58 protein-coding genes, 1 tRNA gene, 3 pseudogenes and 1 other annotated feature (2 of these 63 only partly in view) are annotated in these 56,431 nt (G+C 43.8%); of the genes and pseudogenes, 54 read left to right on the top strand and 8 right to left on the bottom strand.

The genetic code is table 11. The features are described 5' to 3' along the window. The 5 genes from HMPREF9421_RS07975 to rfbB all read left to right on the top strand — a co-directional run. On the top strand, nt 1–215 hold the final stretch of the coding sequence (locus tag HMPREF9421_RS07975) for an NAD(P)/FAD-dependent oxidoreductase (RefSeq protein ID WP_006596506.1). It extends 874 nt beyond the left edge of the window; 215 of the gene's 1,089 nt are visible here — the last part of the coding sequence; its start codon lies off the left edge, out of view; it ends in the stop codon at nt 213–215. Between the two features lie 252 nt (nt 216–467). Beyond that, entirely contained in the window at nt 468–1,292 is an 825-nt protein-coding gene (locus tag HMPREF9421_RS07970; protein WP_006597236.1) for a ZIP family metal transporter, read from the top strand. A 92-nt stretch (nt 1,293–1,384) separates the two neighbouring features. Beyond that, a complete protein-coding gene (gene rfbA, locus HMPREF9421_RS07965) occupies nt 1,385–2,254 on the top strand; it encodes a glucose-1-phosphate thymidylyltransferase RfbA (RefSeq protein ID WP_006596504.1) in 870 nt (289 codons plus the stop codon). Then, complete coding sequence (locus HMPREF9421_RS07960; protein WP_006596503.1) at nt 2,254–2,847, top strand: dTDP-4-dehydrorhamnose 3,5-epimerase family protein; 594 nt, start codon at nt 2,254–2,256, stop codon at nt 2,845–2,847. The genes rfbA and HMPREF9421_RS07960 overlap by 1 nt, the downstream gene beginning before the upstream one ends. A 269-nt stretch (nt 2,848–3,116) precedes the next feature. Next, nucleotides 3,117–4,163: a dTDP-glucose 4,6-dehydratase gene (gene rfbB, locus HMPREF9421_RS07955; RefSeq protein ID WP_006596502.1), complete on the top strand. Its 1,047-nt coding sequence runs from the start codon at nt 3,117–3,119 to the stop codon at nt 4,161–4,163. A 353-nt stretch (nt 4,164–4,516) separates the two neighbouring features. Here the strand turns inward: rfbB and HMPREF9421_RS07945 are convergent, their stop codons facing one another. Together HMPREF9421_RS07945 and HMPREF9421_RS07940 are read right to left on the bottom strand one after the other, a co-directional pair. After that, nucleotides 4,517–4,915 carry a DUF6556 family protein gene (locus HMPREF9421_RS07945; RefSeq protein WP_006597255.1) on the bottom strand — a complete coding sequence of 133 codons (399 nt, stop codon included), beginning with the start codon at nt 4,913–4,915 and terminating at the stop codon, nt 4,517–4,519. A gap of 102 nt (nt 4,916–5,017) precedes the next feature. Next, nucleotides 5,018–5,581 carry a hypothetical protein gene (locus HMPREF9421_RS07940; protein WP_006596499.1) on the bottom strand — a complete coding sequence of 188 codons (564 nt, stop codon included), beginning with the start codon at nt 5,579–5,581 and terminating at the stop codon, nt 5,018–5,020. Between the two features lie 238 nt (nt 5,582–5,819). On the opposite strand from HMPREF9421_RS07940, the gene HMPREF9421_RS07935 reads away from it, so the two are divergent. Together HMPREF9421_RS07935 and thiI are read left to right on the top strand one after the other, a co-directional pair. After that, entirely contained in the window at nt 5,820–6,962 is a 1,143-nt protein-coding gene (locus HMPREF9421_RS07935; protein WP_006596498.1) for a cysteine desulfurase family protein, read from the top strand. A gap of 21 nt (nt 6,963–6,983) precedes the next feature. After that, nucleotides 6,984–8,204, top strand: coding sequence for a tRNA uracil 4-sulfurtransferase ThiI (gene thiI, locus HMPREF9421_RS07930; RefSeq protein ID WP_006596497.1), 1,221 nt, complete (start codon nt 6,984–6,986; stop codon nt 8,202–8,204). Nucleotides 8,205–8,332: 128 nt separating this feature from the next. Here thiI and ppdK read toward each other — a convergent pair whose 3' ends face one another. Further along, nucleotides 8,333–10,954 (bottom strand): pyruvate, phosphate dikinase, encoded by a 2,622-nt coding sequence (ppdK, locus tag HMPREF9421_RS07925; protein ID WP_006596496.1) that lies wholly within the window; start codon nt 10,952–10,954, stop codon nt 8,333–8,335. A gap of 240 nt (nt 10,955–11,194) precedes the next feature. Between ppdK and HMPREF9421_RS07920 the strand changes: the two genes are divergently transcribed. The 10 genes and pseudogenes from HMPREF9421_RS07920 to HMPREF9421_RS10420 form a co-directional block, all read left to right on the top strand. Continuing rightward, the gene (locus HMPREF9421_RS07920) at nt 11,195–11,833 is read left to right on the top strand and encodes a CBS domain-containing protein (RefSeq protein WP_006596495.1); all 639 of its coding nucleotides are present in this window, start codon (nt 11,195–11,197) and stop codon (nt 11,831–11,833) included. Nucleotides 11,834–11,835: 2 nt separating this feature from the next. Next, nucleotides 11,836–12,648, top strand: a complete 813-nt coding sequence (locus HMPREF9421_RS07915) for a pyruvate, water dikinase regulatory protein (protein ID WP_006596494.1) — start codon at nt 11,836–11,838, stop codon at nt 12,646–12,648. Nucleotides 12,649–12,701: 53 nt separating this feature from the next. After that, nucleotides 12,702–14,612, top strand: coding sequence for a fructose-bisphosphatase class III (locus HMPREF9421_RS07910; protein WP_006596493.1), 1,911 nt, complete (start codon nt 12,702–12,704; stop codon nt 14,610–14,612). A gap of 200 nt (nt 14,613–14,812) precedes the next feature. Further along, nucleotides 14,813–14,899, top strand: a sequence feature (ribosomal protein L21 leader region). A gap of 33 nt (nt 14,900–14,932) precedes the next feature. Beyond that, the gene (gene rplU, locus HMPREF9421_RS07905; RefSeq protein ID WP_003007734.1) at nt 14,933–15,247 is read left to right on the top strand and encodes a 50S ribosomal protein L21; all 315 of its coding nucleotides are present in this window, start codon (nt 14,933–14,935) and stop codon (nt 15,245–15,247) included. Between the two features lie 15 nt (nt 15,248–15,262). Next, nucleotides 15,263–15,607 carry a ribosomal-processing cysteine protease Prp gene (locus HMPREF9421_RS07900; RefSeq protein ID WP_006596492.1) on the top strand — a complete coding sequence of 115 codons (345 nt, stop codon included), beginning with the start codon at nt 15,263–15,265 and terminating at the stop codon, nt 15,605–15,607. 17 nt (nt 15,608–15,624) lie between these two features. Continuing rightward, nucleotides 15,625–15,918 (top strand): 50S ribosomal protein L27, encoded by a 294-nt coding sequence (gene rpmA, locus HMPREF9421_RS07895; protein ID WP_003002805.1) that lies wholly within the window; start codon nt 15,625–15,627, stop codon nt 15,916–15,918. Between the two features lie 124 nt (nt 15,919–16,042). After that, nucleotides 16,043–16,945 (top strand): LysR family transcriptional regulator, encoded by a 903-nt coding sequence (locus tag HMPREF9421_RS07890; RefSeq protein WP_006596491.1) that lies wholly within the window; start codon nt 16,043–16,045, stop codon nt 16,943–16,945. Between the two features lie 3 nt (nt 16,946–16,948). Further along, on the top strand, nt 16,949–17,410 hold the full coding sequence (lspA, locus tag HMPREF9421_RS07885) for a signal peptidase II (protein WP_006596490.1): 462 nt from the start codon (nt 16,949–16,951) through the stop codon (nt 17,408–17,410). Next, entirely contained in the window at nt 17,400–18,290 is an 891-nt protein-coding gene (locus tag HMPREF9421_RS07880; RefSeq protein WP_006596489.1) for an RluA family pseudouridine synthase, read from the top strand. The genes lspA and HMPREF9421_RS07880 overlap by 11 nt, the downstream gene beginning before the upstream one ends. 229 nt (nt 18,291–18,519) lie before the next feature. Then, nucleotides 18,520–18,687 (top strand): annotated as a pseudogene (locus tag HMPREF9421_RS10420) (pyrroline-5-carboxylate reductase dimerization domain-containing protein); the annotation flags it as partial. A gap of 33 nt (nt 18,688–18,720) precedes the next feature. Here HMPREF9421_RS10420 and HMPREF9421_RS07875 read toward each other — a convergent pair. Next, nucleotides 18,721–20,244: an ATP-binding cassette domain-containing protein gene (locus tag HMPREF9421_RS07875; RefSeq protein WP_006596488.1), complete on the bottom strand. Its 1,524-nt coding sequence runs from the start codon at nt 20,242–20,244 to the stop codon at nt 18,721–18,723. A 318-nt stretch (nt 20,245–20,562) separates the two neighbouring features. Between HMPREF9421_RS07875 and hemW the strand changes: the two genes are divergently transcribed. The 22 genes and pseudogenes from hemW (at nt 20,563) to ldcB (ending at nt 40,221) form a co-directional block, all read left to right on the top strand. Further along, on the top strand, nt 20,563–21,693 hold the full coding sequence (gene hemW, locus HMPREF9421_RS07870) for a radical SAM family heme chaperone HemW (RefSeq protein ID WP_006596487.1): 1,131 nt from the start codon (nt 20,563–20,565) through the stop codon (nt 21,691–21,693). Nucleotides 21,694–21,696: 3 nt separating this feature from the next. Beyond that, complete coding sequence (locus HMPREF9421_RS07865) at nt 21,697–22,455, top strand: acyl-ACP thioesterase domain-containing protein (RefSeq protein ID WP_006596486.1); 759 nt, start codon at nt 21,697–21,699, stop codon at nt 22,453–22,455. Nucleotides 22,456–22,474: 19 nt separating this feature from the next. Then, nucleotides 22,475–23,140: a hypothetical protein gene (locus tag HMPREF9421_RS07860; RefSeq protein ID WP_006596485.1), complete on the top strand. Its 666-nt coding sequence runs from the start codon at nt 22,475–22,477 to the stop codon at nt 23,138–23,140. Then, a complete protein-coding gene (locus HMPREF9421_RS07855) occupies nt 23,130–23,900 on the top strand; it encodes a TIGR01457 family HAD-type hydrolase (protein WP_006596484.1) in 771 nt (256 codons plus the stop codon). Before HMPREF9421_RS07860 ends, HMPREF9421_RS07855 begins: the two co-directional genes overlap by 11 nt. Continuing rightward, nucleotides 23,893–24,522, top strand: coding sequence for a TIGR01906 family membrane protein (locus tag HMPREF9421_RS07850; protein WP_006596483.1), 630 nt, complete (start codon nt 23,893–23,895; stop codon nt 24,520–24,522). The genes HMPREF9421_RS07855 and HMPREF9421_RS07850 overlap by 8 nt, the downstream gene beginning before the upstream one ends. A gap of 12 nt (nt 24,523–24,534) precedes the next feature. Further along, nucleotides 24,535–25,494, top strand: a complete 960-nt coding sequence (locus HMPREF9421_RS07845) for a CPBP family intramembrane glutamic endopeptidase (RefSeq protein ID WP_006596482.1) — start codon at nt 24,535–24,537, stop codon at nt 25,492–25,494. Nucleotides 25,495–25,809: 315 nt separating this feature from the next. Next, on the top strand, nt 25,810–27,186 hold the full coding sequence (locus HMPREF9421_RS07840; protein ID WP_006596481.1) for a hypothetical protein: 1,377 nt from the start codon (nt 25,810–25,812) through the stop codon (nt 27,184–27,186). A 68-nt stretch (nt 27,187–27,254) separates the two neighbouring features. Continuing rightward, the gene (locus HMPREF9421_RS07835; RefSeq protein WP_006596480.1) at nt 27,255–28,241 is read left to right on the top strand and encodes a hypothetical protein; all 987 of its coding nucleotides are present in this window, start codon (nt 27,255–27,257) and stop codon (nt 28,239–28,241) included. Nucleotides 28,242–28,268: 27 nt separating this feature from the next. Continuing rightward, nucleotides 28,269–28,841, top strand: a pseudogene (locus HMPREF9421_RS07830) (HD domain-containing protein). A gap of 49 nt (nt 28,842–28,890) precedes the next feature. After that, nucleotides 28,891–29,733, top strand: a complete 843-nt coding sequence (locus HMPREF9421_RS07825; RefSeq protein WP_006596478.1) for a CPBP family intramembrane glutamic endopeptidase — start codon at nt 28,891–28,893, stop codon at nt 29,731–29,733. Nucleotides 29,734–29,855: 122 nt separating this feature from the next. Continuing rightward, the gene (uvrC, locus tag HMPREF9421_RS07820; RefSeq protein ID WP_040803075.1) at nt 29,856–31,688 is read left to right on the top strand and encodes an excinuclease ABC subunit UvrC; all 1,833 of its coding nucleotides are present in this window, start codon (nt 29,856–29,858) and stop codon (nt 31,686–31,688) included. A 95-nt stretch (nt 31,689–31,783) separates the two neighbouring features. Next, the gene (locus HMPREF9421_RS07815; protein ID WP_006597259.1) at nt 31,784–32,620 is read left to right on the top strand and encodes a metallophosphoesterase family protein; all 837 of its coding nucleotides are present in this window, start codon (nt 31,784–31,786) and stop codon (nt 32,618–32,620) included. A gap of 79 nt (nt 32,621–32,699) precedes the next feature. Beyond that, nucleotides 32,700–33,305 (top strand): nitroreductase family protein, encoded by a 606-nt coding sequence (locus tag HMPREF9421_RS07810; protein ID WP_006596475.1) that lies wholly within the window; start codon nt 32,700–32,702, stop codon nt 33,303–33,305. 136 nt (nt 33,306–33,441) lie between these two features. Continuing rightward, the gene (gene pepV / locus HMPREF9421_RS07805) at nt 33,442–34,848 is read left to right on the top strand and encodes a dipeptidase PepV (RefSeq protein ID WP_006596474.1); all 1,407 of its coding nucleotides are present in this window, start codon (nt 33,442–33,444) and stop codon (nt 34,846–34,848) included. A 52-nt stretch (nt 34,849–34,900) separates the two neighbouring features. Beyond that, nucleotides 34,901–35,494: a uracil-DNA glycosylase family protein gene (locus HMPREF9421_RS07800; protein WP_006597256.1), complete on the top strand. Its 594-nt coding sequence runs from the start codon at nt 34,901–34,903 to the stop codon at nt 35,492–35,494. A 32-nt stretch (nt 35,495–35,526) separates the two neighbouring features. After that, nucleotides 35,527–36,018: a prolyl-tRNA synthetase associated domain-containing protein gene (locus tag HMPREF9421_RS07795; protein ID WP_006596472.1), complete on the top strand. Its 492-nt coding sequence runs from the start codon at nt 35,527–35,529 to the stop codon at nt 36,016–36,018. A gap of 21 nt (nt 36,019–36,039) precedes the next feature. Then, on the top strand, nt 36,040–36,321 hold the full coding sequence (locus tag HMPREF9421_RS07790) for a rhodanese-like domain-containing protein (protein ID WP_006596471.1): 282 nt from the start codon (nt 36,040–36,042) through the stop codon (nt 36,319–36,321). 98 nt (nt 36,322–36,419) lie between these two features. After that, a complete protein-coding gene (locus tag HMPREF9421_RS07785) occupies nt 36,420–37,565 on the top strand; it encodes a DUF6574 domain-containing protein (protein WP_006596470.1) in 1,146 nt (381 codons plus the stop codon). An 81-nt stretch (nt 37,566–37,646) separates the two neighbouring features. Beyond that, the gene (locus HMPREF9421_RS07780; protein ID WP_006596469.1) at nt 37,647–38,276 is read left to right on the top strand and encodes a hypothetical protein; all 630 of its coding nucleotides are present in this window, start codon (nt 37,647–37,649) and stop codon (nt 38,274–38,276) included. A 12-nt stretch (nt 38,277–38,288) separates the two neighbouring features. Beyond that, a pseudogene (locus HMPREF9421_RS11165) lies at nt 38,289–38,501 on the top strand (TcaA second domain-containing protein); the annotation flags it as partial. 144 nt (nt 38,502–38,645) lie between these two features. Next, on the top strand, nt 38,646–39,437 hold the full coding sequence (locus HMPREF9421_RS07775; protein WP_420864459.1) for a TcaA NTF2-like domain-containing protein: 792 nt from the start codon (nt 38,646–38,648) through the stop codon (nt 39,435–39,437). Nucleotides 39,438–39,447: 10 nt separating this feature from the next. Next, nucleotides 39,448–40,221 (top strand): LD-carboxypeptidase LdcB/DacB, encoded by a 774-nt coding sequence (ldcB, locus tag HMPREF9421_RS07770; RefSeq protein WP_006597250.1) that lies wholly within the window; start codon nt 39,448–39,450, stop codon nt 40,219–40,221. 100 nt (nt 40,222–40,321) lie between these two features. Here the strand turns inward: ldcB and HMPREF9421_RS07765 are convergent, their stop codons facing one another. The 3 genes from HMPREF9421_RS07765 to HMPREF9421_RS07755 all read right to left on the bottom strand — a co-directional run bounded on the left by HMPREF9421_RS07765 (nt 40,322) and on the right by HMPREF9421_RS07755 (nt 42,919). Then, nucleotides 40,322–40,564 (bottom strand): type B 50S ribosomal protein L31, encoded by a 243-nt coding sequence (locus tag HMPREF9421_RS07765; protein ID WP_003016441.1) that lies wholly within the window; start codon nt 40,562–40,564, stop codon nt 40,322–40,324. Nucleotides 40,565–40,786: 222 nt separating this feature from the next. Then, nucleotides 40,787–41,797 (bottom strand): hypothetical protein, encoded by a 1,011-nt coding sequence (locus HMPREF9421_RS07760; protein WP_006596466.1) that lies wholly within the window; start codon nt 41,795–41,797, stop codon nt 40,787–40,789. 183 nt (nt 41,798–41,980) lie between these two features. After that, nucleotides 41,981–42,919: a DHH family phosphoesterase gene (locus HMPREF9421_RS07755; protein WP_006596465.1), complete on the bottom strand. Its 939-nt coding sequence runs from the start codon at nt 42,917–42,919 to the stop codon at nt 41,981–41,983. Nucleotides 42,920–43,096: 177 nt separating this feature from the next. Here HMPREF9421_RS07755 and HMPREF9421_RS07750 point away from each other — a divergent pair, with 177 nt between their 5' ends. The 8 genes from HMPREF9421_RS07750 to HMPREF9421_RS07715 all read left to right on the top strand — a co-directional run bounded on the left by HMPREF9421_RS07750 (nt 43,097) and on the right by HMPREF9421_RS07715 (nt 48,562). Further along, complete coding sequence (locus HMPREF9421_RS07750; RefSeq protein ID WP_006596464.1) at nt 43,097–43,540, top strand: flavodoxin; 444 nt, start codon at nt 43,097–43,099, stop codon at nt 43,538–43,540. A gap of 133 nt (nt 43,541–43,673) precedes the next feature. Then, the gene (locus tag HMPREF9421_RS07745) at nt 43,674–43,946 is read left to right on the top strand and encodes a chorismate mutase (protein WP_006596463.1); all 273 of its coding nucleotides are present in this window, start codon (nt 43,674–43,676) and stop codon (nt 43,944–43,946) included. Nucleotides 43,947–43,956: 10 nt separating this feature from the next. Further along, nucleotides 43,957–45,168 (top strand): chloride channel protein, encoded by a 1,212-nt coding sequence (locus HMPREF9421_RS07740; protein ID WP_006596462.1) that lies wholly within the window; start codon nt 43,957–43,959, stop codon nt 45,166–45,168. Between the two features lie 117 nt (nt 45,169–45,285). Next, nucleotides 45,286–45,633 carry a 50S ribosomal protein L19 gene (gene rplS / locus HMPREF9421_RS07735; RefSeq protein ID WP_003003254.1) on the top strand — a complete coding sequence of 116 codons (348 nt, stop codon included), beginning with the start codon at nt 45,286–45,288 and terminating at the stop codon, nt 45,631–45,633. Between the two features lie 43 nt (nt 45,634–45,676). Continuing rightward, nucleotides 45,677–45,748 (top strand) — tRNA-Arg (locus tag HMPREF9421_RS07730). Between the two features lie 174 nt (nt 45,749–45,922). After that, nucleotides 45,923–46,597: a hypothetical protein gene (locus tag HMPREF9421_RS07725; RefSeq protein WP_006596461.1), complete on the top strand. Its 675-nt coding sequence runs from the start codon at nt 45,923–45,925 to the stop codon at nt 46,595–46,597. 395 nt (nt 46,598–46,992) lie between these two features. Then, a complete protein-coding gene (locus HMPREF9421_RS07720; protein ID WP_006596459.1) occupies nt 46,993–47,616 on the top strand; it encodes a hypothetical protein in 624 nt (207 codons plus the stop codon). Between the two features lie 133 nt (nt 47,617–47,749). After that, nucleotides 47,750–48,562, top strand: coding sequence for a PrsW family glutamic-type intramembrane protease (locus tag HMPREF9421_RS07715; protein WP_006596458.1), 813 nt, complete (start codon nt 47,750–47,752; stop codon nt 48,560–48,562). Between the two features lie 44 nt (nt 48,563–48,606). On the opposite strand, the gene mnmE is transcribed toward HMPREF9421_RS07715, so the two are convergent. Further along, nucleotides 48,607–49,980 carry a tRNA uridine-5-carboxymethylaminomethyl(34) synthesis GTPase MnmE gene (mnmE, locus tag HMPREF9421_RS07710; RefSeq protein ID WP_006596457.1) on the bottom strand — a complete coding sequence of 458 codons (1,374 nt, stop codon included), beginning with the start codon at nt 49,978–49,980 and terminating at the stop codon, nt 48,607–48,609. Nucleotides 49,981–50,142: 162 nt separating this feature from the next. On the opposite strand from mnmE, the gene rpiA reads away from it, so the two are divergent. From rpiA to HMPREF9421_RS07675, 7 genes are all read left to right on the top strand, one after another. Further along, nucleotides 50,143–50,820 (top strand): ribose-5-phosphate isomerase RpiA, encoded by a 678-nt coding sequence (rpiA, locus tag HMPREF9421_RS07705; protein WP_040803071.1) that lies wholly within the window; start codon nt 50,143–50,145, stop codon nt 50,818–50,820. 126 nt (nt 50,821–50,946) lie between these two features. After that, the gene (locus tag HMPREF9421_RS07700; protein ID WP_006596455.1) at nt 50,947–52,158 is read left to right on the top strand and encodes a phosphopentomutase; all 1,212 of its coding nucleotides are present in this window, start codon (nt 50,947–50,949) and stop codon (nt 52,156–52,158) included. 1 nt (nt 52,159) lies between these two features. Continuing rightward, nucleotides 52,160–52,702, top strand: a complete 543-nt coding sequence (locus tag HMPREF9421_RS07695; RefSeq protein WP_006596454.1) for a DUF1697 domain-containing protein — start codon at nt 52,160–52,162, stop codon at nt 52,700–52,702. Between the two features lie 12 nt (nt 52,703–52,714). Continuing rightward, nucleotides 52,715–53,524: a purine-nucleoside phosphorylase gene (locus HMPREF9421_RS07690; protein WP_006596453.1), complete on the top strand. Its 810-nt coding sequence runs from the start codon at nt 52,715–52,717 to the stop codon at nt 53,522–53,524. A gap of 17 nt (nt 53,525–53,541) precedes the next feature. Beyond that, complete coding sequence (locus tag HMPREF9421_RS07685; RefSeq protein WP_006596452.1) at nt 53,542–54,804, top strand: chloride channel protein; 1,263 nt, start codon at nt 53,542–53,544, stop codon at nt 54,802–54,804. Nucleotides 54,805–55,211: 407 nt separating this feature from the next. Further along, a complete protein-coding gene (deoD, locus tag HMPREF9421_RS07680) occupies nt 55,212–55,922 on the top strand; it encodes a purine-nucleoside phosphorylase (protein WP_040803271.1) in 711 nt (236 codons plus the stop codon). Continuing rightward, nucleotides 55,922–56,431: the 5' portion of a hypothetical protein gene (locus HMPREF9421_RS07675; protein WP_006596450.1), read on the top strand. The gene runs 249 nt beyond the window's last position; the window shows 510 of its 759 coding nt (coding positions 1–510); its start codon is at nt 55,922–55,924; the stop codon falls past the right edge of the window. Before deoD ends, HMPREF9421_RS07675 begins: the two co-directional genes overlap by 1 nt.

The raw sequence follows: 56,431 nt of genomic DNA, 5'->3' as shown, positions 1-56,431 counted from the left end.
GTGAGCGCGTAGGTACCCGGGCTTACACCAGCGACTTCTCGCCCTTTTGGGGAGCTCTTCCCGATCAAGCTGGTATTTATGTCGCTAGTGGACTTGGTTCGTCTGGCCTCACAACTGGTCCCCTTATTGGGTGGCACCTGGCCCAACTAGTGGCAGGAGGAAAGGTGCGCCTAGATCCAGCAGATTATCCAGTTGAACAATATGTGAAGAAGTAGGCTGGGACAAAAGTCCTAGCCTCTCAATTTTCTTTGGATTGTCGAGCAAGACGCAGTGGTTGAGTGGGCTCTACTACGCTGAATTCATCAGCTTTTACAGCCCTACTCAACTGTGCGGAGGTGGGACGACGAAATCGAATTCTAACGAATTACCGATTTCTGTCCCACTCTCTTTTTTTCGAAAGATCTTCCTTCATTCGGATAGAAATAGTAGAATAGAACAAGCGAATCAACAAGAAAATGGGAGTTGTTATGAATTGGGTTCAATCACAATCCGTGGTCTTACAGGCCTTTCTCGCAGGATTGTTTACATGGGGCTGTACCATCGTAGGGTCAGCCATTGTATTTTTCTTCAAGCATATTAGTCGAAAACTCTTGGACATCATGATGGGCTTCGCGGCTGGTGTTATGATTGTGGCTTCTTTTTGGTCCCTCTTGCAACCGTCTATTGAGTATGCGGAAAACTCCTATGGAAGTTTGGCTTGGTTGCCAGTGGCGATTGGTTTTCTAACTGGAGGATTCTTCCTCTGCTTGATCGACGTCATCGTCCCTCACCTTCATATGACGAAGGAGATTGAAGAGGCAGAGAGTATCCATACGCCGAGAGAGAAGAAGTTGTCTAAAACGACCCTCCTCTTTCTCGCTATTACCATCCACAATTTCCCAGAAGGCTTGGCGGTCGGAGTGGCCTTTGGAGCTCTGGCTAGTAATCCAAGTCCAGAAGCTTTTATCGGGGCGGTTGGTTTGGCCATTGGGATTGGCTTGCAAAATATCCCAGAGGGAGCTGCCCTCTCGATCCCAATCCGGACGGATGGAAAATCCCGTCTCAATGCCTTTTATTGGGGATCCATGTCAGCCATGGTTGAGCCAGTAGGAGCCCTGCTAGGAGCAGTTGCCGTCTTATCTATGACAGCCATCCTACCATATGCCCTCTCTTTTGCAGCAGGCGCTATGATCTTTGTAGTGGTCGAAGAGTTGATCCCAGACTCACAGACGAATGGCAACACAGATGTTGCGACCCTCGGTCTCATGGTTGGCTTTGTCATTATGATGATCCTAGACGTAGCTTTGGGATAAAGTGTCATCACCTTGCAACACAAATGCAAGGTGACTTTTTTATATAAACATGATAAAATAAGGGTAATGACTACGTAGAAAGGCCTAACATTATGAAAGGTATTATTTTAGCTGGTGGTTCGGGGACTCGTTTGTATCCTTTGACCCGTGCCGCTTCCAAACAGTTGATGCCCATTTATGACAAACCAATGATCTACTATCCACTGTCAACCCTTATGTTGGCAGGGATCAAAGATATCCTGATCATCTCAACTCCGCAGGATCTTCCTCGTTTTGAAGAGCTTCTTGGAGATGGTTCTGAACTAGGAATTTCCCTCTCTTATGCAGAGCAACCAAGTCCAGATGGCTTGGCGCAAGCTTTCATCATTGGAGAAGAATTTATTGGTGATGATCATGTTGCCCTCGTACTTGGAGATAATATCTTCCACGGAAATGGCTTAACCAAGATGTTGCAACGGGCGGAAGCCAAAGAAAAAGGCGCGACTGTCTTTGGTTACCAAGTCAAAGATCCAGAACGTTTTGGTGTGGTAGAGTTTGACGCGGACATGAATGCCGTCTCAATCGAAGAAAAACCAGAACATCCAAAATCGAATTTTGCGGTGACTGGGCTTTACTTCTATGACAATGATGTGGTAGAGATTGCCAAAAATATCAAACCAAGTCCTCGTGGAGAGCTCGAAATCACCGATGTCAACAAGGCATATTTGGAGCGTGGAGATCTCTCTGTTGAGCTTATGGGCCGTGGCTTTGCTTGGTTGGATACAGGAACTCATGAAAGTCTCTTGCAGGCTTCTCAATATATCGAGACGGTTCAACGTTTGCAAAATGTCCAAGTAGCCAACCTTGAGGAAATTGCCTATCGTATGGGCTATATTACTAAAGAGCAAGTCTATGAATTGGCTCAACCTCTGAAGAAAAACGAATACGGACAATATTTGCTCCGTTTGATTGGAGAAGCTTAATGACAGAACAATTTTTCGGAAAAGAATTAGCAGCCCGTAAGATTGAAGCGATCCCAGGTTTGCTGGAATTTGATATTCCAGTTCATGGAGATAACCGTGGTTGGTTCAAAGAAAACTTTCAAAAAGAGAAGATGCTTCCCCTTGGATTTCCTGAGAGCTTCTTTGCGGAAGGCAAGTTGCAAAACAATGTGTCTTTCTCTCGCAAGCATGTCTTGCGTGGTTTGCATGCAGAACCTTGGGATAAGTACATCTCTGTAGCAGATGAAGGCAAGGTTCTCGGAACTTGGGTGGACCTTCGTGAAGGTGAGACCTTTGGGAACACTTACCAAACTGTGATTGATGCTTCTAAAGGAATCTTCGTCCCACGTGGCGTTGCCAATGGTTTCCAAGTCTTGTCTGACAAAGTAGCCTACAGCTATTTGGTCAATGATTACTGGGCATTGGAACTCAAGCCAAAATATGCATTTGTTAATTATGCAGACCCAAGTCTAGACATCCAGTGGGAAAATTTGGAAGAAGCAGAAGTCTCAGAAGCTGACAAGAATCACCCATTGCTCAAAGACGTCAAACCCCTAAAAGCAGAAGATTTGTAAAAATGAAGCTCTTAAAACAATCAAGACAATTATTATATAGTTTTTAGGTTTGCTATAAACGAGCGAAGCGAGCTATATGCTTAGCTTTCCGCCGTGAAAAAAGCACCTGAACCATTGTGTTTCAGGTGCTCGGAAGTTTTGAGACACTAGGCTCAAAACTTAGTCATGGAACTTCTTCGAAGTTCGCTGACGTCCGTACTCACCTAAGGAAAGCTAAAAAAAGATTGATTTAAGGAACGATAAAGAAAAAACAATTTTTTGGAGAAAAAATGACTGAATACAAAAACATCATCGTAACCGGTGGCGCTGGTTTCATCGGTTCAAACTTCGTACACTATGTCTACAACAACCATCCAGACGTGCATGTGACTGTCCTTGACAAACTCACTTACGCAGGTAACCGTGCCAACATCGAAGAAATCCTTGGGGACCGTGTTGAATTGGTTGTGGGTGACATTGCTGACGCAGCATTGGTTGACCAACTGGCTGCTAAGGCTGATGCGATCGTTCACTATGCGGCTGAAAGCCACAATGACAATTCATTGAATGACCCATCACCATTTATCCACACAAACTTCATTGGTACCTACACACTCTTGGAAGCTGCTCGTAAATACGATATTCGTTTCCACCACGTGTCAACAGACGAAGTGTATGGAGACCTTCCATTGCGAGAAGATCTTCCTGGACATGGGGAAGGTCCTGGTGAAAAATTCACTGCAGAAACCAAATACAACCCATCATCCCCTTATTCATCAACCAAGGCTGCTTCAGACTTGATCGTGAAGGCTTGGGTTCGTTCCTTCGGTGTTAAGGCAACCATTTCAAACTGTTCAAACAACTATGGACCATACCAACACATCGAAAAGTTCATCCCACGTCAAATTACCAATATCTTGTCTGGTATCAAACCAAAACTTTATGGTGAAGGCAAGAACGTCCGTGACTGGATCCACACCAACGACCACTCAACTGGTGTTTGGGCTATCCTTACTAAAGGCCGTATCGGTGAAACTTACTTGATCGGTGCCGATGGTGAAAAGAACAACAAAGAAGTGCTTGAGTTGATCCTTGAAAAAATGGGACAACCAAAAGATGCCTACGACCGTGTAACAGACCGTGCGGGTCACGATTTGCGTTACGCCATCGATTCAACAAAATTGCGTGAAGAATTAGGTTGGGAACCACAATTCACCAACTTCGAAGCAGGTTTGGAAGAAACCATTAAGTGGTATACAGATAACCAAGACTGGTGGAAAGCCGAAAAAGAAGCTGTTGAAGCTAACTACGCGAAAACACAAGAAGTTCTCAAGTAAAAACAAGCCTCTATCGATCAGGATTTCTGGTCGACAGAGGCTTTTCTATATTTTTAAAATAGACTATACTGTTTTTTAGAATGCATACAAACTTTTTTTGCATAAAATAACTAGTTAATTTTTTTAAAAAAAGTGATGTCTAATGGTTCGATTCATTTATGTAGTTATAAAACTTTCCGCTGTGAGAAAAGTGCTTGAAACAATAGTATTTCAAGCACTCGGGAGTTTTGGAACCTTAGGTCCAAAACTAAGTCATGGAACTTCTTCGAAGTTCGCTGACGTCTGTACTCACCTAAGGAAAGTTTTTTTAAAAGTACTCTTTTCTATAATAAAAAGACCAAATGGTCTTTTTATTAATTAGCAGATGATTCGGTATCTGTAGCAGATGGTGTTGTGTCTGCAGGAGCTTCACTGACACTGGTTTCTACCTGTGATGAATCTGTTTGTTCAGAGCTTGCTTCCGATGCTTGGTTGCTGCTAGCACTGGTATCTGTTCCCGTAGCACTTGAATCAGTAGCAGATCCATCCTTTTCATGGACAACAACAACGCTAGTGGAGCCATCTTTTTTCTCCTCTGTCTTAGTCGTTGGTTTCATGATACTGTAAATGGTAAATGAAGTAACGATAATCCCGAGGAGACTAGCAATCGTTGCGACAATCATCTGGAATAAAGAAAGGCTCTGTTTCACTTTTTCGCTTCTAGATGGTCTGTTGCTGTCTTGGTGTTTTTCTTTTCGTGAGTATTGTGACATAATCTGTTTCCTCTTCATTTCAATTTTTGTTCTTTTATGTGAACACTTTAGTCATTATACGTTATTTTTATGAAAATGTCTAAAAAGAAATGAAAGAGGTTATTAAAATTTCAAATTGCTTTCAAATTGGACACTTTGAGTCTCGCTTGCCTCAGAGGACGTTTCAAAGTTTGCCTGTCCTTTTTCAGAGACTGAAATTGGTTGGTTTGTTTGACTAGGCTGGCTGATGATTTCATGGTTACTAAAACTAGAGGAGTCATTAGGAGAGATAAACTGGCCATTCGCCTGAATCTCTATCTTGTTTGGATCCGGGATAGAGTAGTCAATCTTACCCTTGAATTCCTTGGTTTTTGAAATCACTTTTACATCTTTGACGCGGATGATACGACGGAACCAGCCATTATATTCGACCAAGCATTTGAATTCGATGTGGCTATCGGATTCACCAGGGATTGGTTGGATAAGGCTCATTTCGCGGAGGCTGCCTTCATCTTCCCTAAAGTAAGGTGGCTTCTCCAAGGGCTGCTGTAGGTCACACTGTCCTTTACCGTGACAGGCTAGTTGGGCAGAAGGGAGGGCAAATGGAAGTGGTGGTAGGACAGCGAGCAGTCCTCCAAGAGCAAGGCTTCCAGCTAGGGCAATGCAAAGATAAATCGGTCGTTTCATGCTTGTCTCCTTGTATCTTCAATCCGTTCCAGTTCTGGAATTGAGTAGGTCATAAAAAACAACAGGGAATCTTGTAAGCGTTTTACAAAAATCTCCATCTTCATCATAAGCTATTTTGAGAAATTTACAAGTTTTCTGTCTGAAACTAGGAACAAAATGAAGCCTGCCAAATCCTTGTCCCTCCAACCTATAAATGTTACAATAAGATGATTGAAAATTGACTAGGAGAGAGTGGAAGATGATTTACTTTGATAATTCAGCAACAACCAAACCTTATCCCGAGGCCTTGGCTACCTACACGGAAGTCGCAAGCAAAATTTGGGGCAATCCATCTAGCTTGCACAACCTGGGAAGTCAAGCGACCCGGATCTTGGAGGCATCCCGCAAGCAGATTGCTTCCCTCCTAGGAAAGAAAGCAGAAGAAATCTATTTCACTTCAGGTGGGACTGAAGGGGACAACTGGGCTATCAAAGGAGTTGCTCTTGAAAAAGCTCCTTATGGAAAGCATATTATTGTCTCAGCTATTGAGCATCCGGCTGTGAAGGAATCAGCCCTTTGGCTACAAGGTCAGGGGTTTGAGGTGGATATTGCTCCAGTCGATGCGCATGGCTTTGTCCAAGTAGAAGAGCTGGAAAAACTCTTGCGTCCGGATACAACACTCGTTTCGATCATGGCTGTCAATAATGAAGTGGGTTCTATCCAGCCGATTCAAGCTATTGCAGACCTATTGGCGGATCGTCCGACCATCACTTTCCATGTCGATGGGGTTCAGGCGCTGGCTAAGGTTTCAACCGCTCTATATCTGCCAGAACGGGTGGATCTAGCGACCTTCTCCAGTCACAAGTTCCATGGACTTCGTGGGGTTGGTTTCCTCTATCTCAAAGAAGGCAAAAAGATCAGTCCCCTCTTAACAGGTGGCGGACAAGAAAAGGACCTTCGTTCGACGACTGAGAACTTAGCTGGAATTGCTGCGACTGCCAAGGCCTTGCGCTTGGCGATGGAGCGTCAAGAGGACTTTGAGCACAAGTGCCATCAGTTAAAAGAAGTCATTCGTGAGGAATTAGCCCACTACCCAGATGTGACTGTCTTCTCTGGAGATGAGGGCTTTGCGCCTCATATCTTAACTTTCGGTATTAAGGGAGTGCGAGGAGAAGTCATCGTCCATGCATTTGAAGAGTATGAGATTTATATTTCGACAACCTCTGCCTGCTCTTCCAAGGCTGGTAAACCTGCTGGAACCTTGATTGCCATGGGAGTAGACAAGGCTCTGGCGCAAACAGCTGTCCGTCTCAGTCTAGATCTCGAAAATGATATGAGTCAAGTCGAGCAATTTTTGACCAAGTTCAAACTAATCTATGAAAAGACGAGAAAGGTGCGTTAAGGAAAAGAAAAGGAAGTAACTATGCCATTAACTTATTCAGAAATTATGATCCGCTACGGGGAGCTTTCTACTAAAGGAAAGAACCGGATGCGCTTCATCAATAAATTGCGCAATAATATCTCAGATGTTTTGTCCATTTACCCAGCTGTCAAAGTGACAGCCGATCGGGACCGGGCTCATGCTTATCTAAATGGAACGGATTACGAACCAGTGGCTGAATCTCTTAAACAGGTCTTTGGGATTCAAAACTTTTCACCAGTCTACAAGATTGAAAAATCTGTCCCAGCCTTGATTTCAGCCGTTCAAGAAATCATGCAGGAAATCTACCAGGAAGGGATGACCTTCAAGATTTCCAGCAGACGGAGTGACCACTCTTTTGAACTCGATAGCCGCGAACTCAATCAAACCTTGGGTGGAGCTGTCTTTGAAGCGATCCCAAGTATCCAAGCCCAAATGAAAAAACCGGATATCAACCTCCAAGTAGAGATCCGGGAAGAAGCAGCCTATATCTCATACGAAACCATTAAGGGAGCAGGTGGTTTACCGGTTGGAACTTCTGGAAAAGGCATGCTCATGCTATCTGGAGGGATTGACTCTCCAGTAGCTGGTTACCTAGCTTTGAAGCGGGGGGTGGATATCGAAGCGGTTCACTTTGCTAGCCCACCTTATACTAGCCCAGGAGCTCTTAAAAAAGCCCACGATTTAACTCGTAAGTTAACCAAGTTTGGCGGCAATATCCAATTTATCGAAGTGCCTTTTACAGAGATCCAAGAGGAGATCAAGGCTAAGGCGCCGGAAGCTTATCTCATGACCTTGACCCGCCGCTTTATGATGCGGATCACTGATCGCATCCGTCAAATCCGTGGTGGCTTGGTCATCATTAATGGGGAAAGCCTCGGTCAGGTAGCTAGCCAAACGCTAGAGAGTATGCAGGCCATCAATGCAGTGACCAATACACCTGTCATCCGTCCAGTAGTGACCATGGATAAGTTGGAGATTATCGATATCGCCCAAGCCATCGATACCTTTGAAATCTCCATCCAACCTTTCGAAGATTGCTGTACCATCTTTGCGCCGGATCGTCCAAAGACCAACCCAAAACTCAAAAATGCGGAGCAGTATGAGCAACGTATGGATGTGGAAGCTTTGGTCGAGCGTGCCGTGGCAGGTATTATTGTGACGGAGATCACCCCTCAAGCTGAAGCGGATGAAGTCGATGAACTGATTGAGGATTTGTTATAAAAGATGACGGTAATCGGTTCTCACTAAGAGTCCTGACTACTGGCATGAGTTTGATAAAGAATAATAGCACCCTTGAAGCTAGATGCTCTGCTCTAGCTGCAAGGGTGCTTTTCTAATACATGGTGGACTTAATTTCGTCCTTCTTGGAGTGCTGCTTGAGCGACAGCTAGTCTAGCAGCAGGAACCCGGTAAGGAGAGCAGGAAACGTAGGTTACTTGAATGTCTTGGAAGAAGGAAATTGAAGAAGGATCTCCGCCAACTTCTCCACAGATCCCGATAGCGAGGTTTGGTTTTACCTGACGAGCCTTGCTGATAGCAATTCTCATTAATTCACCGACGCCATCCTTATCAATTTTTTGGAAAGGGTCGAAAGAAAGAATATCCTTATCCTTGTACTGGCCAATGAATTTTCCAATATCATCCCGAGAGAAGCCATAGGTCATCTGAGTTAAGTCATTTGTGCCAAAGCTGAAGAAATCAGCCTCTTGAGCCAGTTTATCTGCGGTTAGGCAGGCGCGGGGCAGTTCAATCATGGTACCAATTTCATAAGGGAATGGTTTTTGACCATGCTGCTCGAAAAGATGTTCAATATGCTGAATGAGATACTCTTTGATACATTCTAATTCTTTTTGATCAGCAATTAAAGGAACCATTATTTCTGGCTTGATCTTTTGTCCTTCTTGATGCAATTTGATGGCACTTCTAAATATAGCTTCTGTCTGCATCTTGTAGATTTCAGGTTTGGTTATACCGAGACGGCAACCCCGGTGTCCCAACATCGGATTACTTTCCTGTAGACTTTCAATGCGCTCGGCAAGTTTTTCAGGAGATTTTTTTAGTTTGCTTGCTAATAATGCAATTTCTTGGGAATCCTTCGGTAGGAATTCATGCATGGGTGGATCGAGCAGGCGGACAATCATTGGTTTATCTTGGACGGTTTGGAACATTTGGTAGAAATCTTCTTCTTGGAATTCTAGAAGCTTATTGAGGGCTTCTTTTGTTTCCTCTTCGGTATCCGCTAAGATGAGGCGACGCATTTCGAGAATCCGTTCTTGTCCAAAGAACATGTGTTCCGTACGGGCCAGTCCGACTCCTTTGGCCCCAAAATTCATAGCGGTTGTCAAATCTTTGACGGTTTCTGCATTGGCGCGGACTTGAAGGATGGCGACTTCATCTGCCCAAGCAAGCAAGCGCTGGAGGTCTTGGTTATTTTCTACTAGGACAGTTGGAAGTTCGCCGCGATAAATGCGGCCAGAATAGCCGTCGACGGAAATCAGATCTCCCTCCCTTAGGACTAAACTGCCACAGGAAAGGCTTTTATTTTCTTCACTGATGGTCAATTCTCCGCAACCAGCGACACAGCAAGTTCCCATGCCACGCGCTACAACAGCAGCGTGAGAAGTCATTCCCCCTTGGCTGGTGACAATGGCTTGGCTGACAATCATCCCTTCAATATCTTCAGGAGAAGTTTCTTGTCGAACAAGGATGACTTTTTTCCCTTCTTGATAGATTTCTTTAGCTCGGTCGGCAGTAAAGACGATTTGGCCAGTAGCTGCACCTGGGCTGGCTGGTAGGCCTTGAGCTAAGAATGGTGCTTTCTCTAAGGCCACTTCCTCAAAGACAGGATGGATTAGTTGACTGATGGAAGCAGGAGCAACCCTGAGGAGAGCTTCTTCCTTACTAATCAGACCTTGGTCTACCATATCTAGAGCAATCTTTAAAGAAGCTTTGGCTGTTCGTTTTCCATTTCTGGTTTGGAGGATGTAGAGCTTGCCTTTCTCAATGGTAAATTCAATATCCTGCATATCCTTATAATGGTTTTCAAGGATCTTGGCATAGTCTCTGAAAGCTTGATAGGTTTCGGGTTGGATCTCTTTTAAGGTTGCAATCGGCTCGGGCGTACGGATGCCAGCGACGACATCTTCCCCTTGAGCATTTAGCAAAAATTCACCAAAAAGTTCCTCCTCCCCAGTTGCAGGGTTTCTAGTGAAGCAAACCCCTGTCCCACTGGCTTGGTCACTATTTCCAAAGACCATGGCCTGGACATTGACAGCTGTACCTAAATCATGAGGGATCTGATGAAGCTCCCGGTAAATTCTAGCCCGCTTGTTATTCCAGGATTTAAAGACTGCTTGGATGGCAGCATAAAGTTGCTCATTCGGGTTCTCAGGAAATTGCTTCTTGTGCGTAGAGTAGAGAGCTTTATAGTGTTGGATCAATTCTTGTTGCTGGGCCAGGTCAAAATCATGTACCTTTTTATTCTGTTTTTGTTCAAATGCTGCTAGTTGGTCATCAAAAAGTCCCTTATCAATACCATAGACCACATCAGCAAACATCTGGAGTAGACGGCGATAGCAGTTGTAGGCGAAATCAAGATTGGTTTCTTTGGCCAGTAATTGAGTCCGTTGATCATTGAGACCAAGATTGAGGATGGTGTCCATCATTCCTGGCATGGAAAACTTGGCCCCGCTACGCACAGAGACTAAGAGCAAGTGAGGATCCTCTCCACTAAAATATTTATCCGTCTTTATCTCCAATAGAGCAAGCGCTTTCAAAACCTCCTCTTTTAAAGTGGAATCAAAGAAATCAGGGTTATCGAGATATTTGATACAACTTTGAGTCGTGATGGTGAAGCCAGGAGGGACAGGTAAGCCCAAATTGCTCATCTCTGCCAGATTGGCCCCTTTTCCACCTAGGAGATCTTTGTCATTTGCGCTTCCTTCTTCGAAGGAATAAATCCATTTTGTCATATAAGCCTCCAAAAAAACTAAATATGTGTCACAATTAAGACAAAATCATTGTAATATACATCACATATATTTGTCAAATAAAACATGCATCTTTTTTTGTTGACTATTTAGATCATTCTGCTATAATATTCAGTAAAAATGATGATTATTTAAAAGTGGAGGTTGGATATACTACCAATATTTCATTGGGTATGTCTTATATAACCATCGTAGAGATAGAAATAGAAAGGCTAGGAAATTTTGAAATTAAGTGAACGTCAAAAGAAAATAGTTGAAATTGTAAAATTGCATCAGCCCTTAAGCGGAGAGAAGATTTCTGAGTTATTGGATATTTCAAGAGCGACCCTTCGCCCGGATTTGTCCTTTCTGACCTTGGTTGGCATTTTGAAAGCTACACCAAAAATTGGTTATACCTACTCTGGATTAGATCTCGAAACGCTTTTCTTTTTTGATACTTTTCAAAAAGAAGTGGTAGAGATTATGACCTCTCCAGTTTTAGTCACCCATGATTCCTATATTCAGGATGCTATTATCACCCTATTTATGTATGATGCTGATGTCCTCTATGTTATCGATGAAGGCAAGCTCTTACTGGGAATTATGTCCCGTAAAGATTTATTGAGGGCATCTCTTAATTCGAGTATCCAGACGACCCCTGTAGCAGTTTGTATGACTCGAATGCCACATATCATTACCTGTACTAAAGATATGAACATCTTAGAAGCGGCTGCCCTACTGCAAGATCATGCCATCGATTCCTTACCGGTAGTCGATGAGGAGAATGACCGAAAAATTGTGGGAACGGTGACCAAATCAGCCTTGCTCGATTACATTATCCTACAAGCAAGAAATGCTGAACTGAAGAGTGAAGAGGAATAAATATGAAAAAAGAGATCATTGTATATAGTATTTCAGATTCTTTGGGTGGGACTTCCCAAAAATTATTGTCAGCAGTTACCGCACAATATCCAGATATCATTTTTAATAATAGTTATCGTTTTCCTTTTATCAATCAAGAAGAGGAACTCTTGGATATCTTATATGATGCCTTGAAGGATAATGCACTTGTCATCAGCACTTTGGTCAATAGTCAGTTAGCATCAGTAGCTAGAGAATTTAGCCAAAAAAATGGTTTGGCTTATTTGGATCTCATGCATCCATTTTTTGAAATTATCGAAGAAAAGACTGGTACCAGACCAATAGAAGTTCCAGGAACCTTGCACCGCTTGGACAGTGATTATTTTAAGAAAATATCAGCCATTGAATTTGCTGTGAAATATGATGACGGTAAGGCACCCCAGGGGTTTTTAGAAGCCGATTTGGTCCTGCTTGGTGTTTCCCGTACCTCAAAAACTCCCCTGAGTATTTACCTGGCCAATAAGGGCTACAAGGTTGCAAATCTACCTTTGATCCCAGAAGTTCCTTTACCTCAGGTCCTAGATAAGGTTGATTCTCATCGCTTGATTGGGCTGATCTGTGAACCTGAAAAATTAATGAAAGTTCGAAGCCATCGCTTAGATTCTTTAGGATTAACGCAAGAAACAAGTTATACGGATTTAGAAAAAATCTATCAAGAATTGGATTATTCCAAGAAGGTCTTTAAACAATTTGGTGCTCAAGTCATCAATATGACGGATAAATCGATTGAAGAGACAGCTTTCCTAATTGAGGAGCAAGTAAAGAAGATGAACTGATTTTTGAATCAGCGTAGATGGGGTTGTAAATAGAGAATTCTTGGAGGGTTGATATGGAGCAATATAAGCGTATTTTACTAGAGAAATTTGATTCTCGTCAAAAAGTCATTACTGAATTGACTAATCTTGAGGCTATTTTAAACCTACCAAAAGGGACAGAGCTCTACATTAGTGATATTCATGGAGAATTTGCAGCTTTTGATTATATTTTGAGGAGTTGTGCTGGAATTTTAAATGAGAAAATCAATGACTGTTTTGTAGCTTCCTTGACACAAGAGGAAAAGAATACGCTGTCAGCTCTAGTATCTTATCCAGAACGGGTTTTGGAACAAGTGAATAAGGAGAAAGAGTGGTATAAATCAACGATTTCTCAGCTCTTAACTCTATTGAGTTTTGTGGCAGCTAAATATAGTCGTTCCAAACTTAGAAAGGCCTTGCCCCAGGAATATGCCTATATCATAGAAGAACTGATCTATAGTGATCTTACGCTAGCTGATAAACATTCTTATTTCCATACTATCTTAAGTTATGTTATTGAACTAAGAGAAGCGGATCCTTTTATCTTGGGAATTGCCAGCAGTATCCGTCGCTTATTGATTGATCACCTGCATGTGGTAGGAGATATTTTTGATAGGGGGGCTGCTAGTGCTCAGGTAATGGATGAGCTCCTTCAGTTTCATTCTTTAGATATTCAATGGGGCAATCACGATATCATTTGGATGGGAGCTTTCTTTGGATCCAAGGCCTGTTTATTGAATGTATTGCGCATTGCAGCACGTTATGGTTACTTGTGGGATATTGAAAAAGCTTATGGCTTAAACATTCGATCCTTAACCTTATTTGCGGATAAAACCTATAAAGCCAATCCTAAGTTTAGACCCATCCTGGGGACAAGAGCGGAGGAATTTACAGCCGAAGAAATATTACAGCTGGAAAAGGTCCATCAAGCGCTAGCCATTCTCCAATTTAAGATAGAAACTCAATTGATGAAGAGACGCCCAGAATTTCAGATGGACAATCAAATCCTGCTGGATAACATTGATTATTGGAAGAATACAATTACTATTGACGGGAAGAGCTATTCCTTGCAAAATACCTGCTTCCAAACCATAGATCGGGCAAATCCTTCTGAATTAAGTGTAGAGGAAGATCAAATAGTGGATAGCATGCTGGCTTCCTTCCAAGGATCTCCCAAAATGGCTAAACATATGGAACTGTTAATGAAAAAAGGTTCCATGTATAAGGTTTACAACCACCACCTTCTTTTTCATGGCTGTATTCCCTTGAAACCTTCTGGGGACTTTCAACCTCTAGTTCTTCATCAAGCCCAGTATGCTGGGAAAGAATTACTAGACTTTTTCGAATATCATATTCGACTTGCAGCAAAAAACAAAGAAGTTGGGGATGACCTTTCAACGGATTTAGTGTGGTATTGCTGGAGAGGGCCATTTTCTCCCCTCTTTGGGAAGAATAAGATGACGACCTTTGAACGGTATTTTATTGAGGAGCCAGAAACGCATAAAGAAGTAGAAAATGAGTATTTTAGCTACCGCAATTCAAAAAAGATTTGCCAATTTATTTTAGAGGAGTTTGGTCTTGAAACCAATCTATCTCGTATTGTGAATGGACATACACCGGTTAAAACAGGAAAAGGGGAATCTCCCATTCGAGGGGAAGGACTGCTCTTTGTCATTGATGGGGGGCTTTGCGAAGCTTATCAAAAGAAGACAGGTACAGCAGGCTATTCACTCCTTAATAATTCCTATGGTTTTCAACTGGTGACCCATCAGCCCTTCCAAGATATTCAAAAGGTTGTAGATTCTCCATTTGAGCAAACTTCCTTGAAGAAGGTGATTGAAGACCTGGAGAATCGGACCCTCATCCAATCAACCACCATTGGTCAGAACTTACTAGAACAACAGCAGTTACTGATCCAATTGCTCCATGAATTTTATGATGGTTGACATCATTCACCAAAGGAACAAACAAAAGAACAGAAAAGAATCCTAAATAGCTTTTTTATAAAGATAGCCAAGAGCCTTAAGTAGCCATTTAATTTTTTTAAACACTTAAAAGAATTTTTAAAAGAAAATCCGTTTTCAAGGGACAAAAATACTTGTCTTTGTCTGATAGAAGTGATATACTTAGAGAGTTGACTATGCACATGCCTGTGCAACCGCTCGATCATCGTCGCTCATCCTTTGAGCTTAAGTGGTTCGTCCCACGATGCTAGGCGAGTCTTCACAAAATACGGGGAAACCCAAAAATACATAGGAGGTGCATAATGAGCACATACGCAATCATTAAAACTGGCGGAAAACAAGTTAAAGTTGAAGTTGGTCAAGCAGTCTACGTTGAAAAATTGAACGTTGAAGCTGGTCAAGAAGTTACATTTAACGAAGTTGTTCTTGTTGGTGGTGAAAACACTGTTGTCGGAACTCCACTTGTTTCAGGAGCTACTGTTGTTGGAACTGTTGAAAAACAAGGAAAACAAAAGAAAGTTGTTACTTACAAGTACAAACCTAAAAAAGGTAGCCACCGTAAACAAGGTCACCGTCAACCTTACACTAAAGTTGTCATCAACGCAATCAACGCTTAATTTTTAGGAGAACACATGATACAAGCAGTCTTTGAACGAGCCGAAGATGGCGAGCTGAGGAGTGCAGAAATTACTGGTCACGCCGAAAGTGGCGAATACGGCTTAGATGTCGTGTGTGCATCGGTTTCTACGCTTGCCATTAACTTTGTCAACTCAGTTGAGAAATTTGCAGGCTATGAACCGGAACTAGAATTAAACGAAGAAGAGGGTGGCTTCATGCGGGTGACAATCCCGACAGACATTCCACCTCATCAAAGAGAAATGACCCAACTATTCTTTGAATCATTTTTCTTAGGGATGGCAAACTTATCGGAGAACTCATCGGAGTTCGTCCAAACAAGAGTTATCACAGAAAACTAACATGGAGGAAAACAATTATGTTGAAATTGAATCTTGCTAACTTGCAACTTTTCGCCCACAAAAAAGGTGGAGGTTCTACATCAAACGGACGTGATTCACAAGCAAAACGTCTTGGAGCTAAAGCAGCTGATGGACAAACTGTAACAGGTGGATCTATCCTTTACCGTCAACGCGGTACTCACATCTACCCAGGTGTGAACGTTGGACGTGGTGGAGACGATACTTTGTTCGCTAAAGTTGAAGGCGTAGTACGCTTCGAACGCAAAGGTCGCGATAAGAAACAAGTTTCTGTTTACCCAATCGCAAAATAATTTGTATTCAAAAACTCTCTGATTGGTCAGAGAGTTTTTTTGTGCTCTTTCGATTGATGCCCCCATCTTTTTTCATCCTCTAGATTATGGTATAATGGAGTGATATTGTTAGAAGGAAGAAGACATGAATATTCAACAATTACGCTATGTTGTCGCGATTGCTAATAGTGGTACTTTTCGTGAAGCAGCTGAAAAAATGTACGTTAGTCAACCGAGTCTGTCCATCTCTGTGAGAGACTTGGAGAAGGAACTTGGTTTTAAAATTTTCCGTCGGACTAGTTCAGGGACTTTCTTGACCCGCCGCGGGATGGAATTTTATGAAAAGGCCCAAGAATTGGTCAAGGGCTTTGATGTTTTTCAAAACCAGTATGCTAATCCTGAGGAAGAAAAGAAGGAATTCTCGATCTCGAGCCAGCACTATGATTTCCTTCCTCCATTGATTACCCAATTCTCTGTCCTTTATCCGGAGAATAAAGACTTCCGGATATTTGAGTCGACGACAGTTCAAATCTTGGATGAAGTGGCTCAAGGGCATAGTGAATTAGGGATTATCTACCTCAATAAGCAAAATACCAAGGGAATCATGCAACGAGTGGATAAACTGGGCTTGGAAGTCGTTGATCTCATTCCTTTCCAGACCCATATTTATTTGCGCAAGGGTCATCCATTAGCCAAGAAAGAATTCTTAGTGATGGAGGACTTGGCACACCTACCGACCGTTCGCTTTACCCAGGAAAAGGATGAGTATCTCTACTATTCGGAGAACTTCGTCGATACTAGTAGCAGTTCCCAACTCTTCAATGTGACAGACCGAGCGACCTTGAATGGGATCTTAGAGCGGACCGATGCCTATGCGACTGGGTCTGGCTTCTTGGATAGCCAGTCGGTGAACGGTATTACCGTTATCCCCTTGATCGATGATCTGAATAATAAAATGGTCTATGTCAAGCGGGAAGAGGTGGATCTCTCACCTGTAGCTGAGAAGTTTGTCCAAGTCATGGAAGCCTACTTTGATGAGAAGAGGTAGGCAATGAAGAGAAAAGTAAGTATTTTTATCAGTATCCTCCTCTTAATCCTTATGGATCAAGCGGTGAAGGGGTATGTTGTTAAGGAGATCCCGCTAGGGGGTATGCGTCGCTTCATTCCCAAAGTAGTCAGTCTGACCTACCTAAAGAATTCTGGCGCAGCCTTCTCCATGTTAGAAAACCAACAGTGGTTCTTTACCATTATTACCCTGACTGCGATGGGAGCAGCCTTTGTCTACCTTTATCGTCACATCAAGGGTTCACTCTGGCTCTTGTTGGGGTTGACCCTGATTATCTCAGGGGGAATTGGCAACTTTATTGACCGGGTTCGTCAGGGCTTTGTCGTCGATATGTTTCACTTGGATTTTATGAATTTTGCCATTTTTAATGTAGCAGATATTTATTTAACCGTCGGTGTGGGCTTGTTATTGATCTATATTTTAAGAGAGGAGAGCCATGGAAGTTAGAGTAGAAGTCGCTGGAGCGCGACTGGATAAGGCTGTCTCAGAGTTGACTGAACTCTCACGTGGCTTGGCCAATGAGCAGATCAAGGAAGGAAAAATCCTCGTCAACGGTCAAGTCAAAAAGGCCAAATATACCGTAAAAGAAGGGGATGTCATCAGCTATGAAGTCCCTCAAATGGAAGAAGTGACCTACGAGGCAGAAGATATCCCCTTAGAGATTGTCTATCAAGATGCGGATGTCGTAGTGGTCAATAAACCCCAGGGCATGGTGGTCCATCCTAGTGCCGGCCATACCAGTGGGACGCTGGTCAATGCCCTTATGTATCACATCAAGGACTTGTCAGGGATCAATGGGGAGCTTCGTCCGGGGATCGTCCATCGAATCGACAAGGACACCTCTGGCCTTCTCATGGTGGCTAAGAATGATGCAGCCCATGTAGCCTTGGCAGATGAGCTCAAGGCTAAGAAGTCCTTGCGTAAGTATTGGGCCATTGTTCATGGCAATCTACCCAACGATCGGGGTGTCATCGAGGCGCCGATTGGGCGGAGTGACAAGGACCGCAAGAAGCAGGCTGTGACAGCCAAAGGGAAACCAGCCCTGACCCGTTTCCATGTCTTGGAACGTTTCGGGGATTATAGTTTGGTCGAGCTGCAATTGGAGACTGGGCGAACCCACCAGATCCGGGTTCACATGGCCTATATTGGCCATCCGGTCGCTGGTGATGAAGTCTATGGACCTCGCAGGACCTTGAAAGGCCATGGGCAATTCCTCCATGCTAAAACACTGGGCTTTACCCATCCTCGGACGGGAGAGGTCATGGAGTTTTCAGTGGAGGTTCCGGAGGTTTTCCAAAAAACCTTGGAGCAGCTTCGTCAAGGATAAGCATTCAATCATAAAAACGAGTTTACCTCTTGTGGTTCAAACTCGTTTTTTTGTGGGCAAATGGAGATTCCCCCTGGTCCGCTCTTAGTATTTTTTAAGGCTTTCATGGTATAATGTTACAATCGAATACTCTGGAGAATGAATGGATGAAGAATAAGCGAATTGTGTTTAAAGTGGGGACCTCTTCCCTAACTAATCAAGATGGAAGCTTGTCTCGGAGCAAGGTCAAGGCCATCACCCAGCCCGATTAAGGGATGCGGTTTGTAGTCCAGGTGGCTCTACCATCGCAGGAGTCAACTGCTTAGAACAAGTCGGCTTACGAGGCGACATTATTGCAGGTGTGGAAGCAGCCTACAAACGGACCCAAGAAATGGGACAAGAGGCAGGGAAGAATTAGAAAAAAGATTGGTTTTAGCCAATCTTTTTTACGTTAGAGAGCCTCTATTTCTACCAAACCATTTTCAGTCAGACGATAGATCTTTTTGCAGACTTCTTTGAGGAAGGTCCGATCGTGGGACACTGTAACCAGTCCGCCTGGGTAGTCTGCGAATAGGCGACGAATTTCTGGTTGGGAAGTGGGTGAAAAATTACGAGTAGGCTCGTCCAAGAGCAGAAACTGGGGACTTGTGAGTACTAATTGAAGGAGGAAGAGTTTTCCTTGCTGGCCACCAGAAAGTTCAGAGATTGGATGGTGCATTTCAGAATAGGTAAAGTTGAGGGAGGCTAAATGCAATTGAATGGTGTTGATTTCTTCACGATCGCCTGAATGCTGTAGAAATTGAACGGGTGTCTGAGTCAGAGGGAGACGTTCAGTGTAATCTTGAGGCATATAGGCAGTGCGGATACTCTCATTCTTCTGTAGACTTTTCCAGATCATTTTTAGGAAAGTGGATTTCCCAACACCGTTGGAACCGATAATCCCTATTTTATCCTGTCCTAGAAGAGTAAGGGAGAGGTTCTTGACCAGGACACGATCACCAATTGCGAGCTCTTCCTGATCTAAGAGAAGGACACGTTTTTGAGGAGACAAGGGAGTGAGGGGTGGGAAATGCAGATTGATGATTTCCTCATCATAGGGTTGGGAAGTCATGGATTGGAATTCTCGCTCGTAGCGCTTTTCTTGTGAGAGGAGGGACTTCATTTTCTTTGCCAGGAGACGTCCAGCAGTGCTATCTTTGGTGTTTCGTAAGGAGGTTTCGACTTGCTGACGGACACGACGGTGCTTCTCCATAGTTTTTCGGTAGGCTCGTTGATCGTTGGCCGCTTGCTGAGACTGTTGATTAAATTGTTGTTCCCTCTGGCTACTGTAGTCTTGATAGCCTAGATGCTCTACGATGGTTTCAGCTTCCTTGCGGTGTTTGATCTGTCTGAGGTGGATGATCGTATCCGCCGTCTGAGTCAAAAAATCCTCATGATGGGAAATAAATATTATTGTTTGGGGACTCGTTTGGATCATCTGCTGGAGCCAATCCAAGGTCTCCAAATCCAGATCATTTGAAGGTTCATCTAAAAATAGTAATTCATGAGGACGACAAAGTTCGTGAAGAAGTTGGACTTTGAGGGATTCTCCTCCAGATAGACTTCCGATAGCTTGATCGCTTGTAAAGCGCTCGCTATTAAAATGCAATTGATCTGCCAGTCTGTAGAGGGTGGCATAGTCTAGCTCGTCCTCTCCAAAAAAATATTCTTCCAAGGTTTTTCCCTTCAAAGCTTCCGGTAAAGTTTGGGGAATATAGGCATAGGAGTGAAAGGAAGTGGTGATTTCGCCTTCTATGGTCAGATAATCTGGTAGAGATTTTGGGGACATGAGGACCTGAAGTAAGGAAGATTTTCCATTCCCTTCTTCGCCAATAATAGCAACTTTTTCTCCTTCATGAATGGTCAGGGAAAGATCTCGAACCAGATCTCGTAAATCTTTTGTATGTCGGATAGTGAGGTGGGATAGTTTTAGCATAAGATTCCTTTCTACTGGGACAAAAAACAGCTCTACCTATTTAGTAGAGCTGTATTCAAGTGAAACCCAAGCAGAAAAAGACCTTATTTAGCCAACACAAGGTTGGAAATTAGGCGAGAGGGTACACAAAAAGAGATAGAACAAGCAGTCCACTAAATAAAGTATCTTATTTAACGAAACTTAGTTGTTCATATCTCCTTACCTCCGAATGTGATTAGCTTTATTCTATTCCTTTCATTCCTTATTGTCAAGGAAATCCTTACTTCTTCCTCTCTTTTCTGCTCGGGCTTTGGTCGGAAATATGGTATAATAAAGGTTATGCAAGCTAAACCGTCTTCTGCCTATGTGCATATTCCATTTTGTACCCAGATTTGTTATTATTGTGACTTTTCTAAGGTTTTTATCAAGAATCAACCGGTCGATGCCTATCTGGAACACTTAATCCAGGAGACTCGATCCTATGAGATTGGCAAACTTCGGACTCTCTACATTGGTGGAGGGACACCGACAGCCCTATCTGCCCAGCAACTGGCCTATCTCTTGACAGAATTGCCCAAGGTCATGGACCTATCGGAGGTAGAAGAGTTTACCATCGAGGCCAATCCTGGCGATTTGGATACGGATAAGATTGCGGTTCTCAAGGACTCTCAGGTCAATCGGGTCTCTCTGGGTGTCCAAACCTTTGATAACAAGATGCTGAAAAAGATCGGACGGAGTCACCAGGAGCAGGATATCTATGACAATATCCGCTACCTCAAGCAGGCAGGATTTGACAATATTTCCATCGACTTGATCTATGCTCTGCCGGGTCAGACCATGGACCAGGTCAAGGAAAATATCGCCAAGGCGATCGACTTGGACATCCCCCATATGAGTCTCTATAGTTTGATTTTAGAAAACCACACGGTCTTTATGAATCGGATGAGACGGGGCAAGCTTCCTCTGCCCAAAGAAGAGCTGGAAGCAGAGATGTTCGAGTACATCATTGAGGAGTTGGAAAAAGCAGGCTTTGAGCATTATGAGATTTCCAATTTCTCCAAGCCTGGCTTCGAAAGTCGGCACAATCTGGTCTACTGGGATAATGCAGAATACTATGGTCTAGGAGCAGGAGCTTCTGGCTATGTCGATGGGATTCGTTACAAGAATCACGGACCAATCCGGCATTACCTAGAGGCTGTTGAGGCAGGTAAGGCTCGGATCACAGAAGAACACCTGACACTGGAAGAGAAGATGGAAGAGGAGTTGTTCCTTGGTCTACGGAAAAAGACAGGTGTGTCCAAGGCACGTTTTGAAGAAAAATTTGGTGTCTCCTTTGACCAACGCTATGGACAAGTGGTGGCCAGTCTGACGGGGCAGGGACTCTTGGTTCCAGATGACAAACAGGTTCGGATGACCAAGAGAGGTTTGTTCCTTGGTGATACCGTAGCAGAGAAATTTATATTGGAGTAAACGATGGCTAAAATTTATCAGTATGACATGAAAGTTCCTTTTGATATGAGCGATGTGAATGGCTTTATCAAGATGCCACAGCTCATCCTCTTGTCCTTGCAGGTGTCAGGCATGCAGTCGATGGAGCTGGGTGTCAGTGACAGGGACCTGCTCGAACAGCGCAATCTGGTGTGGATCATCACCGACTATGACATCACGGTTCATCGCCTGCCGGTCTTTGATGAACAGATTACCATTGATACCCAGGCCCTGGCCCACAATCGTCTCTTTTGCTACCGTTCCTTTGTCGTTAGAGACCAGAAGGGTCAAGCTATCGTCGAGATGGTGGCAACCTTTGTCTTGATGGATCGGGATAGCCGCAAGGTCCAATCCGTACCGGAAGAGATCACAGAGCCATATGAGTCACCGTTTGAGAAGAAGATTCGCCGTGGTCCACGCTATCCAGAACTGAATGGAGCTATGGAGCAGGACTACCATGTGCGTTTCTATGATTTGGACATGAACGGCCATGTCAACAACAGCAAGTACCTAGACTGGGTCTTTGAAGTGATGGGAGCAGAATTCCTAAGCCGGCATATCCCCAAACGGGTCCATCTCAAGTATGTTAAAGAAGTCTTGCCTGGGGGCATGATCACCTCTAGCGTCGAGCGAGAAGGAATGGTCAGCAATCATCTCATCTCATCGGAAGGCCAAATCCACGCACAAGCCCTGATCACTTGGGAAGAAATAGATAAGGAAACATTATGGAAAAACGAAGATTAAAACAAAAAAAGAAGACTTGATGGAGGTACAACGACGGGTTGTTGCCTATGCTCGTCGTAAGAAAAATCCCCTCTATGTATTGGGGGATGGCTTCTTAACCTTAGTCGCAGCCATTTATATCTTTATTGAGGAAGCGGTTCGTTTTATCCGCTATCGGTTGAGTTTTAAAGCCTTTCTGCGTTTTCTCAAGGAAGATGTCCGCTGGTATCGTGTCTGGATTCATTTGATTTTGGCCTTTATCCTGCCTGTTGTCGTTTTTTCTTTGAGTATCACCAGCCAATCGGGTAGCTTCTGGAGTAACTTCTTTGACAAGCTTTCCCAAGGTGTCCTCTTCAGTACGACTATCAGCCTCGCAGCGACCTTAATGACAGACTTCATTGAGACCATGAAGCCTATCCAGGCCGAGAAAGAAAGCAATGAGAAAAAAGAAACCGGCGTCTATACCATTACCATTGATCAGGCTAAGATTGGTGGTTTAATGGTGACCATCGTCATCTTGATGATTTCCTCCTTCCTCTTTACTCAGGCTGGAAAAGCAAGTATCAATTTCTTCGGTCTGGTCCTTCAATTTGCCTTATATGGAGCTTGCTTACTTCTGTATGGAGCAGGAGGCCAGTTTCAAGGTCAGGAGAAAGTAGCAGAGGGAGCAAGTGAAAAAGGAGACCAAGAATCCTATGACTTATAAGGGTTATTTAATTGACTTAGACGGAACCATCTACAAGGGCAAGGAGCGGATCCCAGCTGGGGAAGTCTTTGTCCACCAATTGCAAGAGCGTCAGATCCCCTATCTCTTTGTGACCAACAATACTACCCGGACGCCGGAAATGGTCCAAGAGATGCTGGCAGGCCAGTTCAATATCGAAACGCCACTGGATACTATCTATACAGCGACGCTAGCGACCATTGATTATATGGTGGATATGAATCTTGGGAAAACTGCCTATGTCATTGGAGATGTAGGCTTGAAACAAGCCATTGCTGAAGCAGGCTTCGTCGAAAATACCGTGAATCCAGCCTATGTCGTGGTGGGCCTCGATTGGGAAGTGGACTTTGAGAAATTCTCTATCGCGACCTTGGCTATTCAAAAGGGAGCCCATTTCATCGGGACCAATCCAGACCTCAATATCCCGACAGAACGGGGAATGATGCCAGGGGCAGGTGCTCTAAATGCCCTAATCGAAGCAGCAACGCGCGTGAAGCCGACCTTTATCGGTAAGCCCAATGCCATCATCATGGATAAGGCCATCGCTCACCTGGGACTAGAGCGCGAAGAAGTGGTCATGGTAGGGGATAATTACTTGACTGACATTCGAGCAGGAATTGACAATGGCATCCCTACTTTGCTGGTGACGACTGGCTTTACCAAGCCAGAAGAAGTGCCAGACCTGCCCTTGCCACCAACGCACGTCCTATCGAGCTTAGCGGAGTGGGATTTCGATGCGTGACCGGTTAAACGTAACGGGCTTTGTCCTCTGGCTCTTAGCAACGGTGATTTTGGGAACCATTCTACTAGCCTGGTTGATCTATCCCATGGAGATTAGCTGGTTACGAATTCAGAATCGGACCGGTTTGGCTCCAACAGTCATTCAGAAGAATTTTCAGATCCTTATGCGGTATTTGACCAGTCCTTTTACCTGGAAGCTGGACATGCCGGATTTTCCATCCTCTCCAGATGGCCTCCATCATTTCCAAGCAGTCAAGTACCTCTTTCACCTTACCCAGGCCCTGTTCTTGGTCTTGTTGCCAGTAGCTATACGATTTATTCGAACAGTGATGCGTAAGGGCTACGCAGGCCTCTATCGCCCTTTATTTGGTGGGATGGTTCTCTTACCGATTATCATAGGAGGAGTGACCCTCTTTATTGGTTTTGATCAATTCTTTACCCTCTTTCACCAAGTCCTTTTTGTCGGAGATGCTACCTGGCTCTTTGATCCTTATCGGGATCCGATTATTCTAGCTTTACCGGAGGACTATTTCCTACATGCCTTTCTGATTTTCTTTGTATTGTATGAAGGGGCTTTTGGATGGTGCTACGGGTGGAGTCGGAAAAGAAAAACAGTAGATTAGTGGAGTGAATGGATGAAACAGTTCAATCGATTTATAGACCCCAAAAAGGATTTGGGAAGCTTTTCAGGGATGGTTTGCCTCTATCTCTTGGTCATGGTCTTTGTCAGCATCATTTCGACCTTTGCCGTTACCCTCTTTATGTTTGGACGGTATGGATTGGAGATGGCAGAGAAGCAGGAGTATGTAGAAAAAATCATCAATGGAAATGGGATTAGCTACTTGATATCTGTCAGTATAGGTGTCCTCCTATTTGCCCTTTATCGGCAAGGATCCCTCTTCAAAGGAGATGTGAGACAAAAGGGACGCAAGATGACCTGGCAGACTTTCTTAGTGTTCATTGCCTTCTTGGGGTTTGCCCAATTGGCTTCTAGTGCCTTATCTCAGCTATTGGACCACATGATGGAAACCTTGGGCTTTTTCAAGCCTCAAGAGGACATGTCTGAGCAACTCAGCCAATCTTGGAGCCTCTTGCTCTATGCGACCCTAATAGGTCCTATCACAGAGGAATTGGTATTCCGGGCCGCTGGACTGAGAGCCTTAGAAAAGTATGGAAAAGTCTTTGCGATCGTCATGACAGCCTTGGCTTTTGGAATGTTCCATGCCAATTTTGATCAGTTGTTCTTTGCGACAATTATCGGCTTTGGCTTTGGCTACTTGACTTTCGAGTATTCGATCTGGTGGGCTATTTTCTACCATATCTTTAACAACCTGGTCCTCTCTCAAGGGCTTCATTACCTCGGCACGCATGTGAGTATGAATGTAGCCGAGTGGGTTCAAATTATCGTCTTTTTAGGTGGAACTATCGCCTTTACCATCGTCTTGATTTTAAAGAGAAAAGCTATTTTTCACTACATTCAAGAAAACCGACCAGCACTAGGCGTCTTCCAAAGAAGCTTGTATTCCTTCTGGTTCTGGGTCTTGGTCCTTGGGACAACTCTTATGTCCTTACTTCCTTATATAAGAGGCTATTAATATCAAAGAGGCTGGGACAAAAGTCCTAGCCTCTCAATTATCTTTGGATTGTTGAGCAAGACGCAGTGGTTGAGTGGGCTCTACTACGCTGATTTCATCAGCTTTTACAGCCCTACTCAGCTGTGCGGAGGTGGGACGACGAAATCGAATTCTAACGAATTACCGATTTCTGTCCCACTCTCTTTTTGCTATAATAGAGGTAGTAGAAGTGATGGTAAGCAATCGGGTTGATTGGAAATTACTTGTTACGTCATCGCTTGGTCTAGTATTACTAAGAAGGATTCGAAAGTAATTGTTAATGAAATAAGGAGATTTATGGTTAAAGATTATAAAGAACTAAGAAGACGTTACAATATTCCAGCGATTGTCCTATTGGTTATTCTAGCTCTACCATTTTTATATATCGTGCAAGTGACCCAAAGTAAAATTATTGCAGCCATTTGTTTTTTGATTTACCTAATGATTGAGCTGGTTCTAGCTATCATTAAAGATACGCTTTTAATCAAAAAGTTGTATAGTCTCATCTATGAGGATATCAATCTAGACCTGATGGCAAGCTATATTTTGACTCAAAAAAGAAAAAGTATCAAAACGATTAAGGTGAGAGTACAGATAGCTACCCTTTTCTATTATTATAGGATTGGTGACTTTGGATCTATTGAAGCAGTTGTAAAGGAACTCGAGGAGAATCAGAAGTTTACAGATTCTGAACAAGTAACATTAAATGAAATTCTACTGAATGCGAACCTATTTTCAAGGCCGGATCTGAAGGAAGAAGAGTTCGAGGAGTTACTAGCTAACTATTTAGCAGATGATGAATCGCTCAAGATGGCTTACAGAGCCCGCTATGATTTACTGGTCAAAAATGAAGCCAATGATGCCGTTTTAAAAGAAGTAGCGAACAATAGGTTCTCTCAATTGGAATCTATGTATCTAAAGGGGGTTAATGAGTACCTCAAAGGAAATATTAATGTGGCAATGGAGCTATTTGCTACCATTGTGAAAGAAGATGAGAGACTGTATCTGGTCAGAATGGCTCAGGCCTATCTAGGTTGTGAAAACTCAGGAGGAAAGAGTGTTTCGCTTGATGCAAGACAAGAAGAAGTCACTGTAAAACTATTGCGTTTGAAGCTGGTAGAAGAGGAGCCGGTCAAACGAGATATAGCAGCTAAATCTAATAGAGGGCTTGCTTTTTTCAGAGGCTGGAAAATCGCTCTTCTTTTAATCCCGCCATTTTTAATGTATGCGATAATTTTAGTGGCCCTAGCTGTCCTCAAAAAAATAGGGTCATTCCTTCCCCAAAAATTTAAAATATGGCTGCTTTTATTAATTCCTGTCGCAATGATCATATTCTATATTAAACAAGAACAAGAATTGAATGCTATTAAAGATGGCCGGTATTATCTAGTGGTTAAGAGTAAATCTTCTAGTACAGCTTCTATAGATAAGTCGACTTGGGTAGAGTTTTCTGGGGATTATATTATTCTCAAAGAAGGAAATACAACGACTACAATTCTGTATAATAGTGAGGATCGAAGTTTTGAAAAAGAAGGAATAATTTATAGGTTTACTGATGACCATGGAGACTTATCAATCAGTGACATGGTTTCACACGAGTCAGTGTCATACGTCAGTACAGAGAGTTCAATGTTCCCTAAATATGAAAAAGGTAGAGTAATAGTTTTTGATTGAGAGTTAGAACATGCCCAGAAATTATAGCTTTGGTTCTACTGTACTTCAAGAAAGGATCTGTTTAAATCGTGAAAATTACAAAGAAAAAATGGATACTAGCCTTACTGGTATTGCTTTCGCTCATGGGTGGGATTTGGCTTTATTTACGTTTTTCAACTGAGAGTTATTACAAGCAATTTTATGAATACAGTGGAAAAGCAAAAATTGAGGACTATGAGATGATTGCGGATGGTGCAGGTATTATCACCCACTGGAAATCAACTGATCCTAAGGAAGATCGCTTGATGAGGGAATATGGGTCTTATTATTATTTTGATCCTGTCAGAGTCGGTTCAAAACATATTTTGCATATGAATGTGAAATTGAGAGAGGATATGTACTATCAGAAAAAACGTCCATCTAAGGATGAATATTGGACTGTTAGTGTCTACAAGGTTGAGGGAGAACGATTAAAAGAAGAGAAAGAGATTGATTTGTTTAAAGTTGTTAAACAGTTCGATCCGGATTATATTCCTACAGAATTAGGCTCAGTGTATTCATGGAATGGACGTGAGTTAGCTGCTTTACAAATTCGTAGTACAAAAGATGACTCGATTCGGAAGAAGATGTATTTAAATCTAGATACTCGTAAATTGGAAAGAAATGAATCCTTAGAGAATGATCACCAAAGAAAACCGGTTCCGGCTTTCAATGTACCAATTGATCGTGAGACGAGCAGTATTGAAGAATTGAAATTTTTTGATAATTGGTTTTCGATTGAGCCCAAGGATCTCTCAAAAACGCAATTTAAGAAATCTTCCAAGGCCTATCAACTCTTGAAGGAAAAAGATACTAAAGTCATAGTAATAAAACCCCAGAATAGTGCGGATCAATATGCAAAAAGTATTGCTGTATTTGAACTCTTTATGAAGAAGGGTGTGAATCTCTATCAAGATGTCACGATCCCGGCTGAGATATCTAAAGATGGTCAAGTCCATACCACACAGACAAAAGAAGAGTTCGATCAATATTACGATCTGGAAAAGGCTCGAAAAGCCTACCATGAGATTGATTAAAGTAAGAAGCTACAAAGGACAAGAATTATGATCGAAGAACGAATTCTTGCTGCTAAGCAGTATGTTAAAACCTTATTTGCTGATCGAGCGGATGGTCATGATGTAGAGCATACCCTCCACTTTTATAGCAATGCTATGAGAATCGCACAAGCTGAAGGTCCATGTGATCTGGAGATAGTGGGTTTGTCAGCTCTTCTTCACGATGCTGATGATGATAAATTGTTTCAGACAGAGAATCATGCGAATGCTCGCATGTTTCTAGAAGAGGTTGGTAGTCCTAAAAATCAAATCGACCAGATTTGTCGGGTTATCCATGCTGTTTCTTTCAGCAAAAATCGTGGTAAACATCCAGAAACCATAGAAGGAAAGATTGTCCAGGATGCAGATCGTCTGGATGCGATAGGAGCTGTAGGAATTGCGTGAACTTTTTCCTATGGTGGCCACAAAGGGAGGTCCCTCACTGATACCGTCCAACATTTTCATGACAAGTTGCTCCTCTTAAAAGATGAAATGAACACGGAGACTGCTAAGCAAATAGTAGAGAGTCGCCATCAATTTTTAATCAGCTTTCTAAAAGAACTAGAGAAGGAATTGGACTGAGTAAAATATTGAAATTAACTTTTATAAAAGACTCATTTGAAAGGAAGATATGCTAAATCGACTATTGAAAACCCCCATTTTAAGTTGTTCAATTATATTTGTTATCTGCTCAGTAGTAAGGGTAATTGAATATTTCTATATGAGGACAGATGAAACTTTTTTATCGGAGAATTTTCTACACAAGCTTTTTGGAATACTTTTATTGTGGGGAATTCTTTCAATTAGCAAATTAGGATGGAAAGATATTGGTTTTACTTCTAACGGAATCATGAGTGGTGTAGGAAAGGGACTGCTCTTTGGTTTAGTATGCGCCATCTTTTCATATGTAGTTGAATGTCTTACCCTCTTTTTTCTTCACGGAAATGTTTACTTATCGTTTTACGCCAGTGGTTTTTCCTTAACCAATGAAAAAGGATCACATGCAGGAATCTTATTTATCCTCTTAAGTGCTTTATTTAACCTGATAAATGTCTGGATGGAAGAAGGAATATTTCGTGGCCTTTTCACAAAAATTCTTGAAGGAATTTCTTACCGTAGAAGTCTATTTTTCATAGCCTTTTTATTTGGAATATGGCATTTGGTAATGCCGTTTAGAGATTTTCTTCAAGGAGAATCTTCTCTCACAAATCTTATTGTTATGGGAATTGGATATGTCATCCTAGCAGGAATGATGAGTATCAAGTGGTCCTTACTTTACAAAATGACAGGTTCCTTGTGGCTAGGATTAGGAGACCATCTTTTCAACAATCTTGCTTCAAATCTGGTTCATGTTGTCTCAAATTCTGAATCGGATAGTTTGCAGATAGTGAGAATTCTTCTGTGGCAGTTGTTGTCATTTGCAATTGTTTTGAGCATCTATAAAAGAAAGTCGAAGACTATAGTGAATCAATGATGAAGCCCTTTTAGTAATTTTTTAATCCTATTATAGTTTATGAAACTACGGTTTAAAACGAATGACATCATATAACAATATAAAGAGGGGAATTGCCCCTCTTTTTTGCTATAATAGAGAGTATGAACAACTTGATTAAATCTAAGCTCGAGCTCTTGCCGACGAGTCCGGGCTGTTACATTCACAAAGACAAGAACGGAACCATCATCTATGTGGGGAAGGCCAAGAATCTTCGCAATCGGGTGCGGTCCTATTTTAGAGGGAGCCACGATACCAAGACGGAAGCGCTGGTATCTGAGATTGTGGATTTTGAGTTTATCGTCACTGAGTCCAATATTGAGGCCTTGCTTCTTGAGATCAACCTCATCAAGGAGAACAAGCCTAAGTACAATATCATGCTCAAGGACGACAAGTCCTATCCCTTCATCAAGATTACCAATGAGCGCTATCCGCGTCTCATCATCACGCGCCAGGTCAAAAAGGATGGTGGCCTCTATTTCGGCCCCTATCCAGACGTGGGTGCGGCCAATGAGATCAAGCGACTTTTGGATCGGATTTTCCCTTTCCGCAAGTGTACCAATCCGCCTTCTAAGGTCTGCTTTTACTATCATCTGGGGCAATGTATGGCCCACACAGTCTGCCACAAGGACGAGGCTTATTTCAAGAGCATGGCGCAGGAGGTTTCTGATTTCCTTAAGGGGCAGGATGACAAGATTATCGATGATCTCAAGCTCAAGATGACTACCGCGGCGCAAAACATGGAATTTGAGAGGGCGGCCGAGTATCGGGATCTGATCCAGGCTATCGGGACCCTGCGGACCAAACAGCGGGTAATGGCCAAGGATTTGCAGAATCGGGATGTCTTTGGCTACTACGTAGACAAGGGCTGGATGTGTGTGCAGGTCTTCTTTGTCCGTCAGGGCAAGCTGATCGAGCGTGACGTCAATCTCTTCCCCTACTACAATGATCCGGACGAGGATTTCTTGACCTATGTGGGGCAGTTTTACCAGGAGAAATCTCATCTGATTCCCAATGAAATTCTGATCCCTCAAGATATCGATGAGGAAGCAGTCAAGGCCCTTGTGGATACCAAGGTCCTCAAGCCCCAGCGAGGGGAGAAGAAGCAGTTGGTCAATCTGGCCATCAAGAATGCCCGTGTTAGTCTGGAGCAGAAGTTCAATCTCCTTGAAAAATCCATGGAGAAGACCCAAGGTGCTATTGAAAACCTTGGAAAACTCCTGCAAATTCCAACCCCTGTGCGCATTGAATCCTTTGATAACTCCAACATCATGGGGACCAGTCCGGTCTCTGCCATGGTGGTCTTTGTCAATGGGAAGCCAAGCAAAAAGGACTACCGCAAGTACAAGATCAAGACCGTCGTCGGGCCAGATGACTATGCCAGCATGCGGGAGGTCATCCGTAGACGCTACAGCCGGGTCATGCGGGATGGCTTGACGCCACCAGATCTGATCGTTATCGATGGGGGTCAGGGTCAGGTCAATATCGCTAAGCAAGTTATCCAAGAGGAGTTGGGACTGGACATTCCCATTGCAGGTCTGCAAAAGAATGATAAGCACCAGACCCATGAATTACTCTTCGGTGATCCTCTCCAAGTCATTGAACTTTCGCGCACCTCACAGGAATTTTTCCTCCTCCAACGGATCCAGGATGAAGTTCACCGTTTCGCTATCACCTTCCACCGCCAGCTACGATCCAAGAATTCCTTCTCCTCCCAGTTGGATGGCATCGAAGGCTTGGGACCAAAACGTAAGCAGTTACTGATGAAGCACTTTAAGTCACTGACCAAGATCAAAGAAGCAACTGTGGATGAGATTGTCACAGTCGGCATCCCACGAGCAGTTGCTGAGGCGGTGCAAGCCAAGCTCCAACAAGGAAAGCAGGAAGAGGGAAGTTCTTTGATGGAAGTGGCGGAGTCCTCCCAAGGACTTGAGTAATTGCACCATCCAATTCAAATGGATGGTTTTAACGTTTTTATTTGTTTTTGTTATTCTTAATGTATACAGATTTTTCAATCCATAAAGGAGTAGTTATGAACCATCGAATCGCTATTTTATCTGATATCCACGGAGATACAAGAGCCCTGGAGGCAGTGATTGCGGATGCGCGTGCTCAAGGCGCGACGGAATATTGGCTTTTAGGGGACATTTTGCTACCGGGGCCAGGAAGAGAGGACCTTTTTGACTTGCTGGATGCAATTCCTATCACAGCGGTTGTTCGTGGAAATTGGGACGATTGTGTCCTAGAGGCTTTGGATGGCGAGTACGGGCTTGAGGATCCGCAGGAGATCCAGATGCTTCGTCTCACTCAGTATGTCATGGAGGGACTGGATCCTAAGCGGATCGATTGGCTTCGATCCCTTCCTTTGGTAGAGAAGAAGGAGGTCAATGGTATTCGCTTTTCACTGACCCACAATTTGCCAGAAAAGAATTACGGTGGAGACTTGCGTCCAGCAAATGTGACGGAGAACTTTGACCAATTGCTGGATGACCAGACAGATATGGCCATCTACGGTCATGTTCACAAGCAGTTGCTTCGCTACGGCAGCCAGGGCCAGCAGATTCTTAATCCAGGGACTATTGGCATGCCATATTTCGACTGGGAACCAATTCAAAACCACAGAGCTCAGTATGCTCTGATTGATGTCGAAGAAGATGGAGTGACCAACCTGCAATTTCGTAAGGTGGCCTATGACTATGAAGGAGAGCTCCAAGATGCCAAGGACAAGGGCCTTCCCTTTATTGAAATGTACGAAGAATTGAGACGCGAGGATAACTATCGAGGTCATAACAATGAGCTCCTCGCAAGGTTGAATAAGCAGTATGGTTATGACCAAGACGTCAAGTACTTCTATGACTTTCTTTCCTAAATGATCAATGAAAAAACTCTGCAAGCTCTTTCATTTTGTGTTAAAATAGAAGTAATAGAATTAGAAAAGGAAGTTGACTATGAAATTCCTAGAACTCAACAAAAAACGTCATGCGATCAAGCATTTTACAGACCAGCCGGTCGATCCAAAGGATGTGCGGACAGCTATTGAAATTGCGACCTTGGCTCCAAGTGCACACAATAGCCAACCATGGAAATTCGTGGTCGTTCGTCAGAAAAATGCGGAATTGGCAAAAGTAGCTTACGGTGGGAACTATGACCAAGTCATGGAAGCACCTGTGACCATCGCTCTCTTTACAGATACCGATTTGCAACGTCGGGCTCGGAAGATTGCGCGTGTCGGTGGGGTCAAGAACTTCACAGATGAGCAGTTGCAATACTTCATGCAAAACCTTCCTGCCGAATATGCTCGTTACAATGAGCAACAGATCAGCGATTACTTGGCATTAAATGCTGGGTTGGTCGCGATGAACTTGGTATTGGCCTTGACTGACCAAGGGATCGGCTCGAACATCATCCTTGGCTTTGACAAATCAAAAGTCAATGAAGTCTTGGAAATCGAAGAACGTTTCCGTCCAGAACTCTTGATTACTGTCGGCTATGCTGCTGAGAAGGTAGAACCTAGCTACCGCTTGCCAGTAGACGAAATCATCGAAAAACGCTAATAACAACAGAAATAACCGGATGGTCCTCGTCTCGTACGATACAAGTCCGGTTTTCTAGAATCCTTTGGCAGGCTAGTGGATAGTCGCTGATGGGATTTTGTAGTGTTCAATTTAAATCGAAATAACGGAGGAATGCATGACAACAATTGACTTTAAAGCAGAAGTAGAAAAACGCCGCGAAGAAATGATGGCTGACCTTTTCAGCCTCTTGGAAATCAACTCAGAACGGGATGACAGCCAGGCGGATGCGACTCATCCTTATGGACCTGGACCAGTCAAAGCCCTTGAGAAATTCTTGGAAATTGCTAAGCGTGATGGCTACGAAACAACTAACGTGGATAACTATGCTGGACACTTCACCTTTGGACAAGGGGAAGAAGAGCTCGGGATCTTTGCCCACATGGATGTGGTACCTGCTGGTAGTGGCTGGAACACAGATCCTTACAAACCTGAGATTATCGATGGCAAGCTCTATGCACGTGGTTCATCTGATGACAAGGGACCTACAGTAGCTTGTTACTACGGTTTGAAGATTATCAAGGATCTGGGATTACCTGTATCTAAGCGCGTGCGCTTTGTGGTCGGTACAGATGAAGAATCTGGTTGGGGCGATATGGACTACTATTTCAAACATGTCGGCCTTTCTGATCCAGACTTTGGTTTCTCACCAGATGCGGAATTCCCAATCATCAACGGGGAAAAAGGAAACATTACCGAGTATCTCCACTTCGGTGGTCAAAACACAGGTCAAGCGCATCTTCATAGCTTCACCGGTGGCCTTCGTGAAAACATGGTACCTGAGTCAGCAACTGCAGTCGTTTCTGGGCAATTGCCAGATTTAGTGGATCTCCTTGATGCCTTTGCCAATGAACACCAACTTCGTTATGAAGTGTCTACAGTAGATGAAGACCAGTACAAGCTCACTATTATCGGGAAATCTGCCCACGGCTCTACACCAGAAGCTGGTATCAATGGAGCAACCTACTTGGCTCTCTTCTTGAACCAGTTTGACTTCGGTGGAGATGCCAAAGCATACTTGCAAGTGTCAGCATCTCTTCTCCATGAAGACTTTGCTGGTGAGAAGCTTGGCATTGCCCATACAGATGAGAAGATGGGGGCTCTCAGCATGAATGCGGGTGTCTTCAACTTCGACGAAAACAGCTCAGATAACACCATCGCCTTGAACATTCGTTACCCTAAAGGAACAGATCCAGAAACCATCAAAGCTGGACTTGAAATAGTAGAAGGAGTGGCATCCGTTAGCTTGTCAGCCCACGGCCACACCCCTCACTATGTTCCTATGGAAGATGAATTGGTCTCAACGCTTTTGCGTGTTTATGAAAAACAAACCGGACTGAAAGGTCATGAGCAAGTAATCGGTGGCGGAACCTTTGGTCGTCTATTAAAACGTGGGGTTGCCTTCGGTGCCATGTTCCCAGACTATGTGAACACGATGCACCAAGCCAATGAATTTGCGGATGTAGAAGATCTCTACCGTGCAGCTGCAATCTACGCAGAAGCCATCTACGAACTCATCAAATAAGATGCTACTCAGCCGGCACTTGCTGGCTGAGTTTTTGCTTAGAGGAGGAGAAATGGAGCAACTAGAGCGGATCAAAGAGGCCATCATGGCCGATCCACAAAACAAAGACTATACGGATAAGGGGATTGAGCCCTTGTTTGCGGCACCAAAGACTGCTCGGATCAATATCATCGGACAGGCACCTGGACTGAAAACACAAGAAGCGTGCCTCTATTGGAAGGACAAGAGTGGGGACCGCTTAAGGGAATGGTTGGGAGTCGATGAAGAGACCTTTTACCATTCGGGTCTATTTGCGGTCATTCCCATGGACTTTTATTTCCCAGGGCATGGCAAGTCAGGGGATTTGCCACCTCGCAAGGGCTTTGCGGAAAAGTGGCACCCTCTGCTCCTTAAGGAGTGTCCGGATATTGAGTTGACTCTCTTGATTGGCCAGTACGCCCAAGCCTACTATCTCCATGAGAAAGTCAGTGGCAAGGTGACCGAGCGGGTGCGCCGATACAAGGACTACCTGCCAGATTATTTCCCTCTGGTCCACCCTTCGCCCCGCAATCAGATCTGGATGGCCAAGAATCCCTGGTTTGAGGCAGAAGTGGTGCCGGCTCTTCAGGCTCGGGTTCAGCAGATTTTAGCAGAGTTTAACAAATAATAATTAGTGATATATACAGGGGGAGGTATTCTATGGAAGCATATCAAAAAGTCAAAGATAGATTAGACCAACTCGGGATTAATTTTGATGTGGTGGAACACCCACCGGCATTGACTACTGAGCAGGCCGATTCCTATATTGAAGGTCTAGAAGGGGTCCGGACCAAATCCATGTTTTTGACCAACAAAAAGAAAACCCAGTACTATCTGCTCATCATGGATGACCAGAAACCTTTGGACATGGAGGATTTCAAAGACCAAGTAGGAGCCAATCGGATCCGTATGGCTTCAACTGAATCTCTGGCAGAAAAAATGCAATTACCAGCTGGGACAGTATCTCCCTTTGGATTGTTAAACAATGAAAATAAGGATATTCTCGTTTATTTTGATCAGGACATTGTGTCAGAGGAAATCATGACCTTCCATCCTAACACGAATGAAAAGACGATCTTTATCAAAACCCAAGACCTATTCCGCTTTTTAGAATCTATTGATTTTAACTATGAAATACTAACCTTGCCCTAGTGGCATCAAAAAGGAGAAATCATGAAAGAAATTCCATTTAATGACTTTTTAGCAAAGTACCAAGCAGGAGAAATTAACGTCGTCGATGTCCGTGAGCAGGAGGAATATGATGCCCTTCATCTGGATGGGGTGACCTTGCTTCCCTTATCAGTGTTGGCAGAACGGTATTCAGAACTGGACAAGGGACAAGCCTATTATGTCATCTGCAAGTCTGGTCGGCGTTCAGCCCGCGCTTGCCAATTTTTGGAAGAAGCGGGCTATGACGTGACCAACGTCCAAGGTGGCATGGATGCATTGGAATAGCTGGGATATCCTAGCTTGTGAATTCCGGTAGAACATTGAATTCTAGTGGAAATTTTTATATAATATATCTGTATTTTGTTTTATAAGGAGATTATTTTATGATCAAACAGGATTGGCTTGATTACTTTGAAGCTGTGAACGGTCGTTCAGCAACTGAAGCAGAGATCGCTCAAGCATTGGCTGCAGGTGAGTTCCAAGAAGAACAGGTAGCCCAAGAAGCTTCACAATTTGTAGGTGCTCCAGTAGCTCCAGACCAAGTAAACGCTGGATTTGTTGCTGCTCCAGCTGCACCAGAAGAAGTGACTTCTCAATTTGCTGCTGCCCCAGAAGCACCACAATTCGCTGCTGCTCCAGCAGCACCAGTGCAAGAAGCACCACAATACACTGCTGCGCCAGAAGCACCAGTACAAGAAGCACCACAGTTCAATGTTGCACCAGAAGCACCAGCTCAAGAAGCACCACAGTTCAATGCTGCCCCAGAAGCACCAGCATTTGGCGCTCAACCAAATAGCTTCCAACAAGCGCCTCAACAACAGCCACAACCAGGATTTGGTCAACCAGCTCCAGGTCAAGTTTTCCAACAAGCACCTTATCCAGGGCAACCTCAACCAGGTCAAGCCTATTATGCACAACCTGCTCAACCAAACGCTTTTGGTCAAGCAATGAAAGGATTCTGGTCATGGATTGTATCTGCTTTGGCTCGCCCAACAGTAGAAAATCAACCAAGAGTATTGAATGGTATTCTTCATTATGTCTTAACTGCATTTATCCTTAGCCTCTCACTTTTCTTCGTGGCGAGTGCCTTCCCTTACGCTCAAGTAGGATTTACGGCTTACCTATTGATTGTCATTGTAACTTTCTTTACAATTTACGCCACTCAATTAACTGGTTTCTTGGTTCGTCACCTTGTCTTGCAAGATAAAGAATACACCTACAAACGTTCATTCGATGAGTTTGCTCGCTTGTCTATCTATGCCTTGCCAGCATCCCTCATTGTCTTAATTTTTTCTCTAGTTAAGTACTTTGAAGGATTTAGCTTCCTTCGATCGTTAATCTTCGTTCTCTATTTCTTAGGCTTGCTATACACTGTTTACCAAGGTTTGAACAGAACAAAAATCAAGGCTGACAAATTCTTGTTGCTCCTTGCTTCAACAGCAGTCATTCTAGTCATCTTCACAATTGTTGGCATCGTTGACAGACGCATTTTAGAACAAGTATCCGTCTATATCGCTTCCTTCTTTTAATCGGGTAGGAACCTTGTCATAAAATTCTTGTTCATATAGATATCGGATAAAAAATATTTTAGGTTTTAGGAGAACATACCGATGAACAAAAAATGGGTAGAATTATTTGAAAAAGTGATCGGTCGCAAACCTACTCCTGAAGAATTCATTGCCGGAAGAGATTCCGGCTTTGATTTTAAGGCAATCAAATCGATTGCTGGAGTAGCGATCGACCAAGTGGCGTCAGAAGCGCCAGGACTAGGAGGGCAGGAACCAGTAGTAGAGCTTGTAAATCCACTCCAACAGGCCTGGGAAGAGCGTTTCTTCGCCCTCTATGGACGTGCGCCACTTCCAGAAGAGATTGAATCAGCTCGTAGCCAGAACTTTGAAATTGTAGAAGGACCTGCTCCAACGATTCACTTGGATGAGACCAATCAAACAACACAGGTCTTCGCGCCAGTGGAGAGCCCGTCAGAGGCTCCAGAAAGTCTGTCCCAGCCAGTTGAAGGCCTAGCGCCAGCAGAAGCGCCAGAGCAAGAAGAAACTGTCAAGAAAGGCAAGAAAAAGAAAGAAAAGAAAGTCAAAAAAGAGAAAAAGGGCAAGAAAAAGAAAGTTTTCTTCTTCAGTATTTTGGCTTTGTTGGTCTTGGCCTTGTCTGGACTAGGCTATTACTTCTCGACAACTACGGGCCCACAGGTGACAGTAGACAAATTGGTCACAGCCATTGAATAAAAGGATTACCGGGAAGTGGCTAGCATCCTTTCTAGTGACAAGGACAAGTGGACCAAGGAAGAAGCTCAAGGCTTGCTTGACTACATGACTGCTCAGAAGATCGATGTCATTTACGAATTAGATCATATCGCCCAGTCTTCAAAAACAGGTATTGTCAAAGACAAAAAACAGAATCTGCTAATCGGGATTGAGAAGGCGGATAAGAAATTCGGTATCTTCCAAGAATACCGCATCGCGACCTATCCACTTGAAGTCACAGCAACTACGAATCTGGATGATGCCAAGCTTAAGACCAGTGAAAAAGAGTCGACTGTGCTCAAGAAAAACCAAACAACCAAACTTGGAAAGGTTCACTTTGCACCTCGAGACATGCAACTAGACGGTAAGACCGAAGTTGGAAAGATCTCTAGTGAGGTCAAGCTAGATCCAGCTCAAGCTTCGAAGAATAAGCTGGACTTGACCTTCAATTCTGAAAAACGTCTTCTGGAAGTTGAATTCCCCGAGGAAGTCAGCAATCCAACGGATATCAAGGTAGCCGTGAATGGCAAGGAAGTCGGCACAAGTACTTTATTTGAAGTCGATGTCGTAGCCCATCAAGAAATCGAGGTCCATGCAGTCTTTAGTGTCAACAATGAGAGCTATACAACTGAAAAGGCCAAGGTTACGATCGGTGAAACTCCGGATGATGATGAAGTCATCACTTTGAAGTTTTCTAAGGATGTAGCCAAACGATTAAAAGATGTAGAAACAGCTCGTAAAGCCAAGGAAGAAGAAGCCAAGAAGGCAGAAGAGAAGAAAACTGCTATCACCTCCTTCCTCCAAGACTACCGGACAGAAATCTTCTCATCTGTCTCAAGTAGATCCAACACCTACTCCAAGTACTATGACACTTCAAGTGATGCCTATAAGGAAATGGTGGAGTGGACAACAGGTGGCGGAGTCAAGAAGGCTGAAATCGACTACTATACACCAGGTGTTTTCAATGTTCTCAGCGTTACCGAAGAGAATGGAATGGTGATCGTGAAAACCCATGAAGAATATACTGTGCACTATGTGACCAGCCGAAAAGATAGCCAGAGTAGCAAGGACAAGACCTACACCCTGAAACCTGTAGGGGATACTTACGTGATTACGGCTATTGCGGTCACGGCTGGTAATTAGGAGGTTTATGATGAAATTAAGCATGACAAAATGGACGCTTGCTGGCCTGGTTCTGTTGAGCCTAGGTGCTTGTGGCCAACAGAAGGAGTCAAAGAGCTCATCTCAAAAAGAGCCTGCTTCCAGTAAGCAAGTTGCTCAGTCGTCAGCCAGCAAAGAAACCAGTGCTTCTGAAGCAACTTCATCTGACGATAACAAAAAGTCAACGAAGAAGGCAGGCGAAGTAACGGTGGACCAAGGTGTTTCCTTTAATGGCTCTTATTACAGTGTCCAAGGAAAGTCTGGAGATATCGTCATCGCCAACAAGCACTACCCCTTAGCTGCAGACTACAATCCAGGTGAGGATCCAACAGCTGTTGCGGCCTTGCACGAGTTGATCGCAGCCATGCAGGCTGAAGGCTATGCTATCAGTGATCAGTACAGTGGTTTCCGCAGTTATGAGACCCAAGTAGATCTCTACCAAAGCTATGTCAATCAAGACGGTGTCGCTGCAGCAGATCGCTACTCAGCTCGTCCTGGCTATAGCGAGCACCAGACAGGTCTAGCATTTGACCTCATCGATACCAGTGGCAATCTCGTTCAAGAACAAGGCGCAAGCAAATGGTTGCTCAAGAACGCTGCCAAGTATGGCTTTATCGTCCGTTATCAAGAAGGAAAAGAAGCGAGCACGGGCTACATGCCGGAAAGCTGGCACCTTCGCTATATCGGAGAAGATGCAAAAGATGTCGCAGCATCAGGAAAAAGCTTAGAAGAATACTTCAACTTTACCGGTGGCGACTACGAATAACAAGAAAACCGCTCTTTCAGGAACCTGAAGGAGCGGTGTTTTTGTGTTGGGCAGGACAAGAAAAAACCACTGCCAAGTGGAAGTGGTTTTGATGGGTTTCTTATTTGAGACCGTATTTTTTGTTGAAACGATCCACACGTCCATCTGCTTGAGTGAACTTTTGACGTCCAGTGTAGAATGGGTGTGAGTCTGATGAAATTTCAACACGGATCAATGGGTAAGTTTCACCTTCGAATTCAACAGTCTCGCTAGAGTACTTAGTTGAACCACTAAGGAACTTGTAACCAGTAGTAGTGTCCATGAAGACAACAGGGCGATATTCTGGATGGATATCTTTTTTCATTTTGCAATATTTCCTTTCTGCCATGGTCTCTTTCCGAGCCATAGATTGTTACTAAGCTAGTTTATCAAAAACAAAAGAGTTTGGCAAGGATTTTTACCAAATTTTTCGCATTTTATAAAGAAAAAAAGTGGGAGAAGCTCATCCTATTAGGCAAGCTTTTCCCACTCTGACCAACACCCCTAGTAAGGAAATGTTGGACATGTATGATCAATAGAAATCTATTTATTCTTGACCAGGTTCAGTAGTTGGCTGTTCTGGTTGTTGAGGTTGCTGTTGCTCTTGTGGTTGCCAAGCTTGTTGAGGTGCTTGTTGGAAACCTTGTTGAGGCTGTTGAGGTGCTTGTTGGAATCCTGGTTGAGGTTGTTGAGGCGCTTGTTGGAAGCCTTGTCCTGGAGCAGGTTGACCAAACCCTTGTTGCGGTTGTTGCCATTGTTGTTGATTAGGTTGACCAAACCCTTGTTGAGGTGCTTGTTGGAACCCTTGTCCTGGGGCAGGTTGACCAAACCCTTGTTGCGGTTGTTGGAATCCTTGTCCTGGGGCAGGTTGACCAAACCCTTGTTGAGGTGCTTGTTGGAACCCTTGTCCTGGAGCAGGTTGACCAAATCCTTGTTGAGGTGCTTGTTGGAACCCTTGTCCTGGAGCAGGTTGACCAAATCCTTGTTGAGGCGCTTGTTGGAATCCTTGTCCTGGAGCAGGCTGACCAAACCCTTGTTGTGGTTGTTGCCATTGTTGTTGACCAGGTTGACCCGGTTGTTGTGGTGATTGGACAGATGATGCAACAGACTGTGCGAATCCTCTACTTGTTGATGCAAGTTCTTGGAATGTTCCTTTAGTGATTTTACCACCAGACATCGCAAGAAGTCCTGTGATCACAATAGCAACACTTGCAATGACTGCAATAATCAAACCAAAACCAATAGAAAAGCCATCACCGAATTCAGATGAAGCACCCAAAACTCTAAACATAGTGATGATCGTAATTAAGCTTTCAAGAATACCGATAGCAATGACACCAATGGAAAAATTCTTGTTCATTGGTGGAGCAATGTTTGGAAGACAAGCTAGAACGATGGCACCAATAGCTAGGACAACGATGACCCATCCAAATTCACCTCGAATTCCACTGAAAGAATAACTTCCGAAGGATCCACCATTAAGTGTACTCCATGGCAAAAAGGTAGAAATGGCAGTAAGAGCTGCTGCGACAATGATAAAAATACGATGTTTATGCATAAAACGTCTCCTTTTTTTGTGATTATTATAGCATAAATAAGCTCAAACTGGAATGGAAATGTAAGAAATCGTTCACATTATTCTTAATATTATTAAAATTCATTCGTTTTTGTTTAAAATGAAAAAAGGCCAATCATCTCCACTAGAGATGACTGACCTGTGTATTTGATTCTTCATGAATATCTACTTTGCTTTGGCAACTTCCTGTAGTTCCTGATAGATTTGCTCGTTTTCTTCTAAGGAATAGGAATTTGCACCACTGGCGAGTGGGTGGCCTCCACCATCGTGGCGTTTGGCAATCTCGTTGATCACCAGAGCTTTACTTCTCATACGGACGCGGTAGTGGCCATCGGCTTGCTGGACAAAAATAGCCCAAACACTGACGTCTTCGATTCGACCAGGTGCTGAGACGATCGCAGCAGTCTCGGCATCTGTGATTTGGTAATGTTTGAGGAGCTCTTGGGTAAGGGTCACGCGACTTGCTCCATTTTCATCGATTTCGAGATTGTCATAGACATAGCCTTGAAGCTTGGCAATCTTAGAGCTCATGCTATCCATCTGGCGAGAAAGACTTGCGAAGTCAAAGTCAAAGCTACGAAGGTGGGCAACCATCTCGAAAGTCCGGCTTGTCGTCGAAGGGTAGAGGAAGCGTCCAGTATCTCCGACAATGCCGGCATAGAGGAGACGGGCCGCTTCTGGACTGATCTCAAGCTGTTGTTCAAGAGCGAAGAGGGTGATGAGCTCGCTCGTAGAGCTCGAGTCGGTGTCTACCCAGAGGAGATCTCCGTAGGCATCGTCGTTTGGATGGTGGTCAATCTTGATCAGAAAATCGCCGCTTGTGTAGCGCTTGTCATCGATGCGAGGGGTATTGGCAGTATCGATGACAATGACCAGGGCACCTGCATAGTCTTCATCTGTGACAGTATCCATACTAGCCATCCAAGCAAGAGTTGGCTCGTTAAAGCCGGTAGCTAAGACTCTTTTGTCTGGGAAGTTGGTCTGGATGATTTCTTTCAGGCCGACTTGGCTTCCTATCGCGTCCGGATCGGGATTCATATGACGGTGAAGGATAATGGTATCGTATTGGTTGATTTTCTCTAAAATGTCCTGTGTAATCTGCATATAGTACCTCATTTAGTTCTCATTCAATTTTAGCATAAGGCGGGCATTTGGAAAAGAAAAAGATTGTCTGGCTCTCTGGTAGAGAATTTCCGAACAATGCCAGGTACCCAGAACTTCCCCATGCAAAATGCGCGCGAAAGTGGTATAATGTCATAAGATTATTATTTGGAGGGAATTATGACATTAGCAAAGATTGTTTTTGCAAGTATGACAGGAAATACAGAAGAGATTGCTGATATCGTAGCAGACAAGTTTCGTGATCTTGGTGTCGAGGTAGAAGTCGATGAATGTACAACAGTAGACGCAGAGGACTTTCTTGAGGCTCATATTGCAGTCGTAGCAACCTATACCTACGGTGATGGTGAGCTTCCTGACGAAATCGTTGACTTTTATGAAGACTTAGCTGGTCTTGACTTGAACGGTAAGATCTACGGTGTCGTTGGTTCAGGTGATACCTTCTATGATGAGTTCTGTAAGGCGGTCGATGACTTTGATCGTGTCTTTGCAGCGACGGGTGCGGTTAAAGGTTCTGAGTGCGTCAAAGTGGATCTGTCAGCTGAAGACGAAGATATTGAAAAATTAGAAGCTTTTGCAGAAGAACTTGTAGCAAAAGTCGGCTAATCCATAGTTAAGAAAGGTGTTTGCATGTGGCAGGCACTTTTTTTATGGCTAAAAACCTTCAATAGCTGGATGGGGCTAGTAAGATTGCCCGATTTTTGATAAAATGGGTAGCAAAAAGTGAGGAGACCAGTGTATGGAATTAGAGAAGATTCGCCAAGAGATTGATAGCATTGATAAAGAATTGGTCCGTCTATTAGAACGCCGGATGCACTGTGTGGAAGATATCATTCGGTACAAAGAAACCCATCAAAATCCTGTGTTGGACCGGGCTAGAGAAGATGAGGTATTAGCCAATGTAGCTGGTTTGGTACAGGAAAAACGCTATGAAGAGACCATCCTTGCCACTTATCGGGACTTGATGAAGCGCTCTAGAGGCTACCAGGCCGATCAATTAGATACGGACTAGGGAGCTTGCAATGACGATGATTAAAAGAACCTTAGTTTATACCCTAGATGCTCTCCTGATCGGGGGAATCGTTGGGGTGATAGATACCCTCTTTGGGCGTGTCTTGATCGAGATTGGAGAAGTTCGTACGGATTACCTTCTCTATCTCTTACCCTTTCTGGCGCTAGCAGGTATCTTGATCACCTATCTCAATCAAACCTATGGAGGCAAGAGTCAAAAAGGGATGGAGCTCCTCTTTGAAGTCGGAGAGGGTAGGGAGAAAGACATTCCCAAGCGCTTGATTCCCTTGACCATCCTTTCTACCTGGTTGACCCATCTCTTTGGTGGATCCGCTGGTCGAGAAGGAGTGGCGGTCCAGCTTGGAGGAACAGTCGCCCATGCTCTACGAAGAGAGGGACTTGCCCCAGACGCTTCACGGATCTATTTGGTCACTGGGATGGCTGCTGGCTTTGGCGGACTCTTTCAGACGCCCCTAGCTGCCATCTTCTTTGCCATGGAAGTCTTAGTGATAGGGAGACTAGAATGGCGTGCTCTCTATCCTGCGACTATTGCAGCCTTTGTCGCTAGTTGGACCTCTCACACCTTGGGGCTAGAGAAGTTTACTCAAGTGTTTTCAGACAAGCTCTCCCTATCACCTCAAGTGCTCCTGCAGTTTCTTCTCTTAGGGCTCATCTTTGGTCTGACAGGCAAGCTCTTTGCCTATCTTTTGGGGCAGTTAAAAACTAGTTTTGCTAAGGCCTTTGTCAATCCCTATGTGCGGATTGGAGTCGTCGGTCTCGGTCTAAGTGTCCTCTTGTATCTGATTGGGACAGGTCGCTATACAGGACTGGGGACCAACCTGATCTCCCAAAGTTTTGCGGGAGCTGAAGGCAAGAACTTGATCACTGGAGCAGACTGGATCCTCAAGCTTCTCTTTACGGTGACGACCATTGCTGCAGGCTATAAGGGAGGAGAAGTGACCCCGCTCTTTTCTATCGGGGCGAGTCTGGGTGTCTGGCTAGCTCCTTTCTTTGGACTTCCGATTTATCTGGTAGCCGCCTTAGGCTATGCGGCGGTCTTTGCCGGAGCAACCTCGACGACGATCGGACCTATCTTGATTGGGTGTGAGGTCTTTGGTTTCCAGCATTGGCCAGCATTTCTCCTGGTCTGTCTGGTCGCTACGCGTCTCTTTCCAGCCCTGTCTATCTATGCTGAACAAAAAGTTGCGAAAAAGTTGCAATAATCCTTTACAAACGGACATTCTTTTGGTATTATAAACTTTGTGCGTAATGGAAGCACAAAAATACAGTTTATCCGCTGGGGGAGTAGCCCTCAAGATTGACGAAGATAGGAGAATAAAATGAATCCATTAATCCAAAGCTTGACTGAAGGTCAACTTCGTACTGATATCCCTGCATTCCGTCCTGGTGACACTGTTCGTGTACACGCGAAAGTTGTCGAAGGATCTCGTGAACGTATCCAGATCTTTGAAGGCGTTGTTATCGCTCGTAAAGGTCAAGGACACACTGAAATGTACACTGTTCGTAAAATCTCTAACGGTGTCGGTGTTGAACGTACATTCCCAGTACACACTCCACGTGTAGAAAAGATTGAAGTAGTACGTTACGGTAAAGTACGTCGTGCGAAATTGTACTACCTTCGTGCATTGCAAGGTAAAGCAGCTCGTATTAAAGAAATCCGTCGTTAAGACGAACAAGGAGGCGGGAGTGATCTCGCTTCTTTTTTTATAGGTCCCCTTAGTTCAATGGATATAACAACTCCCTCCTAAGGAGTAGTTGCTGGTTCGATTCCGGCAGGGGACAGAAGTAGAAAGAAAACACTGAATATTCAGTGTTTTTTTGTTGGTTATTAACTCATAAGATGATGATTATATAGCAGATTTTAGGTAATTAGAATTCATGAAAATAAGTAATTCGGGGTAAAAAAACGCTCTCTTTCTTATGTTATAATAGACATAGAATGTTTAGGAGAAAAAGATGAAGAAACTTAAACGCTTATTTTTGGGTATTAGTATAGTGCTAATGATCTTACCCCTTTTTGCTCTAAATGGATGTAGTTTGGGTGGAGAAACCATTCCCAAAAACAGGACAAAGAAGCAGTACGAATTCGAAAAAACGTTTGAACCTATGTTTAAATTTTTAGAACAAGACAAGAAGGATTTTACGGGATTAAAGGCATACTCTAGTAGAGTTTATATAGAAAATCAAGATGAAGTAAAAAAATACGAAGTGGATTTAGATATTACTCAAGCTGATATTAAAGGTGATTATACAATAACAATTGGGGAGAATAACGAAACTGTTCCGGTTACATATTCTAATGGGAAGTTAAATTATGAATCGGAAATAAATCCTTTATTTGATGAGGAAATTCTTAATTTAGTTATTAAAAGAGATCATTTTGCTTATTTAGATGTGAAAGAAACATTCAAGAGTGCAGAAACAGAACTTCGTGATATCATCTATGCACCAGAAAATCACTCGGATCTCTATAAACATCTTAAAAACAAGTACTTTATGCCAGAAGATACTGTCTGTCGAATAAGAATAAGTTACTCTAGTTATACAATTTATAGTATTACAATTCAGATGATTTCAGAGGAAAAAACAGTTCAAATAACATCAACCATATTTAAAAATAGTAAGTCATAAAAAAGATAAAATGTCTTATCAAATTTCATTTCTTATAAAAACATGAAGGTTAATCCAAAAATAATTTAGCCAAAAATTTGACCAAATATTGATCAAGTTTATCCTCAATCTTATTAGAATAGGCTTTCTAAGCATATTTTATGTTCCTGCAGGGGACAGAAATAGAAAAGAAAACACTGAAGATTCAGTGTTTTTTTGTTGGTTTATGGAAGTATGGATCTTGGGGAAAGTGCTTGTATGATATAATAGTGGAAAATGAGAACAATCAATTTCACTTACTGAGCAAGGGTTGCCTTGAGAGGATAACTTTCAGACGATGATGTGTCATAGTTGCAATAGTTTGTAGAGCCTTATATAAGATGGGAATGTGGTAGATAGATCGAAAGGAGTAGGTCATGGGGAAAATGAATCAGTCAGCCAAGATGGGAACACCAAAGAAAGCCTCCATTGGAGCCTTAGTTGTGGGGAAAAATCTCTCTGATTTTCTTGTGTACGGATCGACCATCTTCTGGATTTTCTTTCTGATGCCAGGGCTATTCTTGCTGAGTCTTGTCTTCTTGTTTTTCACTGGTGAGTCCAATGCAAAAGGCTCAGACTTTCCAATCTTTCTCTTTTATATCTTAATCATCCTCTTTTTCGCCTTAATCCTGGGCTTGCTTTGGCTAGGATTCAAGTATCTGAAAGGGTTTGATAGCTACCTAAGAAGTATCTTGATAAAAGATGTCAGTGATCAAGAGCTGCTGGCCGAGTTGGAGATAGCAGATGAGGGTGAGCGGCTCAGAGCCTTGACTCAATGCTTAATCCATGAAAGCTACCAGCATCAAGTACGAGTAGGGAATGTCGATGTAAGGGAAGAAAAATGCTGGGTCATGAAGAAGCAGTATCGAATGACAATCGTCACAGACTGGGGACCTTTTAAGAAGATCCCGCTCCAAGTCGTCCCAGTGGAGAAGGTGGAAAAAGCGATCCATCAGGACGATACCTTTGCAGAAATTAGCCAACCAAAATGGGAAGATTAGAAAATGATGAATTGTAGATTATTGCCTTTATGATTTCCATTTATTGTTTTTTTAAGCTTTTATTGTTACAATATCCATATAGACAAAAAGACTGGGATTCCAGCTTTTTAATTGTTTTAAAGAAAGGTTTTTTATGAAACGCAAATCGATTTTGTTTCTATTTTTATTCTTGCTCTCGATTGGTCTGGCCTATGAGACGCAGTCTATCACAGCTGGTTGGATGACAGGCAGTCAGTATGGGATCATTGGTATCTCTGTCCTCTTGCTCCTAGTTTATGCGATTCCTGCAGTTTGGGCTCTCTTTCATTTCGCCAAGAAGTGGAAGTTGTCTTGGATTCCGGTTCTCTTTTCTCTTCTAGGTGGGGGCTTTATCGCAGGTTGGTTATCTAGTTTTGCCAACACTTATTTCCACGAGATGATTCAAGCGGTAGCGCCAAATAGCGATTTTTGGAACCAGTATGAGAGTGCGATTGCAGGCCCCCTCTTTGAGGAACCCTTCAAGTTGATTCCGATCTTCTTTGTCCTCTACTTGTTCAATGTGCGTCGGATCAAATCTATCTTCCTTTTAGCGATTGCATCTGGTCTTGGTTTCCAGATTGTGGAGGACTTTGCCTATATCCGTCAAGACATGCCAGAAGGCTTCTCTTACGCAGTATCTGGTATCCTAGGTCGGATCATGAATGGAGTCGTATCACACTGGGTCTACACAGCCCTCTTCATGGTGGGTCTCTTCTTGATCGTCCAAGCGACAAAAGGTCGCAAGGAGTTGATGCTGACGGGTTGGTTCTATTTTGTATCTGGTTTTGGCCTTCACTTTGTCGGCAATTCACCATTTGGCCAAATCGAGACAGAACTCCCTCTCGCTATTCCATTCTTGACAGCAGTAGGACTCTTCTTGGTCTACCAAGCCTACCTCACTGTTCAAAGTCTGGACCAAGGAAATTAATAATAGAAAAATCGTATGTTTGCAACATACGATTTTTTTGAATTCTATTTTCCAAGACAGAACTGGCTGAAGAGTTGGGTGATTAGCTCGTCTGGAGTGGCATCCCCTGTGATTTCTCCGAGAATTTCCCAGGTGCGGGTCAGATCGACTTGGAGTAGATCTACTGGCATGCCCATAGCCAGGCCTTCGTTGACTGCTTGGAGGCTTTCAACGGCTTTCTCAATGAGAGAGATGTGGCGAGCATTGGAGAGATAAGTAGCATCTTGCTCGACCAGGCCAGCATTTTCGAAGAAGAGGGCATTGATTCGGTCTTCGATCTGGTTGATATTTTGGTTTTTCAGAACGGAAATCTTGATATGATCGGCAGGAATCTCGTCCAACTCGATTTGCTGCGGGAGATCGACCTTGTTGAGGAGGATGATGCGGTTGCTATCTTGAGAGATCTCTAGCAACTGACGATCCTGATCGGTCAAGGGTTCACTGGCATTGAGGACCAGAAGGACCAGGTCGGCTTCTTTAAGGGCTTTGCGAGAGCGCTCCACACCGATGCGTTCGACGATGTCCTCGGTCTCGCGGATCCCAGCCGTATCGACCAGCTTGAGGGGCACCCCGTTGATGTTGACGTATTCCTCGATGACGTCCCGGGTTGTCCCTTCGATATCAGTCACGATGGCTTTTTCCTCACGCAGGAGGTTGTTGAGAAGGCTGGACTTGCCGACGTTTGGCCGACCGATGATAGCAGTAGAAATCCCTTCACGCAAGATCTTACCGCGACGGGCAGTCTTGAGGAGATTGGTCAAGAGGGCTTCGAATTCAGTGGTCTTTTCGCGGATGATCTCGGTGGTTGCTTCCTCGACATCATCGTACTCAGGATAGTCGATGTTGACTTCGACTTGAGCTAGAGTATTGAGGATTTCTTGACGGGTATTGTTGATCAGATCAGACAGGGATCCGTCCAACTGTTTGACGGCGATGTTCATAGCCTTGTCGGTCTTGGCGCGGATAATATCCATGACCGCCTCAGCCTGGGTCAAATCGACACGACCATTGAGGAAGGCCCGCTTGGTAAATTCACCTGGCTCAGCAAGACGTGCCCCTTCGCGGATCACCAATTGCAGGATTTCATTGGTCACCGCAATCCCACCGTGAGTGTTGATCTCGATGATATCTTCGCGAGTGAAGGTCTTAGGAGAGCGCATGGCTCCAACCATGACTTCGTCGAGGATCTCATCCTTATCTGGGTCCACGATATGGCCGTAGTTGAGGGTATGGCTAGCCACGCTGGTCAAGTCTTTACCCTTGAAGATTTTTTGTGCGATTTTAAAGCTATCCGTTCCGCTTAGGCGGACAATTCCGATAGCCCCCTCACCGAGCGGAGTCGAGATCGCGGCGATAGTATCAAATTCTCTAGTAATCATGTATCTTCTCTTTTCCTGTGTATTCCCTTCTATTCTATCGTAAACTAGCAAGAGGGGCAAGATATTGCTTTTAGAAGGAGAAGTTGAAAAGGTTTTCAGTTAAGTAGTGAAATCTGTCGGCCAATATGCTATACTAAATATGAATAGAAATGGAGGTCTATGATGGTAAACCTAAAAGAACAGGTAGGGATTAAGGCGGCTGAGTTTGTTACTGACGGCATGATTGTCGGTCTTGGTACAGGGTCAACTGCTTATTATTTTGTGGCTGAATTGGGACGTCGCATCAAGGAAGAAGGTTTGAAGATTACTGCTGTAACGACCTCAAGCGTGACCTATGAACAGGCAGAAGGCTTGGGAATTCCTCTCAAAGCCATTGACGATGTAGAAGTGGTAGACTTGACAGTAGATGGTGCAGATGAAGTAGACCCAGCTTTGAACGGGATTAAAGGTGGGGGCGGTGCCCTCTTGATGGAGAAAATCGTTGCGACCAACTCAAAAGACTGCATCTGGATTGTCGATGAGTCTAAACAAGTGGAGACGCTTGGTGCCTTTAAACTGCCGGTAGAAGTGGTTCAATACGGGGCAGAGAATCTTTTCCGTCATTTTGAGAAGAAGGGTTATTCACCAGCTTATCGTGAAAAGGATGGCCAGCGCTTTGTGACCGACCAAGGGAACTTTATTATTGATTTGGATTTGAAAGTGATCCCAGATGCTGAAGCCTTAGCAGAAGAGTTGGACCGGACTGTCGGTGTTGTCGATCATGGTCTCTTTTTAGGAATGGTTTCAAAAGTCATCGTAGGGACACCAGAAGGTCCAAAAATCATTAGCAAATCACTTTAAAAAGGGCATTTTGTCCTTTTTTCTACGGATATAAAACTTATTTATAAAATTTTATATGAAAGCGTTACATTTTCAAAAAATTGTGTTATACTGTATTCAGTTTAAATTATAAAGGAGACATTCAAAATGCCAAAATTTAATCGTATGCATTTAGTTGTATTGGATTCAGTAGGGATCGGAGCAGCTCCAGATGCTAATAACTTTGTCAATGCCGGTGTACCTGATGGCGCATCTGACACACTTGGACACATTTCAAAAGCAGTTGGTTTGAATGTACCAAACATGGCAAAGCTTGGTCTTGGAAATATTCCGCGTGAACAACCCTTAAAGACTGTACCTGCTGAGAGCAATCCAACTGGTTACGCAACGAAGTTAGAAGAAGTCTCTCTTGGAAAAGATACCATGACAGGTCACTGGGAAATCATGGGTCTTAATATTACAGAACCGTTTGATACTTTCTGGAATGGATTCCCAGAAGAAATTATTACTAAGATTGAAGAATTCTCAGGTCGTAAGGTCATCCGCGAAGCTAACAAACCTTATTCTGGTACAGCGGTCATCGATGACTTCGGACCACGTCAAATGGAAACAGGCGAGTTAATCATCTATACATCAGCTGACCCAGTTCTTCAAATCGCAGCCCACGAAGAGATTATTCCTTTGGATGAACTCTACCGTATCTGTGAATATGCTCGTTCTATTACATTGGAACGTCCAGCACTTCTTGGACGGATTATTGCTCGTCCATATGTTGGGGAACCAGGAAACTTCACACGTACGGCCAACCGTCGTGACTTGGCTGTTTCACCATTTGCGCCAACTGTTTTGGACAAATTGAACGAAGCTGGTATCGATACTTACTCAGTTGGTAAGATTAGTGATATCTTCAATGGTGCTGGTATCAACCACGATATGGGCCACAACAAATCAAACAGCCACGGTATTGACAACTTGATCAAGGCTATGAAATCAGAAGACTTTAAACATGGATTCTCATTCACTAACTTGGTAGACTTCGATGCCCTTTATGGACACCGTCGTGATCCACACGGTTACCGTGATTGCTTGCATGAGTTTGATGAGCGCTTGCCAGAAATCATCGCTGCTATGAAAGAAGATGATCTCTTGATGATCACGGCTGACCACGGAAATGACCCAACTTACGCTGGTACAGACCATACGCGTGAATACATCCCATTCTTGGCTTATAGCCCATCCTTCAAAGGTAGTGGCTTGATCCCTGTTGGACACTTTGCGGATATCTCAGCTACAGTGGCGGACAACTTCGGTGTGGAGAAAGCCATGATCGGTGAAAGCTTCTTAGATAAATTGGTCTAAGATGACGCGATTTGCCTTACTCGTAAGAGGAATCAATGTTGGCGGCAAGAATAAGGTGGTCATGGCGGATCTGCGTCAGCAATTGACGGATCTAGGCCTCAGCCAGGTGGAAACCTACATCAACAGTGGCAATATCTTCTTTACGACGGATCTTTCGCGGTCTCAGTTAGTGGAGGGGCTGTCGACCTTCTTTGAGAACCATTATCCCTTTATTGAGCGCTTTTCTCTCCTGAGTCGAGAAGACTATGAAGCAGAATGTGCGAGCTTGCCGAAATGGTGGTCAAAAGAAATGGCTCGTAAGGATGTCCTCTTTTACACCGAGGGCTTGGGTAGGGAAACCGTAGAAGAGAAGCTGCTTGCTTTAGATTTGGGAGAAGAAGTGCTCCACTTTGGCAAGGTAGCGGTTTTCTGGGGGAAATTCTCGGAAGCAAGCTATGCTAAAACGGCCTACCACAAACATCTGATGAAGATGCCTTTCTATCGCCAGATGACTATTCGCAACGCCAATACCTTTGACAAAATCGGTACATTACTTAAAAAATAAAAGGAGAACACAATGACATTATTAGCAAAAATCAATGAAACAGCAGCATTTTTGAAGGGCAAAGGAATCGAAGCTCCTGAGTTTGGTTTGATCCTTGGATCAGGCCTTGGAGAATTGGCTGAAGAAATCGAAAATGCAGTTGTAGTAGACTACTCTGACATTCCAAACTGGGGTCAATCAACAGTAGTCGGACATGCTGGTAAATTGGTTTATGGTGATCTTGCTGGACGTAAAGTCTTGGCCCTTCAAGGACGTTTCCACTTCTACGAAGGAAACCCATTGGAAGTGGTGACTTTCCCAGTTCGTGTCATGAAAGTTTTGGGATGTGAAGGAGTGCTTGTCACCAACGCTGCTGGAGGTATCGGCTTCGGTCCTGGTACCTTGATGGCTATTACTGACCACATCAATATGACAGGTCAAAACCCATTGATCGGTGAAAACTTGGAAGACTTTGGTCCACGTTTCCCTGATATGTCCAAAGCTTACACTCCAGAATACCGCGAGACTGCTCATCAAGTAGCAGACAAATTGGGCATTAAATTGGATGATGGGGTTTATATCGGTGTGACTGGTCCAACTTATGAAACTCCAGCTGAAATCCGTGCGTATAAGACTCTTGGTGCAGATGCTGTCGGTATGTCTACAGTTCCTGAGGTTATCGTTGCTGCTCACTCTGGTTTGAAGGTTCTTGGTATTTCATGTATTACCAACTTTGCAGCTGGTTTCCAAGAAGAGCTCAACCACGAAGAAGTAGTCGAAGTGACAGAACGCGTTAAGGGTGACTTCAAAGGCTTGCTTAAAGCTATTCTTGCTGAATTGTAAGAACCTTGGAAAGAATTGTGAGATCCCTTAAAACAATTCCCAATAAACGAAGACTAGTCCTAGCAGCTTGTCTGCTTGGGCTTGTTTCGGGTTTAGCGGGTATCCTGCTTCATTACCTTTTAGAGTTAGTGGAAGGATTGGCTTTTGGTCGTTCAGAGCACCAGTCTGGCTTCTTGACGGATGGAGTGGCGCCTTCACGGATTTTGCTCAGTCTGTTTCTTGTTGGTGCCAGCTCAGCCTTGGTCTGGTATCTCCTACAGCGAAAGGGAAATATTCTCTCTGTTAAGGGCCAGATGAAGGAGGAATCTTCATGTACTCGCCTTCATTTCTGGAAGCAGATGCTCCATTCCACCTGGCAAATAATTGCTGTAGGAGCTGGTGCACCAGTAGGAAAAGAAGTAGCACCACGGGAGATTGGGGCCTTGTTGGCGCCTCCTCTTGGACGAGTACTAGACTTATCGTTTCAGGACCGCATGTTTCTAATCGCTTGCGGGGCTGGCGCAGGCTTGGCAGCGGTCTACCAAGTGCCACTAACCAGTGTCTTTTTTATCTTTGAAACCTTGGGGCTGGCATTTTCGATGAAACGCTTTGTCTTGGCTGGGATTACCACTTATGTGGCTACTTATACGGCGGGTTGGGTCATTTCAGACAGAGCCCTCTATCAAGTGCCCGAAATAACTTGGTCACCTACAGTCTTGTGGCAGATGGTTATCTTCATTGCCCTCCTGACTCCAGTCGCCTGGCTCTTTGCCCGTTTCACAAAGAAGGCCGCCAATCATCGAATCAAGGACAAACGAATTCTTATCACTTTGCCATTAGCATTTGTTTTCCTAGCTGGTCTAGCAAGCTTCCAGCCCCACCTGCTTGGAAATGGGCGGATGATGGCTCAGGAAATCCTCAATGGGGCCACATGGCAGACGATTCTACTCCTGTTTACCCTAAAAGCTCTAGTCGTTCTGCTTACCTTTTGGGCAGGTGCCTATGGAGGGACTCTGACGCCTTCCTTTGCACTGGGAATGGCAGGAGCAGCCCTCATCTCTTTGGTACTTGGTGTTGGAAATACTCCAGCTTTCTTTCTCCTAGGTTCGGTTTGCTTTTTGACAGTGACCTTAAAAGCTCCCTTATCTGCAACTGGCTTGGTCCTTGGGTTTACGGGACAAGGGTTAACAGCTCTACCCTATCTCTTGCTGACAGCTTTTCTAACTGTTGGTTTCTCCAAAGGATTGGATCATCTCATGGGGAAAAAAATCAAGGAGTCTCCAGTAGATAAGATTCAGTAGTTTTTATGTAGGTGATTTACCCTACAAGCTAGATGAAACCTATCTTCTTATGGTATAATTTAACTAAGCATATAAGGAACCAGGGTTGTTGGGGGTGGAATAAACCCCACTTTTGATGCCTGGCCTCTATGATGAATTCGGAAAGCTAGAGTTTGTGTTGCGATTTGAACATGAGCAGAAAGCTTTCTAAAAAATACACACAGAAAGGTAGAGCATGTGTTCTGATTTGAACACGAGCGGAAAGCTTTTCAAAACACTCAATAAAAAAAGAAAGGATGGGTTAACTGTATTCGCTGAACTGAATACGGGCGGAGAACTGTGTAAAAAAGATAAACTGTCTAGCATCTGCGATGCGTCGTCAGTTTCCTATTTTTACTTTGTTCTCTGTCACCCTTTATATCTTAATTATGTCTATCCATATTGCTGCTAAGCAAGGTGAAATTGCTGATAAAATTCTCCTTCCTGGAGATCCTCTTCGTGCGAAATTTATCGCTGAGAACTTTTTAGAAGACGCTGTTTGCTTCAACGAAGTTCGGAACATGTTTGGTTACACCGGTACCTACAAGGGTCACCGTGTATCTGTCATGGGAACTGGGATGGGGATGCCATCGATCTCTATTTATGCGCGTGAGTTGATCGTCGACTACGGTGTGAAGAAATTGATCCGTGTGGGTACAGCTGGTTCTTTGAATGGCGATGTCCACGTCCGTGAATTGGTCTTGGCACAAGCTGCCGCAACCAACTCAAACATCATCCGTAACGACTGGCCTCAATACGATTTCCCACAAATCGCAAGCTTTGATTTGCTAGATAAGGCCTACCACATTGCCAAGGACCTTGGCATGACGACTCACGTTGGTAATGTCTTGTCTTCTGATGTCTTCTATTCAAACTATGGTGAAAAGAACATCGAACTTGGTAAGTGGGGTGTCAAAGCTGTAGAAATGGAAGCAGCAGCTCTTTACTATCTTGCTGCTCAACACCATGTTGATGCGCTTGCTATTATGACTATTTCAGACAGTTTGGTCAATCCAGATGAAGATACAACAGCTGAAGAACGTCAAAATACTTTCACAGACATGATGAAAGTTGGTCTTGAAACCTTGATCGCAGACTAATGACAGAATACCTTCATGATGAGTGGCTCTACGACCTTCAGACCTACCAGTATAGTCGGGCCCTTCGTTCTGCTAAGAAGCAGAAGAGCTTGCCAGAGCTGGTCTTGACCTTATTGCGGTTAATGGCCGAGCGTCGAGAGCTCAATATCCAACCAATCATGAACCAAAAGTTGAGAACCGAGTTGCTAGAAGTGACTGGTTTTCAGCTTTTTTGGCATGAGGACCCAGAAGAGGAACAGTTGGCGAACTATCTGTATGACTTAGAAGCCAAGCTTCGCAACGAGCAGATTATTGACTTCATTCGGGCGGTGAGTCCTGCTATCTATCGGATCTTTATGCGCTTGATTGAGATGCAAATCCCAGATATTGCAGACTACATCCACAACTCCAAGGAGTCCAGCTATGACCATTGGAAGTTTGACAAGATTCGGGCCTCTGACAATCCAGCCTTGCAACAATTCCATAGTGAGAGTGCGGTCAATTCGTCCAGTTTGACGGAGTTGATCTTA

This window comes from Streptococcus australis ATCC 700641, from assembly GCF_000186465.1.
GTDB classification, from domain to species: domain Bacteria; phylum Bacillota; class Bacilli; order Lactobacillales; family Streptococcaceae; genus Streptococcus; species Streptococcus australis.
This window is presented reverse-complemented; position numbering and strand designations above follow the sequence as displayed.

Excerpts from the sequence above, each read along its gene's own strand:
- HMPREF9421_RS07970 (WP_006597236.1), top strand. The coding sequence starts at position 468 with ATGAATTGGGTTCAATCACAATCCGTGGTCTTACAGGCCTTTCTCGCA.
- rfbA (WP_006596504.1), top strand. The coding sequence starts at position 1,385 with ATGAAAGGTATTATTTTAGCTGGTGGTTCGGGGACTCGTTTGTATCCT.
- HMPREF9421_RS07960 (WP_006596503.1), top strand. The coding sequence starts at position 2,254 with ATGACAGAACAATTTTTCGGAAAAGAATTAGCAGCCCGTAAGATTGAA.
- rfbB (WP_006596502.1), top strand. The coding sequence starts at position 3,117 with ATGACTGAATACAAAAACATCATCGTAACCGGTGGCGCTGGTTTCATC.
- HMPREF9421_RS07945 (WP_006597255.1), bottom strand. The coding sequence starts at position 4,915 with ATGTCACAATACTCACGAAAAGAAAAACACCAAGACAGCAACAGACCA.
- HMPREF9421_RS07940 (WP_006596499.1), bottom strand. The coding sequence starts at position 5,581 with ATGAAACGACCGATTTATCTTTGCATTGCCCTAGCTGGAAGCCTTGCT.
- HMPREF9421_RS07935 (WP_006596498.1), top strand. The coding sequence starts at position 5,820 with ATGATTTACTTTGATAATTCAGCAACAACCAAACCTTATCCCGAGGCC.
- thiI (WP_006596497.1), top strand. The coding sequence starts at position 6,984 with ATGCCATTAACTTATTCAGAAATTATGATCCGCTACGGGGAGCTTTCT.
- ppdK (WP_006596496.1), bottom strand. The coding sequence starts at position 10,954 with ATGACAAAATGGATTTATTCCTTCGAAGAAGGAAGCGCAAATGACAAA.
- HMPREF9421_RS07915 (WP_006596494.1), top strand. The coding sequence starts at position 11,836 with ATGAAAAAAGAGATCATTGTATATAGTATTTCAGATTCTTTGGGTGGG.
- HMPREF9421_RS07910 (WP_006596493.1), top strand. The coding sequence starts at position 12,702 with ATGGAGCAATATAAGCGTATTTTACTAGAGAAATTTGATTCTCGTCAA.
- rplU (WP_003007734.1), top strand. The coding sequence starts at position 14,933 with ATGAGCACATACGCAATCATTAAAACTGGCGGAAAACAAGTTAAAGTT.
- HMPREF9421_RS07900 (WP_006596492.1), top strand. The coding sequence starts at position 15,263 with ATGATACAAGCAGTCTTTGAACGAGCCGAAGATGGCGAGCTGAGGAGT.
- rpmA (WP_003002805.1), top strand. The coding sequence starts at position 15,625 with ATGTTGAAATTGAATCTTGCTAACTTGCAACTTTTCGCCCACAAAAAA.
- HMPREF9421_RS07890 (WP_006596491.1), top strand. The coding sequence starts at position 16,043 with ATGAATATTCAACAATTACGCTATGTTGTCGCGATTGCTAATAGTGGT.
- lspA (WP_006596490.1), top strand. The coding sequence starts at position 16,949 with ATGAAGAGAAAAGTAAGTATTTTTATCAGTATCCTCCTCTTAATCCTT.
- HMPREF9421_RS07880 (WP_006596489.1), top strand. The coding sequence starts at position 17,400 with ATGGAAGTTAGAGTAGAAGTCGCTGGAGCGCGACTGGATAAGGCTGTC.
- HMPREF9421_RS07875 (WP_006596488.1), bottom strand. The coding sequence starts at position 20,244 with ATGCTAAAACTATCCCACCTCACTATCCGACATACAAAAGATTTACGA.
- hemW (WP_006596487.1), top strand. The coding sequence starts at position 20,563 with ATGCAAGCTAAACCGTCTTCTGCCTATGTGCATATTCCATTTTGTACC.
- HMPREF9421_RS07865 (WP_006596486.1), top strand. The coding sequence starts at position 21,697 with ATGGCTAAAATTTATCAGTATGACATGAAAGTTCCTTTTGATATGAGC.
- HMPREF9421_RS07860 (WP_006596485.1), top strand. The coding sequence starts at position 22,475 with ATGGAGGTACAACGACGGGTTGTTGCCTATGCTCGTCGTAAGAAAAAT.
- HMPREF9421_RS07855 (WP_006596484.1), top strand. The coding sequence starts at position 23,130 with ATGACTTATAAGGGTTATTTAATTGACTTAGACGGAACCATCTACAAG.
- HMPREF9421_RS07850 (WP_006596483.1), top strand. The coding sequence starts at position 23,893 with ATGCGTGACCGGTTAAACGTAACGGGCTTTGTCCTCTGGCTCTTAGCA.
- HMPREF9421_RS07845 (WP_006596482.1), top strand. The coding sequence starts at position 24,535 with ATGAAACAGTTCAATCGATTTATAGACCCCAAAAAGGATTTGGGAAGC.
- HMPREF9421_RS07840 (WP_006596481.1), top strand. The coding sequence starts at position 25,810 with ATGGTTAAAGATTATAAAGAACTAAGAAGACGTTACAATATTCCAGCG.
- HMPREF9421_RS07825 (WP_006596478.1), top strand. The coding sequence starts at position 28,891 with ATGCTAAATCGACTATTGAAAACCCCCATTTTAAGTTGTTCAATTATA.
- uvrC (WP_040803075.1), top strand. The coding sequence starts at position 29,856 with ATGAACAACTTGATTAAATCTAAGCTCGAGCTCTTGCCGACGAGTCCG.
- HMPREF9421_RS07815 (WP_006597259.1), top strand. The coding sequence starts at position 31,784 with ATGAACCATCGAATCGCTATTTTATCTGATATCCACGGAGATACAAGA.
- HMPREF9421_RS07810 (WP_006596475.1), top strand. The coding sequence starts at position 32,700 with ATGAAATTCCTAGAACTCAACAAAAAACGTCATGCGATCAAGCATTTT.
- pepV (WP_006596474.1), top strand. The coding sequence starts at position 33,442 with ATGACAACAATTGACTTTAAAGCAGAAGTAGAAAAACGCCGCGAAGAA.
- HMPREF9421_RS07800 (WP_006597256.1), top strand. The coding sequence starts at position 34,901 with ATGGAGCAACTAGAGCGGATCAAAGAGGCCATCATGGCCGATCCACAA.
- HMPREF9421_RS07795 (WP_006596472.1), top strand. The coding sequence starts at position 35,527 with ATGGAAGCATATCAAAAAGTCAAAGATAGATTAGACCAACTCGGGATT.
- HMPREF9421_RS07790 (WP_006596471.1), top strand. The coding sequence starts at position 36,040 with ATGAAAGAAATTCCATTTAATGACTTTTTAGCAAAGTACCAAGCAGGA.
- HMPREF9421_RS07785 (WP_006596470.1), top strand. The coding sequence starts at position 36,420 with ATGATCAAACAGGATTGGCTTGATTACTTTGAAGCTGTGAACGGTCGT.
- HMPREF9421_RS07780 (WP_006596469.1), top strand. The coding sequence starts at position 37,647 with ATGAACAAAAAATGGGTAGAATTATTTGAAAAAGTGATCGGTCGCAAA.
- HMPREF9421_RS07775 (WP_420864459.1), top strand. The coding sequence starts at position 38,646 with ATGCAACTAGACGGTAAGACCGAAGTTGGAAAGATCTCTAGTGAGGTC.
- ldcB (WP_006597250.1), top strand. The coding sequence starts at position 39,448 with ATGAAATTAAGCATGACAAAATGGACGCTTGCTGGCCTGGTTCTGTTG.
- HMPREF9421_RS07765 (WP_003016441.1), bottom strand. The coding sequence starts at position 40,564 with ATGAAAAAAGATATCCATCCAGAATATCGCCCTGTTGTCTTCATGGAC.
- HMPREF9421_RS07760 (WP_006596466.1), bottom strand. The coding sequence starts at position 41,797 with ATGCATAAACATCGTATTTTTATCATTGTCGCAGCAGCTCTTACTGCC.
- HMPREF9421_RS07755 (WP_006596465.1), bottom strand. The coding sequence starts at position 42,919 with ATGCAGATTACACAGGACATTTTAGAGAAAATCAACCAATACGATACC.
- HMPREF9421_RS07750 (WP_006596464.1), top strand. The coding sequence starts at position 43,097 with ATGACATTAGCAAAGATTGTTTTTGCAAGTATGACAGGAAATACAGAA.
- HMPREF9421_RS07745 (WP_006596463.1), top strand. The coding sequence starts at position 43,674 with ATGGAATTAGAGAAGATTCGCCAAGAGATTGATAGCATTGATAAAGAA.
- HMPREF9421_RS07740 (WP_006596462.1), top strand. The coding sequence starts at position 43,957 with ATGACGATGATTAAAAGAACCTTAGTTTATACCCTAGATGCTCTCCTG.
- rplS (WP_003003254.1), top strand. The coding sequence starts at position 45,286 with ATGAATCCATTAATCCAAAGCTTGACTGAAGGTCAACTTCGTACTGAT.
- HMPREF9421_RS07725 (WP_006596461.1), top strand. The coding sequence starts at position 45,923 with ATGAAGAAACTTAAACGCTTATTTTTGGGTATTAGTATAGTGCTAATG.
- HMPREF9421_RS07720 (WP_006596459.1), top strand. The coding sequence starts at position 46,993 with ATGGGGAAAATGAATCAGTCAGCCAAGATGGGAACACCAAAGAAAGCC.
- HMPREF9421_RS07715 (WP_006596458.1), top strand. The coding sequence starts at position 47,750 with ATGAAACGCAAATCGATTTTGTTTCTATTTTTATTCTTGCTCTCGATT.
- mnmE (WP_006596457.1), bottom strand. The coding sequence starts at position 49,980 with ATGATTACTAGAGAATTTGATACTATCGCCGCGATCTCGACTCCGCTC.
- rpiA (WP_040803071.1), top strand. The coding sequence starts at position 50,143 with ATGGTAAACCTAAAAGAACAGGTAGGGATTAAGGCGGCTGAGTTTGTT.
- HMPREF9421_RS07700 (WP_006596455.1), top strand. The coding sequence starts at position 50,947 with ATGCCAAAATTTAATCGTATGCATTTAGTTGTATTGGATTCAGTAGGG.
- HMPREF9421_RS07695 (WP_006596454.1), top strand. The coding sequence starts at position 52,160 with ATGACGCGATTTGCCTTACTCGTAAGAGGAATCAATGTTGGCGGCAAG.
- HMPREF9421_RS07690 (WP_006596453.1), top strand. The coding sequence starts at position 52,715 with ATGACATTATTAGCAAAAATCAATGAAACAGCAGCATTTTTGAAGGGC.
- deoD (WP_040803271.1), top strand. The coding sequence starts at position 55,212 with ATGTCTATCCATATTGCTGCTAAGCAAGGTGAAATTGCTGATAAAATT.